Raw genomic sequence first — 56995 nt, forward strand, 5'->3', positions numbered from 1 at the left:
TGCGAGAAGATCAAATTAAATATGCATTTCATAAAAAAATAAGTCGACAAGTTAAGGATTTAGAAGCAGATATTAAAGATGCTTCTGTCAGTGGCTAGATAAGTTTCAATGACGTTTGATAGAATATCCACTGGCTCAGTAGACACTAGTTTGTTGTGATTTTCATACTTGGGGGTAATTCATCAATTGTTAATTTAGCAAGCTCACTCACACATTTATGTCTAAAACTACGCTACAGCTACTTTTTTCAAGATTACGTTTAGCCACTTTTCCGTGCGGTTTGCACGAAGGTCCTCGGTAACCCAATCTTCTACATTTTTTAGCTCAGGAAAAAGAGCAAGCAAATTTGCTAGCCTAATTTGATTCATATCGGTAAAAAGTCGGCCATCTTTGATTCGTTGCGTTTCTCCAAACTTGAAAGATAGGTACCAGTAGCCACCTTCTTTTAGAGAAGCAATGAGCTTCTTGAATATCATTGGAAGATCGGTTTCAGGTACGTGTAAAAGGGATGCACAGCACCACAATCCATCGTACTTGTTCGTTTCCGTTATGTCCTCAAAGTAGCACTGTTGGACTGGTAGCCCAGTAAGCTCTGCTGCAAGCTTGACCATATTGGAAGATGCATCAATAGCACTAACATTGAACCCTGCGTTCTTTAAGTACAATGAATCCCTACCAGAACCGCAGCCAGCGTCGAGAATGTGCCCTTTGGCTGGCAAGTATTTCAAAAATCTATCATAAATAGAGCTAACATCGACGTTAACGGTATCTTCATAAAATCTCTGAGCGTTATCTTGGTAGAATTGAATTGTCATTAGAAGGTGAGTACTCCGCGAATCTTTGGTTTCCATTCATGAATAAGCTCTGTCTTGGCTATCTGGTATTGCTGTTGTAAAAAGCTTACTCTTTGCTGCTCGTTTTTTCCTGTCTGTTGAATTAACGTTTCTCGTAGTGGCAAATGACTATTAATAAAATATTCATTGCGTCGATGTAGTCTCGCCAATAAGGAAATATCAGGAACTTTTGAAGATTTGCCACCGATACCCCGATTACACTCTCCACATGACAAAACAAGATTCCAAACGCCATTCACGTTGCTGATTGTGTCATTCAGCCTCCAAGGGAAAAAATGGTCAACATCGGCTAGTCTAGAAGACCCTGATTCGACACTAACTGGAGTATGGCAGTAAAAACAGTGTCCTTTTTGATATCCATTTAAGCTGTCTCTACAGCTTGTGATATCAACTCTACGGGCTTTGCTTGAAGTGTAGAGTGTCTTGGCTACATCATCATAATGTACCGATATGAGGCTTCGTGAGACACCCAATCGCCAACCTTCCTCTACAAGCCGCCAGCGCGCTTCAGTTTCAATAGAAAAATTTTTGTATTGCTCAGACTCCGTTAGCTCAAAAAAGTTGTCAGTGAGTCGTATACCCTTATTCAGCTTTCTTTCATCTATAAAGAACTGCTTCTCTATGCTTTCTCGATTAACAGTGTGAAATGCAGTAATTACGTTGTTGAATCCTCGCTTAACAGTTTCATCGATTAATTGGTCTTGTGAGATTTCGTTGTTGTTGAACTGATTACAGGCTTTCAAAAACTGACTAGATTTTGCTGTGATTTGCTTAGGGGAATGTTTCAAGTGTTCACACAAGTTACGGCTAAAGGGCACCGCAAGCTCTTGCAGGGAGACTAAATCATCCGGCCTCTTGTCTAGCTCGTAAAGTGATTTTGCCAATGCAAATTTATAGGAGGCAACATTATTACCGAAAAGGATAATTGAGCGCCAATAGTTCTCTAATGAGGGATCTACCTTGTAGAACTCCATGCCTAAACCTTCTAGAAATGTGAGTCTTTATTTAAACCGCTATCGAAGAGTTTGTAAATGAGTACGGTGGGTAGTCGTGGCGTTCTGCGTACAAATATTTTGCTATAAATATGCTATAAATACATTTCAATGAAAAAGGCCTGAGAACGAAAAACGCTCTCAGGCCTTATGCAATATGGTGGCCCCTCACAGACTTGAACTGTGGACCTAACGATTATGAGTCGTGCGCTCTAACCAACTGAGCTAAGGGGCCGAATAGGTGAACGATTATAGGGGATGCATCTCAGGCTGTCTAGAGAGCAGTAGGGGGATTTGCGCTTAGTTTTTATCCACTTAGACTGGCAGAGACAAAAAAGGTGAGCCTAAGCTCACCTTTTATACACTTTTACATCAAACGATTACTCGTCTAAGAAGCTGCGCAGGGTTTCTGAGCGGCTTGGGTGACGAAGTTTACGCAATGCTTTGGCTTCGATCTGACGGATACGCTCACGAGTAACGTCGAACTGCTTGCCCACTTCCTCTAGGGTGTGGTCAGTGTTCATGTCGATACCAAAACGCATGCGAAGTACTTTCGCTTCACGTGGTGTTAGTCCAGCAAGAACGTCTTTAGTCGCGACTTTTAGACTGGTCGATGTTGCAGAGTCTAAAGGAAGCTCTAGAGTCGTATCTTCGATGAAATCACCTAGATGCGAATCTTCGTCATCACCGATTGGTGTCTCCATAGAGATAGGCTCTTTTGCGATCTTCAATACCTTACGGATCTTGTCTTCAGGCATTTGCATGCGCTCAGCAAGTTCTTCTGGTAGTGGTTCACGGCCCATTTCTTGTAGCATTTGACGAGAAATACGGTTCAGCTTGTTGATGGTCTCGATCATGTGAACAGGAATACGAATAGTACGTGCCTGGTCTGCAATTGAACGAGTGATCGCTTGACGGATCCACCACGTAGCGTAAGTCGAGAATTTGTAACCACGACGGTACTCAAACTTATCAACCGCTTTCATCAAACCGATGTTACCTTCTTGGATAAGATCCAAGAATTGTAGTCCACGGTTGGTGTACTTCTTCGCAATCGAGATAACCAGACGTAAGTTCGCTTCAACCATCTCTTTCTTCGCGCGGCGAGCTTTCGCTTCACCAATCGACATGCGACGGCTGATCTCTTTAATGTTTTGAACGGTTAAAGAGGTCTCTTCTTCAATCTGCTTTAGCTTCTGAATGCTGCGACGAATTTCTTCTTCGTTACGTTTGATCTTCGGAATGTACGAAGAGCCAGACGCTAGAACGATATCAAACCAAGCTTGGTTTGATTCGCTGCCCGTAAACAGCTGAATAAATTCTTTCTTTGGCATTCCACCGTATTCGACGGTTTGACGCATGATCAAACGCTCTTGAGTACGAACGCGATCCATAGAAGTGCGCAATTCGTTAACCAAGTGGTCGAACTGTTTCGGTGTTAGACGGAATTCGCTAAAGATCTCCAAAAGCTCTGTATTGGCTTTTTGGTAGTCTGCGCCTTCACGGCCTTTTTCGTTGATGACCAGCTGAAGATCTTGGTATGAGTTACGAAGCGAGGTGAACTTCTCTAGAGCAAGCTCTGGATCAATACCGGTATCTTCTTCTTCGTCATCTTCGTCGTCGTCGCTGTCGTCAGCGTCTTCGTCTTTTAAGTCGTTCTCAGCCAGCTCTGAACCTACGTGTGTTGCGGTAGGTGCAGCTGTTTCGTCATCGTTAGGGTCAACAAAACCGTTGATCACGTCAGTTAGACGCATCTCTTCAGCTTGTACTTTGTCGAACTGCTCTAAGATGTAAGGAATGGTACCAGGGTATTCAGCAACAGAGCGCTGTACTTGGTTAATTCCGTCTTCAATACGTTTTGCAATGTCGATTTCGCCTTCGCGAGTCAACAGCTCAACCGTACCCATTTCACGCATATACATACGCACAGGGTCGGTAGTACGGCCAATTTCGCTCTCTACACTTGAAAGTGCAGCGGCAGCCGCTTCTACTGCTTCCTCGTCGACAACGGCATCGTCATCGTTGATAGACATGTCATCTTCTTCAGGGGCGCTTTCCACCACCTTGATGCCCATGTCGTTGATCATCTGAATGATATCTTCTACTTGTTCCGAATCTACGATTTCGGCAGGTAGGTGATCGTTAACTTCTGCGTATGTCAGATAGCCTTGCTCCTTGCCTTTTATAACAAGTTGCTTCAGCTGTGACTGCGGATTTTGATCCATAGACGGTATCCAACTTTAGGTCTGGTAAAGAATTATAGTTTGCGAAATGCAGACCGCTCATTATAGCAAAATATCACTTGACGCGCCATTCGATAGGGATTCATGCCTTTAAGTCTAGCATCAATGCGACTAGCTCCCTTTTTTCATCGACTGATAAGCCGACACTTCTCTCTTTGGCTTGCAAGTTTTCTATTTGCTTTTCAACGCATTGGGCGAATATTTTGTCCAATGAATCGATAAATATTGTTTGTTCGTTGTCTTCGTCGAGTGGGATATCCCACGCCGCTAATCGAAACAACAAAGACTCATGTTTTGTTCCGCGCCAATTCTCAAGTAACTGACCAGTGGTGATATTGGGGGTATTTACACAAATATCAACCACTTCGCACAATAAACTTAATCCAGGCACGGTTAGATCACGAACAGCATCAAGATTCGGGACCAATTCGATGAACGAAGGGTGCTGAAGTAGCAACGCTATCACTTCTCGCATTGGGGTGCGTTTTATCTCTTGATGAGGTCGTGGAATTGTCGACTTTTTCTCGCTCGGTTGAGCCATTTGATTCAACTGGCGCTGATCAAAAATACCGATGCGCTCCCCAAGCCGTTTGGTGAGTTGCTGTCTTAACGCATCGGATGGGATTTTACCAATGAGTGGCTTGGCCAGTGCCGCGAGTTTTGCCTTGCCTTCTTCGTTACCTGAGTCAACTTGGGTGAGCAAATTATCGAACAGATATTCCGAAACTGGGGTCGCAGAAGCAATTTGCGCCTCAAACTCTTGTTTTCCATGTTTACGGATGTACGAATCTGGATCTTCACCATCGGGCAAAAACATGAATTTTAAGGTGTTGCCATCTTTCAGATAGCTCAGCGCATTTTCTAATGCTCGCCAAGCAGCCTCTCGGCCAGCGCGATCACCATCATAACAACAGACGACAGTATTGGTTTGTCTAAACAGCAGCTGTAGGTGATCGCCGGTGGTGGACGTGCCTAGTGACGCAACCGCATAGTCAACATCAAACTGAGCAAGTGCCACGACATCCATATACCCCTCAACAACAAGCACTTCACGCGGCTCGCGGTGCGCTTGCAGTACTTCGTACAATCCATACAGCTCTTTGCCTTTATGGAAAATAGGAGTTTCTGGTGAGTTGAGGTATTTGGGCGTACCATCGCCAATCACACGACCGCCAAAGCCAATGACGCGTCCACGTCGATCGCGAATAGGGAACATCACTCGACCACGGAAACGGTCATAGCGGTTGCCCTGATCGTTTTCTATGAGCATGCCGCCACTGACTAACATCTCTTGAGTCGCCGGTTGCTGGCCAAAGTTCTTGCGAACGGAGTCCCACTCGTCTGCGACCCAACCAATGCCAAACTTTTTCACCACCTCACCTGAAAGACCGCGATCTTTTAGGTAGTCGATGGCTATTTTGCCACTGGCTTGGCTGAGTTGGCTGCGATAGTAGTTAGAGATGGAGCCCAGCAAATCATACAGTGAACGTTTCTGCTCACTGTTGGCGGTAGGACCTTTTTGAAAGTTTCCAGAACGCTCTTCTCGAGGGACTTCGACACCGGAAAAAGAGGCGAGTTCTTCGATGGCTTCAACAAAGTCTAGTCGTTCATACTCCATAAGAAAATCAATGGCATTACCATGCACACCACACCCAAAACAGTGATAAAACTGTTTTTCTTGGCTTACGCTAAAGGAGGGGGTTTTTTCGTTATGGAATGGGCAGCACGCGCCGTGGTTCTTACCTTTTTTCTTTAGTTTTACGCGAGGGTCGATGATATCGACAATATCTACGCGATTTAGGAGGTCATCGATAAAGCTACGTGGAATATGGCCAGCCATGACTTTAAGGTTGTCTCCGTAAAATTTTCACTAGAAATAAGGACATTAGATACAAAACAAGCCGTGCATTCTTAGAATAGCACGGCTTGTTCTAAACCGGGGTGGGGTTAGCCAAGTTTTGAGCGAACGAGTCCGCTGACTTTCCCCATATCTGCGCGTCCTTGAATCTGTGGCTTCAATACGCCCATTACTTTGCCCATGTCTTGCATGCCCGCAGCACCAGATTCGGCAATCGCAGCTTCAATAAGCGCGCCCACTTCATCATCGCTAAGCGGTTGAGGCATAAAATCCTCTAGCACAGCAATTTCGGCCAGTTCAACATCAGCAAGATCAGTACGATTTGCTTGTTGAAATTGAGCGACAGAATCTCGACGTTGTTTAACCATTTTTACTAAAACAGCAGTAATGTCGTCGTCCGTTAGCGTAATACGCTCGTCGACTTCACGTTGCTTAATAGCAGATAGAGCTAAACGAATTGTGCCAAGGCGCGGTTTGTCCTTGGCTTTCATCGCAGATTTTTGCTCTTCTTTGAGTCTTTCAATAAGAGCCATCATCAAACCTCAGTGACTAAACGTCAGTTTGTTGATTAGTAAAGACGAACGCGACGTGCGTTTTCGCGAGCAAGCTTCTTAGCGTGACGCTTTTGAGCTGCTGCTTTAGCGCGTTTGCGAACGGTAGTTGGTTTCTCGTAGTGCTCACGACGACGCACTTCAGAAAGGATACCTGCTTTTTCGCAAGAGCGCTTGAAACGACGTAGTGCAACGTCGAACGGTTCGTTTTCACGTACTTTAACTACTGGCATATGCCTTTCACCTCAGGGGTTATTCGTTTGTGCTGACGATTCATGTTGCTCAACATTGAGCGAGAAAGTGTCAGCTAGATCAAAAATGGTGCGGAATTTTAATCCGAACAGAGGGGCTTTGTAAAGCATTTGGTGCGAGAAAATCAGCAATATTTGTTTGGTCGAGGATTAACAGGTAAGATTCGCCAAAGTTTTTAGTAATTTGGATTCACCATGCGCATTTTAGGTATCGAAACCTCCTGTGACGAAACGGGCGTCGCAATCTATGACGACCAGCAAGGGCTATTGTCTCACCAGCTGTATAGCCAAATCAAGCTGCACGCAGACTACGGCGGTGTCGTGCCTGAGCTTGCTTCTCGTGACCACGTTAAAAAAACCTTACCTCTGATTCGCGAAGCGTTAAAAGAAGCAGGTTTAACCAAGGACGATATTGATGGCGTGGCCTATACCGCAGGTCCAGGCTTGGTGGGTGCGCTGCTCGTGGGCGCAACCATAGGTCGCAGTTTGGCGTTCGCTTGGGATGTTCCGGCAGTACCTGTTCATCACATGGAAGGGCACTTGTTGGCCCCTATGTTGGAAGATAATCCTCCTCCGTTTCCCTTTATAGCGCTGTTGGTGTCTGGTGGACACACTATGATTGTGGAAGTGAAAAATATTGGTGACTACACCATCTTAGGTGAGTCCATTGATGACGCCGCGGGTGAAGCGTTTGATAAAACCGCCAAGTTAATGGGGCTCGATTACCCAGGTGGGCCATTACTCTCTCGCCTTGCCGAGAAAGGGACACCTGGTCGCTTTAAGTTTCCTCGCCCAATGACCGACAGACCTGGGCTTGATATGAGCTTTTCCGGTCTTAAAACCTTTGCAGCTAATACTATTTCAGCTAACGACGACAGCGAACAGACTCGCGCTGATATTGCGCACGCATTTCAAGAAGCAGTGTGTGCGACATTGGTGATCAAGTGTAAACGCGCTCTTCAACAAACTGGGCTAAAACGCGTGGTTATTGCTGGTGGTGTAAGCGCGAACAAACAGTTAAGAATTGAGCTTGAAACGTTAGCCAATAAAATCGGTGGCGACGTCTATTATCCGCGTACAGAGTTTTGTACCGATAATGGAGCAATGATTGCGTACGCAGGTATGCAGCGCCTCAAAAATGGCGATACAGCGCCGTTGTCGGTTAAGGCGATGCCGCGCTGGCCTATTGACCAGTTAACGCCCGTGAAGGAAGAGGCGAGAAGCTAGAGGCGAGAAACAAGCGAAAGCGCTACATGGGTTAGCGCTTTCCTACTTTGGGCTCGGTGCCTTCAAATAGTCTTTTAATGTTGTCTTGATGTCGCCAGATGATCAGGCAGCACAACATAGCCACAGGCATGGTGTACTGAGGTTTGATTAAGTAAGTATAAAACGGTGCCAGCAGCGCCGCGATAATCGCCGCAAGCGATGAAAATCGAAAAATGAACGCTGCAACTAACCAAGTCCCCATTAGCATTGCTGTTAAATCGAGACCAATAGGCGCAATCGCCCCAATGGCCGTCGCTACGCCTTTCCCGCCATCAAAATGAAAAAATATAGGGTAAATATGTCCTAAGCACGCTGCTATGCCAATCACGCCCAAGAAGAATGGGGTGATGTTCAAGTAGTACGCAAGCCAAACCGGTATGGTCCCTTTTAGCATGTCGCACAGTAATACCAGCGCCGCTGGCGTCTTTCCTCCTAGACGGTACACATTGGTTGCGCCAGGATTTCCCGAGCCCGATTTACGAGGGTCAGGAAGAGCAAACACACGACAAATCAACACTGCACTCGAGATCGAGCCTAGCAAGTAGGAAAAAACGATCATGATTAGTGTCAGTGCGGACATACGCTTCCTTACATTTTGTCTAGATGATTGAGTATGTTTAGGTTCAAGGTGTAGTATATTACGCCATCGCGACATGTTGAGGAATCCGACCTCAAAAATCGTCTTTTTATTAGGAATTGTTATGGATTCGGTATTTATACAGCAACTGGAAGTCATTACCACCATTGGTGTTTACGATTGGGAGCAGACCATTAAGCAAAAATTGGTGCTCGACATTGAAATGGCGCACGACAATGCACCAGCAGGAAAAAGTGATGATGTGAGTGATGCATTGGACTATTTCTCGGTGTCTCAAGCGGTGATCCAGCATATCGAATCGGGGCAGTTTTTATTGGTTGAGCGTGTGGCTGAAGAAGTTGCCGAGTTGATCCGTACTCAATTCTCAGTGCCTTGGGTGAAAATCAAACTGACCAAGCCAGGAGCGGTTGCACAGGCTGCTGGTGTGGGTGTTGTGATTACTCGAGGTGAGCGTTGAATCGTGTCTATTTAGGGCTCGGCAGCAATATAGAGCCTCTAAAGCATTGTGTTCAAGCGATTGCAGCAATCAAGGCTGTTAGCTCTGAGGTCCGATGCTCTGCAGCCTATCAAAGTGACGCCGTTGGTTTTGACGGGCCAAGGTTTGTGAATCTTGTGGTCGAAATGGAGACTGAGCTATCGCTTGAGCAAGTTGCAACGTTTTGTCGCGAGCTTGAGTTTACGCTAGGCCGACCTGCACTGGCCGAAAAGAACCAAAATCGAACCATCGATATTGATATTCTGCTATTTAACGACCTAATTTCTAATAATCCCTCAATACCGAGGACGGATATTCATCAGTTTGCGTTTGTGCTGTTGCCTATGTATGAGTTAGCTCCGAACTTGGTCATTCCAGGTACGGTGACCTCCATCTCTCAATTATGGGAACAACGACAGCATCAATTATTGGTACAACAACCTATTACTCCCATTCAACTGGATTGCTAAATGAGTTACTTCGAAGCCTTTTTCTTAGCCTTAATTCAAGGCCTGACTGAATTTTTGCCCATTTCAAGTTCTGCTCACCTCATCCTGCCCTCAGCGGTTTTAGGCTGGGATGATCAAGGTCTTGCGTTTGATGTGGCCGTGCACGTTGGTACGTTAGCGGCGGTGGTGATTTACTTTAGAAACGAAGTGGTGACGCTACTGCGCGCGTTCTTCGAGTCTGTGTTTAAGAAAGAACATACTAAAGAATCTAAACTTGCTTGGATGATCATTTTAGCGACCATTCCAGCAGGGTTAGCGGGACTGTTCCTAAATGATTTGATTGAGCTGTACCTTCGCAGCGCGTACGTGATTGCCATTACGACTATCGTCTTTGGCTTACTGCTTTGGTATGCCGACAAAAATGCTCCGCAAAACCAAGATGAGTATCAAACCACATGGAAACAGGCGCTAATATGCGGTCTTGCGCAAGCGATGGCGATGATTCCAGGAACCTCTCGTTCTGGAGCTACTATTACCGCTGCTTTATATCTTGGGTTTACCCGCGAAGCCGCCGCTCGGTTCTCATTTTTGATGTCGATTCCAATCATCTTTTTAGCGGGTGCTTACTTAGGCTCTAAGTTGGTCGCAAGTGGTGAAGCGGTCGCGTGGGGCCCTATTGCACTGGGGATCTTGGTGTCTTTTATCAGCGCTTATCTGTGTATTCACTTTTTCCTAAAATTGATCTCTCGAATGGGTATGACGCCATTTGTGATTTATCGATTAGCTCTGGGTATTGGTCTATTTGCATTTTTGACCATGCAATAGAGGCTTAGCAGGAAATAAAAAAGCAGCTTTGGTGTAAACCAGCTGCTTTTTTTGTGTCGCTATTGAGTCTTTAGCGATCGGGGTTCAATGCTTTTCTGACCGCTTCTAGTCTGCGCCTATCCAGTTCTTGTCGAATGTCTGCCCCTTGAAATCCTGCCTCAATGATTGGTGGAATGCTCACACTTTGGGCGGCTTTAAATGCCTGTTCAAATCGACTCTTTTGTGGATAAGGTTGGATTTCTAGCCCTAATCGGCCCTGATGGTCTGCTTTGCATACCAGCAAAACATGCTCAAGGGCTTCAGGTTTTCGCCATACATCTATTTGAGTCAAAACCTTGATAAACGTTTCTGGCCTGAGTTCCATCGCGCGATGGATATTGGTGTGCTGTTTGCAACTCACCATAGCTAACTGTTTGAACTTATTGGGCACTTTGAGTCTTTCACACAAATCTTTAATCAGCGCTACACCGGTTTGCGCGTGCATTTTATGGCTGGGCCACTCTTCTTTGGGAGTGATCCCTTTGCCTAGGTCATGCACTTGAGCGGCAAAGCGAACTTGCACATTGTCAGTTAACTCAGCAGCTTGCTTTGCGACCATCAATGTATGAATGCCGGTGTCAATTTCTGGGTGCCATTTTTCTGGTTGTGGCACTCCAAATAACACATCGATCTCTGGAATCAGTGCATGCAAGGCTCCGCAATCTCGCAGTACTTCTAAAAAGCGCTGAGGTGAATGTGTAGAAAGCGATTTGTGCCACTCATTCCATACACGCTCGGGCGTCAGTGTTTTCAGTTCACCGCTTTGGGCAATCTCTTTCATCAACTGCTGGGTTTCTGCTGCGATAGTAAAACCAAGGTGGTCGAGTTTGGCGGCAAAGCGAGCGACACGAAGTACGCGAAGCGGGTCTTCGCTGAATGCCTCAGAGACATGTCTTAATACACGATTGTTAAGGTCCTGCTCGCCACCGTACGGGTCGTAGCGTTTTCCTAGGCTGTCTTGGGCAATGGCATTGATGGTGAGGTCTCTACGTTGGAGATCCTCTTCTAACGTCACATCGGGGGCAAAGTGACACTCAAAGCCAGTGTAGCCTTGCCCGCTTTTGCGCTCAGTACGCGCTAGTGCATACTCTTGTGATGTTTTGGGGTGCAGGAATACCGGGAAGTCTTTACCCACGGCTTGATAGCCTGCTTTTAGCATCTCTTCTGGCGTCGCACCTACCACCACATAATCTTGGTCATAGTTGTCAATGCCGAGCAATTGATCGCGTACTGCGCCGCCCACGAGGTAGACGGTTCCTACTTGTGCCATTTGTTATGTTCCCAAAAAAAGTGTGCCGACCTTTACTTTCTAGCGTGCAATGATACTTTGCCTCTACTGATATGTGAATGATAACTGTGAACAACGCCTTCTATGTACTTGTCTCATTTTGGCCTAAATGAAGAGCCATTTTCAATTGTCCCCAATCCGCAGTTTCTCTATTTAAGTGAGCGACACAAAGAAGCGATCGCTCATATTAAGTCGGGTATTGCGGCGGGAGGCGGTTTTGCCATGTTAACGGGCGAAGTTGGCACCGGTAAAACCTTGGTCTGCAAATCGGTACTGGAAGATCTATCAGAGCATACTCAAGTTGCACTTATCGTAAATCCTAAGTTGTCTGAGCACGACTTGCTATTAAGTATTTGCGAGCAATTTTCGTGTCCAATCGATGTGAACAGACCTCTGGTCGAGCAGTTAAAGCAGCACTTAACCGAACTGTTTGAAGGCGGTATTCAGCCACTTCTAGTCGTAGACGAAGCTCATCACTTGTCGGTGCTTGCGTTGGAGCAACTAAGGCTGCTGACAAATTTTGAAATTGGCCCTCATAAACTGCTTAAAGTGTGGCTTATTGGGCAACCAGAGCTTCAGCAGCGTCTACAAACCGCAGAGTTACGTCAACTCGCGCAGCGCATCACTGGCCGTTATCATTTGCTGGCCCTGCAACCTCATGAAGTCGAAGCCTACATTCAACACCGGTTGACCAAAGCGGGCGCAAATCAGCCAATCCTGATGGCGACGCAAACCAAACAAATTGCGAAAGCGGCTCAGGTGCCACGGCTCATAAATTTGATTGCTGACAAATCCTTACAGCTCGCTTATATGGCAGGAGCGACTCAAGTCAGCAAGCCCTATGTCGCAGAAGCGATAGAATCTGTGATGTTGCATCAATACCAACATCCGCCCACTACAGGCCGACAGTGGCCACTTAAAGCGGTTACTGCGGCAGTTGTCGCAGCCTGCGCAGTCACCGCGTGGTGGTGGTATCAACCATTAGCCACTATTCAGTCTACGAACAATAGTGCAAGCCAAAGCGATGTAACTGCGACTCAATTACCCATAGAACCCGTTGAGCTAGTGGCAACGACTGTGTCTGAGAATGAGCAGACTAGCAATCAAGAGATTGCTCCAGAGTTGCCGGAGCCTCAAGAGCGGTTAAGTGAATCGTTTGACGTTGTGAGCGATGCACAAACCAGTGTTGTCACCGAGGTTTTGACCCCTGACTGGTTGGTGGATGTTGATCCTCGCTTTAATAGTGAAATCATCGCCATGCAGCGGCTGTTTCAGCTGTGGGGATATCAAGCGTCAATTATGGCATCAAGCTGCTCGCAGGTGCCTTTACCATTTCGATGCGTAGTAAATCAAGGGAGTTGGGAGCAAGTCGTGCAGACCCAACGGCCAGTCATTTTGACATTACGTCATGATGATCAGCTGAAGTATGGGGTTGTGTATGCCATTCATAATGATGCGGTAGATATATTGTTTGATGAGGCTCGCCTTCGAGTAAAGAAAGAGTGGATTGAGCAATACTGGGAAGGGGATTTCATTGAACTTTGGTATAGCGCCTTGCAGGCACCGCTGAAACAAGGTCAGCAAAGTGAGCAAATACAAGTTCTTGAGGATCAAGTTTCGCTGGCGTTAAGCGAGCCGACCAGACTGAATAATAGCTTTGATTCTATACTGGCCAACAAAGTAAAAGCCTTCCAATTATGGAAAGGTCTGGACGTGGATGGTGTGGTTGGCAATCAGACGCTTAAAGCTCTGGATAAAGCCGCCAATAGTGCAGCGCCGTCGACGCGCATTATCCCCGTTGATTCAGACATTATGGTTGAGGATAAAGCGTTAAAGCTTATGCTACCGACACTTGCTTCGTTAGCTAGCTTGTCTGTGTCTGAGGCGCAGTCAGCGGTACAGTTTGACACCTCTGACCGCGTGACGCCGCAGCCGGTAGTTATTCCTGCTCAGCCAGATGGCAGTGAACACTTTGATCTTAAAGAGCTTAACCTGGATGAACTTGATCCCGACATTGCCAGGATGGTCGCCAACGCTATTGAGAACACACCAGAAGTGAGCTCGGAAGCCTTGCCTTCGGCGCCGTCGAGCGAAAGAGTTAAGATAGAGAGCGCCGATCCGCAACTCACTGAGCGTCTTCCTACAATGGACTTTCAAACTCATATGTACGCCAGTGACCCTCAAAAACGATGGGTTAAGGTCAATGGTCAAGAGTTGCAACAAGGCGAGTGGCTAGACCAAGAAGTGAAGGTCGTTGAGATTGCCCCACGATATGTGGTGATCGAGTTCGATGGGCAGCAGATAGAGTTTCCAGCCCTGTTTGAGTGGCGTTAGCCACACTAAGTAAAATCCAGCACTCCTAGTAACGAACCAAAAAATAAGGCTTGCCGATTGGCAAGCCTTATTTACGTATTCAATGTGTCACTTAATTAGCCTAGGATATTACGCCCAGCCGTTTGGTGATTTTTTTCTGCGTGGTAGCACATGTGGCAAAATCAAACCCAACAGCAAACCACCACCCGCTACACCACCACCATACATGAAGTACTTAAGCAGTAGATCCTCTTTTTGAGTGTCTAGCTTAGCGGTAAGGTTTCTTACTTCAGTTTGTGCCGCAGTGAGCTTTTGGCTGATCTCAGAGTAGTTCTGTTCCATCTCGGCAATTTGAGTATTGCGCGCTTCGAGAGAACTGATTAACCCTGCCTGCTCTTGATCGGCGGTATTACGCGCTTTCTCAAGCTCAGTTTTTACCGTTGCGAGCTCAGACTCAATGCGTGGTAGGCGAACGGCCATACTTTCTTGTTGAGAAACAAACTTAGACTCAACCCAGCCTTTACGGCCACGACTGTCTTGAATTTGGGTATATCCAGTACCGTTATTGTTGCTAATGAATGTGACTTTATCACCAGCATTCACACTGCCAATAATACGGTAGGTGTTATTGGGGCCAGCGTGCATGTATGTAAAAAGCTTGTCGGCGATAAAATACTGCTGAGCAAAAGCAGAAGGAAGTGCAAGTAAGAGGGCTAGCAGTACAAAAAATTGTTTTTTCACAATCGATCCTTGTTAATGATAGGCGCGAGCGTCGATTTCTCTTTTCAAATAGTAAGAATATTTTGCTGGCGCTGCAACAAAATAGGGAGACAAAGCTCCCTATTTCTGATGTTGCATCTAATTTTTGACACAAGTTTTACATTAAGAGACAAAAGCCAGCATGCAGTAGTAGAAGATTACCGCCAAACCAGCACCGGCTGGTAGCGTAACCACCCAAGACGCGACAATATTTCGTACCACGCCAAGGTTAAGTGCAGCAATACCGCGAGCAAAACCAACACCTAGCACAGCACCCACTAGCGTTTGTGTTGTCGAGATAGGAAGGCCTGTACCAGAGGCCAGAACTACCGTAGAGGCAGTCGCTAGCTGTGCAGCAAAGCCGCGGCTTGGTGTTAGTTCAGTGATACCAGTACCAACGGTTGCCATTACTTTATGACCCAAAGTGGCCAAACCAACAACGATACCAATACCACCTAGTGGCAAGATCCACCAAGCGATACGCGTTTTATCCATGATCTCACCAGCGTTTTCAACTGTTGAAACAATCGCAGAAAGTGGACCGATGGCGTTAGCAACATCGTTAGAGCCGTGGGCGAAAGCCATAGCACACGCCGTGATTACCATTAGTGTACTAAAAATGCTTTCAACGCCTTCAAAGCTATGGTCATCTTCACGGTTGGCAAAACGGCGGTTGATGTACAGGTAGCCACATAGCATCACTAGTCCAGAAACTGCAGCAGACCAGAACCACGCTTCGCCATTGCTTAGCTCAAGTCCAACGTGTTTTAGACCTTTTGTGATTGTCACCAAAGAGATGATGATCGTGGTCATGAACATGTAAACAGGCACAAAACGCTTTGCATTAATCAGTGGGTTATCGGTATCGAAAATGAGGCGTTGTGCGCTCACGAAGATAATATAGGCGAAAAAGCCCGATATCAGAGGGGTAATTATCCAGCTCCCTACGATGCCTTGCACTGAACCCCAATCTACCGCTTCTGTGCCTACAGCAACACAAGCAAAACCGATGATTGCACCGATGATTGAGTGTGTAGTAGAAACAGGCCAGCCCATGAAAGAAGCAAGCAATAACCATGTACCCGCGGCCAATAAGGCAGACATCATGCCGTAGACCAATATGTCTGGTTTATCGATAAACAACGTTGTATCGATAACGCCTTTACGGATAGTGTCGGTTACTTCACCACCGGCCAAGTAAGCGCCAGCGAATTCAAAAATCATTGCGATGATAATCGCTTGTTTCACGGTCAGAGCTTTAGAACCGACCGAGGTTCCCATAGCGTTAGCTACGTCGTTTGCACCAATACCGATTGCCATTAAGAAGCCGAAAAGGGCAGCAATCATAATGAGCGTGGTGCCGTGGTTTGCAATGATATCCATTGTCATTCCTACAATTTATTCAAATTACTTAGCGCCGCAGTTCGCGCAGCGCTTTAAAAAACTAAGTGCGAGATAGCATAAGCTCTAAGCGTGAACCAACACGTTGAGCTTGATCGGCAATGCCGCCTACCCACTCTAATGTCTTGTATAAGAACATCACGTCGATTGGGTTAAGCTCGGCTTCTTGCTTAAGCAGTTGCTGGCGAAGTTCGATCTGCATGCTGTCGGTGTCGTCTTCAATCAAATCCAATTGATGGATCATCTCTTCAACCAAAGAAACTTCACGGCCTTTGAAGCCTGTTTCAAGTAGCTCATCAAACTCATTAATTACTTTTTGAGCTTGCTGCGCAGCATCTAAACAACGTTGAAGATAAGCGTTAAAGCCATCTTGCATGTTTTGAGGAATTTGCAATTGACGACCAAGTACACGACCTGAGATGTCTTTTGCTATGTTGGCGAGTTTGTCCTGTTGAGTTAGTAGGTCGAGCATGTCGCTACGATCAACGGGTAAAAATAGCCCACGGGGCAGTGAAAGTCGGATTTCACGCTTCAGTACATCGGCTTCCTTTTCCAGGTGAGAAATTTGCGCGCGTATTTCTGCGGCTTTTTCCCAGTCTCCTTGTGCACATACTTCGAAGAAGGTTAATAGGTGCGAACAGCACTCATTGACACAAACCACATGCTTTTGCAGCGGTTGGATAGGGGATTTTGCGAATAACCCCATGATGGTATTTACTGGCATGGTATACAAACCTTTTAATTGAACCTAACTGTCTAACTCTAATAGTAGGTGAATAAATCGACAGCAGTCTACAAAGGCGCGAATGTTATCCTAATCCCCTACTATTTAAAACTGTTTTAGATCATAAACAGTGGCTAAAAATTCGATTCGTTTTAGCGCATAATAGATTCTAGTCTGTCGACACGAGTGTTATAGGAAAGGTATGGAAACAGAAATAGAGCTGAAGTTTTTTGTAGAACCAGAATTTGCTGACGTGTTACGCAAAAAAATCGCACAACATAAAGTGTTACAGCACAGCCGTAGAGAGCTAGGTAATATCTACTTCGACACGCCAGACAATTGGTTACGTCAACACGATATCGGCATGCGAATACGTTCTGTGGAAGGCGCTCGAGTACAAACTGTAAAAACGGCGGGCCGAGTGGTGGCTGGATTGCATCAGCGCCCCGAGTTTAATGCACCTATCGATTCGGACCAGCCTGATGTGAATCTTCACCCCGAAGACATCTGGCCAGAGCAGCGCGATCTTGAACAGCTTCAAGACCAACTTGCCCCTCTCTTCCAAACTAACTTTATGCGCGAGCAATGGTTGGTAGGAACCACAGATGGCAGCCAAATAGAAGTAGCATTTGATCAAGGCGTTGTTGAAGCTGGCGATAAACAATCTCCAATTTGCGAAGTAGAGCTCGAGTTAAAGTCGGGGCAAACCGATGCGCTGTTCTCTCTTGCTCGTGAACTATCTGAGTCTGGTGGTATGCGACTGGGTAACATGAGCAAAGCAGCCCGCGGCTATCGCTTGGCATTTGATGCGCCAGCACGAGAACCTAAACCAATTACCCTTGTAAATACTCGCTTTGACGACTCTGCAGAAGATTGTCTTATTAATTCACTAGAGCACGCTTTGTCTCAGTGGCTGTATCACGATGAGGTGTATACAGAACTGGACTCGATTGAAGCCTTGATTGAAGTTAGAAACTCCACCAGTTACATACGACACATATTGGCGATGTACGGTGAGATAGTCCCCCGTCGCGCCAGTGCCATATTAAGGCAAGAGCTAAAGTGGTTAGAGCAAGAGTTGGAGTGGGTGTATCGCTATCAGTGCATTGATGAACTCACAGAAGATAAAGGGCATGTATTACGTAAGCTCGATGCTAAAAAAGTGTTGGTCAAACAGCTCAAACACGAACGCCAGCAATTGCCAAATCGAGATCAAGTATTGGCTCTGTTTGCATCTGCGCGCTATACAGGCCTTATTCTGGATCTTAATCGTTGGTTACTCACGCGTGGCTGGCAACCATTTTTGGATGACAAAGCGCGTAAATTGTTAGCCAGTTCAATTAAAGCATTTTCGAAACAGCAACTCGACTATACGTGGAAAGAGTTGATGGACACTTTTCCTGTCGAAACCTTCCTTGATGCTCAAGCCTATAAAAAAGAGTATTACAAGTTAAGCCGGTGCTTATATACCGGGATTAGCTTCGCTTCGATATACGATAAAGAAGAGCGAATGCGTTTTCGACTGCCATGGCATGATTTGTTAGAAGGCATTCACGATCTGGTTCAGTTGGATGTTTTGACGCCTTATTTGGCGGCGCTAGAAGGCGACGAAAAAGAGCAGCTAGAACGTTGGCTGGCTCGTCAGCAAAGCTCCATTTTACACGCAATGGAACAAACTCGCACCAGCAGTCTAGAAGCTAGACCGTATTGGCGCGAGGATTAGATTGAAACATACTGTTACTCATTATTTCGCCCTTAAAGCCTTACTGTGATCAGTAAGGCTTTTTTGGTGCATTTGATTAAAGTTGATCGAATCGTCGCCGATATGCGCAATGGATAGTGATAACTTTTGACAACCATTTTAACGATAAGCTTTTATTCACAGGTCATCACGAAAATAATATAGCGCACAACCTTAGGCGGGGTCTCGCAATGCAAAAAATGACATTCAAACCATGGCAAAAAGTGATCACAGATGTTCGCTTTACCAATAAAATGGTACTACTCATGGTGCTCAGTACAATCTTGTTGGTTCTTAAGCAAACATGGGACGCATCGCTGTTTCACAGTTATGTTTTAGAGGCGACGTCTGATCCTGTGGTTGCCCAAGAGTTTTACGTCGATTACGTAAAAAATGCGGTGCTGCAAACCGGTGGGTTATTGGTGATTTTTTGCGTGGTATTGTTGGGGGCAGCAAAGTTGCTTAACGCTCAATTTACCTATCTACAAGAATCCATTTCACACCTAGCCAATCAAGATCTCACCAAGCCCATCATAATGGATTGTAAAGATGAGTTTGGCGATGTCGCACGTAACCTTGAAAAGATGCGTGTGACCTTCAGTGACACAATTCGTGCTCAGCGCGATTCCTCTGAAGAGACCAAAGAGATGACATCAGTGATGACCAATAGTATGGCTGAGACCAAGCAAGCCTCTGAAGAAGAGTACGGTCAAATTGAAATGCTGGCGACTGCAATGAGTGAAATGGCGCAAACGGTACAAACGGTGGCAGACAATGCTCGTGGTACCTCTGATGTAACTAAGAGCGCTGCTACTCAAGCTGAAACGGGTCAACGTTTTGTACAAGACACGGTCGCTAAAATGACGGCGTTGTCGAAAGATATCTCGCAATCAGCCGGCGCAGTTAACCAAGTTGAAGAGCGCGTTGAAGCGATCAGCAGTGTGGTAGGAACCATTCAAGGCATTTCAGAGCAAACGAACTTGTTGGCACTGAATGCCGCAATTGAAGCCGCGCGAGCAGGCGATGCTGGCCGAGGTTTTGCCGTCGTTGCCGATGAAGTTCGTAAACTGGCTCAGAGCACTCAGCAAGCCACCGTTGAAATCCAAGACATGATCACTCAGCTGCAAGACAGTGCGAATCGCGCCGTTGGTTTAATGGAAAAAAGTGTTGTTGATACCGCTGACAGTGTGGATTTGGTCAGCAGCGCAGGTGGCGAGCTCGACGGCATTGTTGAGCAGGTGAACCAAATTAACGACATGAACTATCAAGTTGCCACTACCGCAGAGCAGCAATCGACAGTTGCGGAAGAAATGAGCCGAAACGTTGAGAAAGTAAAAGAGATTGTAGAAATCACTGTTATTACGGTTTCTGAGCTTGAGGAAAGTTCGCACTTTATTCAAAAAGGCGCGGAAGAGCTGAACAGCCGAGTAAGCCGATTTGCGGTTTAATCGCTAACATTGTGCGAGACCAAATGCCCACTCTGACGGAGTGGGCATTTTTTATGGAACATTTTTTGTTATAACTACAGTAGACCGTTCATTATTGCTTAAGGAAAGCCGATGCCATTACCCAGCACGCTCAACTCGCTCGCAGACAAACATTATGCCGAGCTTGAATCTCTTTATTCCGACTGCACTTCGCACTGGACACCAGAGTTTATTGAGCAGTTGAAGGCCGTGTTGGCCCTAAGCCCGTTTTGCATGCAAGTGCTGCAAAGAGACGCTGAATTTGTGCAGGTGCTCCCTGACTGGCTGTCGCGCGACGTTGACAGCATCGATTATCGAGCCTCCCTTGCCGAGCAACTGGCGACTTGCAATGATGAACCACAAGGCTTACGAGTATTACGAAAAACACGTAATCGTGAAATGTTCTATATTGCGTGGCGAGACTTCTTGGGGCTTTGGGACGTCGAGCCAAGCTTAACGCAACTGTCTGAGCTTGCCGAATCACTGATCGTCGAGGCATACAATTGGCAATACACGCTCTGTTGTAATCTATGGGGGACTCCTGTGGATGAGAAAGGTGTTCCTCAACCTATGCTGGTGATTGGGATGGGGAAACTGGGTGGAGGAGAGCTAAACTTCTCATCGGATATCGATCTTATCTTTACCTACCCAGAAAACGGCGAAACTCAGGGGGCACGCCGCTCTATTGCGAACGCGCAGTTTTTCACTCGCCTTGGCCAAAGAGTGATCAAAGCGCTGGATCAGCAAACCTTTGATGGTTTTTGTTATCGCGTCGATATGCGATTGCGTCCTTTTGGGGAAAGTGGCCCCTTGGTGATGAGTTTTTCTGCCTTAGAAGATTATTATCAAGAGCAAGGCCGGGACTGGGAACGTTATGCCATGGTCAAAGCGCGAGTCATGGGCAAAGAAATGTACCCGCAATACCAAAGTTTGCGCAAAATGCTTCGCCCTTTTGTGTTTAGACGCTATATCGATTTTAGCGCGATACAATCATTGCGCCGAATGAAAGGGATGATCCGCAGTGAAGTGCGTCGACGTGGTTTAACAGACAACATTAAGTTGGGGGCAGGAGGCATTCGAGAAATAGAATTTATTGCTCAGGTGTTTCAGCTTATCCGTGGTGGACGAGAGCCTCAACTGCGTGAGCGCGGGCTATTGATCACGCTTAAAGCGATAGACGATCTGCAATTGTTAGACGATGGGCAGGCAACGCAACTGGCAGACAGCTACCGATTCTTACGTCGCTTAGAAAACCTTCTGCAAGCGCTCGACGATAAACAGACCCAGACCCTACCTCAAGATGATCTCAACCGATTACGTCTAAGCTATGCAATGGGTTATGAGGATTGGTCACAGCTAAGCGCTGCAGTAAGTGACAACATGTTGCAAGTTCATTCTGTATTTGAGCAGTTGATTGGTGACGAAGAAGAAGACAGTGACGTTGCAGTGCCAAGACACTTTGCTGAAATGTGGGATAACGCAGCAGACAGGGAGCTGGTAATAAGCGTGATTGAAAGCGATCTCGGGCACCCAGCAGCTGAATCGCTGACACGCACGATCATTGAGTTTAAACAGGAGCTCAGCAAACGAACTTTAGGCCCCCGCGGCCGAGAGGTGTTAAACCATTTAATGCCGAAGCTGTTTGAAAAGGCCTTTTCTAACGCAGATGTCGAATTTGGTTTACCAAGAGTGCTTCACGTACTCAATAGGATTTCTACTCGTACTACGTACTTAGAGCTGCTAGATGAGCACCCTGGAGCGCTGTCGCAGTTGGTTAGGCTGTGTACAGCCAGCCCGATGATTTCAGAACTTCTGGGTAAATACCCTATCTTGCTGGATGAGCTTCTCGATCCTGCACATCTGTATAACCCGGTTGAACTGAGCAGTTATAAAAGGGAGCTTAGAGACTTTTTAGCGCGCATTCCGCAAGATGATATGGAGCAGCAAATGGAAGGGCTGCGCCAGTTTAAACAAGTCTGCATATTGCGTATTGCAGCGGCCGACATTGCGGGTGCATTGCCAGTGATGAAAGTGAGCGATCACTTAACCTCACTCGCAGAAGCTATTGTCGATGCCGTTGTGCATCAAGCGTGGTTACAACTGTCTGAAAAATATGGTGAACCCAGTCACCTAGCACAACGCGATGGTAAAGGTTTTGCGGTGATTGGCTATGGCAAAGTGGGAGGATGGGAGCTGGGTTATAACTCGGATCTCGATATCGTCTTTTTGCACGATAGTCCACTAGACAGTTACACCGACGGTAAAAAAGAGATCGATGCTCGACAGTTCTACTTAAGGCTTGCTCAGCGCATCATACACATCTTCTCTGTGCGTACAGCGTCGGGCATTTTGTATGAAGTTGATACTCGACTGCGCCCATCAGGAGCGTCTGGTCTGTTGGTCAGCCCAACAGAAGCGTTTTTAGAGTATCAGTTACAAGAAGCTTGGACCTGGGAGCATCAAGCGCTGGTACGTACACGTATGATATATGGCGATGAACCTTTGCAAAATGCGTTTACCGATATTCGAAAACAGGTGCTTTGCCAAGTGCGTGATAGTAATAAACTGCGCAAAGACGTGGTCGATATGAGAGTGAAAATGCGTGATCACCTTGGTGGCAAAAAGGCCGGTCGCTTTATGCTCAAGCAAGATCCTGGTGGGATCACTGATGTTGAGTTTATTGCGCAGTTTTTGGTGTTGGATCTTGCGCACAAACATCCCGAGTTGGTGACGTGGTCGGACAATGTTCGAATTTTTGAAACCTTAGCGCAGTTGGATATTTTTACGCAAACGCAACAGCAAGCACTTAACCTAGCCTATACCGAACTAAGAGATGAGATCCATCATCGCAACTTGCTAAATCAAGATGCCGACGTTGACGAAGCACGCTTTACCGAGCACCGAGAAGTCATTAAAACGGCCTGGAAGCAATGGCTTGAAACTGAGAACTAATGGTTAAATTCTCACCAAACAAGGAGGGCTAGCGCTAAAGCTAACCCTCTAAAGTGATTAACTAAAATGAGTTGTGCTACACTCTCGCTAAACCCCCAGTGGAGAAAATAATGAAACCGATTTTGCCTGAATATGCCGACGCTGGCGTATTGATTATTGGCGATGTCATGCTGGATAGATACTGGTATGGCCCAACTGGACGCATTTCACCAGAAGCGCCCGTACCGGTTGTGAAAGTTGAAGAGAACGAAGAACGCCCAGGTGGTGCCGCGAACGTCGCCATGAATATCGCCGCGCTCGGTGGTCATTCTCACTTGGTTGGGTTTACCGGTAATGATGAACCCGCTGCGGTATTAACGGACACTTTGCAGTCACTGAACGTTAACTGTGATTTTATATCTGTCGATACGCATCCTACAATCACCAAATTACGCGTGATGAGCCGCGGTCAGCAGCTGATCCGCCTCGATTTTGAAGACAAATTTGAAAATACCGATTTGTCTGCAATTACGCATCGTATGGACACCGCGCTGTCGCATTGTAAAGCGGTGATTTTATCGGATTATGCAAAAGGGGCGTTAGAGCACTCAAAGGCGATTATCGATAAAGCACGTGAACATAATGTTCCTGTATTTATTGACCCTAAAGGGGCAGATTTTGAACGCTACCGTGGCGCCACTTTATTAACGCCAAACTTGACTGAATTTGAAATGGTGGTTGGGAAGGTTAAAGATGAAGCCGATTTGGTGAGCAAAGGCATGGCGCTCATTGAGCAGTTTGACTTTGAAGCGTTGTTAGTGACACGCAGTGAACATGGTATGACTCTGCTGCGTCGAAACTATGACCCTTTCCATTTAGCGACTCAAGCCCAAGAAGTGTACGACGTTACCGGTGCTGGTGATACAGTCATCTCAGTGCTTGCGGCATCAGTTTCGGTAGGAAAACCACTGGATGAAGCCTGCGCACTTGCTAATGCAGCTGCCGGTGTGGTTGTGGGTAAATTGGGTACGTCTACGTTATCGACTATTGAATTGGCGGAAGCGGTTCATGGTAGTCGCGATTCCGATTTTGGTGTAATGAGCGAAGAATCGCTGGTTGAAGCGGTTAAAAAAGCTCAGTCGCGCGGTAAAAAAGTGGTCATGACCAATGGCTGCTTCGACATTTTACATGCTGGCCATGTTTCCTATCTTAACCATGCTGCAGAGTTGGGAGACTTGCTGATTGTGGCCGTGAACACCGATGAGTCTGTAAAAATTCTCAAGGGACCTGGTCGACCTGTAAACCCAACGGATCGTCGTATGGCGGTTTTAGCTGGGCTTGGGGCCGTTGATTGGGTGGTTCCATTTGCAGAAGAAACACCGCAGCGTTTGATTGCAAGTGTACTGCCTGATCTATTGGTTAAAGGCGGAGATTACCAACCTGAAGAGATTGCGGGTGGTGAAGAAGTGATTGCTGCTGGTGGTGAAGTTAAAGTCCTCAACTTTGAGGATGGTTGCTCTACCTCCGAAATCATTAACGCCATCAAAGGTGGTAAGGGGTAGCGTAAAATTGCGCTCGGAGCCTAACTGGCAATCCAGCAATTGTGTCCCAATAGATACAAAAAAACCGCAATTCAAAGAATTGCGGTTTTTTTATTAGATAAAGAATTATGAAGTAGGCTTCATCAATCCTGCATTAATATCTAGGATATCTTGCTCGCTCAACGCGCCCGTTGCTTGGCGCAGGTTCAATACGCTAATGATGTAGTTGTAACGTGCATCTGCAAGGTTACGATCGGCTTCAAACACACGGCGTGTTGCATCCAACACTTCAACGATAGTTTGTGTGCCCACTTCAAAACCTGCTTCGGTAGCTTCTAGTGCAGATTTAGCAGAAACTTGCAGCTGTTCAAATGCTCGGATAGAGCCGATTGTCGCATTGATATTGTTGCGAGAAGCACGAACGCCTGACACAACTTCGCGATACGCAGCCTCAAGGTCTTCACTCACAGCAACATAATTGAACTCAGCTTGTTTCACTTGTGAGGTGATGTTGCCACCGGTGTACAAAGGGACAGACAAGTTGATGCCAATGTTGTATTGGTCTGACGTTGTCCAGTCATAAGAATCTGACTCACCGCGACCTACATCATAGCCACCGCTTAGAGATAGACTAGGTAAATGACCAGAGCTTGCTAGCTCAATTTGGTCACGAGCGATGTCTTGGCTAATTCTTGCAGCCAGAAGCGATAAGTTTTCTTGCTCTGCTTGCAGTACTAGTGAATCGACAGTGTCGCCTGGTGCACTAGCAGAAAAACGATCAGTATTTAGGATATCAAGTGACTGGTAATCGCGACCGGTGATAGTACGCAGTGATTCGTAGCTGTTCACCAAATTGTTTTGAGCAACCACTTCGTCTGCCAATACGGTATCGTATTGAGCTTGCGCTTCGTGTACATCAGTAATTGCCGATAATCCTACTTCAAAACGCTGCTTCATTTGGTCGAGTTGACGAGCAACGGCTTTTTTCTCTGCTTGGACAAAAACCACAGCATCTTGTGCACGAAGCACTTCGAAATAAGCGGTTGCAACACGTAAGATTAGATCTTGCTGCTGTGCTGCAAGGGCAGAGTCTGCTTGACGTGCTTGTTTCTCAGCGGTGTCGAGATTAATCCAGCTTGAACGGTTATAAAGTTCTTGTGAAAAACCAATACCAGCAGACAGCTGTTGGCTTGTAACATCAGAAGTACTATTTGCGTAATTGTACCCTGCCGTTAAATTAATTTGAGGCAATAGGGTAGAACGGCTAGAGGTAATTGCTTCAAAAGCGGCATCGCGCTGAGCAATTGATCTCAGAATTGTTGGGTCATTATCTTTGGCTTGAGTATAAACTTGAGCAAGATCCTCTGCGGTGACAAAAGTCGGGAGACTTGCAAGGCTTGCAGTTACAGCTAATGCGACTAGTTTTTTCATGTTTTAAACTCGGATCCGATGAGTAAATGTAAGAATTGTGCTGATTTCAACTCTACAGTAAATGGGTCAAGAGTTGAAATGCTAATAATAGTTAACTCTAAGAAGTTTAGTGTAAATTAGGGATCTCTATCACCTTTCAACTCCGCTTTTAAAGTAATTCAGGTATGATAAGCAGTTTTAGGCTCTGCTCAAGGAATGTTATGTCTAAACAACCCACCGTCTCTTTCTCGACAGAAGATGTCGAGATTTTAGACAAGAAACCCTTATTCAACGGCTTTTTCCGTATGATCCAATACCGTTTTCGTCACAAACTGTTTCGTGGCGGCTGGAGTGAACCTATCGAACGCGAGATGTTTGAACGTGGTCATGCCGCTGCTATGTTGCCTTATGATCCTATCCGCGATGAAGTGGTGATCATAGAGCAGATCCGCGTTGGCGCACTTGAGCAAGCGAGTCCTTGGCAGTTTGAAGTGGTTGCTGGAATCATTGATACCGACGAATCGGCTGAAGAGGTTGTTAGACGTGAAGCAATGGAAGAAGCTGGCGTTGAAGTTGGCCATCTTGAGTTTGTGACTAGCTATTACCCATCTTCTGGAGGTTGTTCAGAAAAACTGGATGTGTATGTCGGTGAAGTCGATTGCTCGAAAGCAGGCGGTATTTATGGTCTTGAATATGAAAATGAAGATATAAAAGTCACCACAATGTCTAGAAGTAAAGCGTACGATCTGGTGAAACAGGGAGTAATAGAGAACGGAGCATCGATAATCTTGCTGCAATGGTTAGAGCTCAATTACAAGCAGATCCAAGAGCGTTGGTCAGTGTGAGTAATTCAACACCTTATCACGTCGATTTAGCCGCTCTAATGCGTCTTTACGAGACCAATTACGCCAAGCTAAACGCGTTAATATCGGTCAATCCTGAGGTTGACGATGTGCGAACCTATCAAGTCAATCACAGTGTTTATCAGATTACGGTGTTGGAAGTCACTCGTTACACAACGCTTGTAAACGTTGCTCAGTGTGAGCAAGTGCCCATTTTTCCACTTCCGAATATGACTGTACGCCTTTATCATGACGCAAGGGTTGCAGAAGTGTTCGCGAGTGACAAAATAAGTCGGATTCATGCTCGATATGATTACCCCAATCCTGACATGCGACAAAAAGATGAAAAATTTCAACTTAATCAGTTTTTGGGCGAATGGCTGACTTACTGCCTAAAACAAGGCATCAGCCGCGAGCAACTATTTTAGATTGTTTTGGTCATATTGACCTGAAAAAGAGAAACCCTTTTGGGTTTATGAAACCCCAATTGGGCATAGGATACGAGATTGAGCCAACACGTTGCGCCCTCAAAGGACAGGGTTGAGTTAGTACAGATAACAGATACGCATTTGTTTGAACCTGCGGACGGCAATTTGCTGAGTGTTAATACAGAGCAAAGCTTCCACGCAGTAGTGCAAAATGTGATCGATAGTCAATGTGCGTTTGATGCCGTTTTGGCGACTGGAGATATCTCTCAAGATCATACTCCTGCGTCGTACGAAAAATTCGTTCAAGGTATTCGGCCGCTTGTAAAACAGTGCTACTGGTTGCCAGGAAATCACGACTACAAGCCGAGCATGGGAAGCGTAATTCCTACCGACCAAATTGTCGAAGACACTCATGTGATGATTGGAAAACATTGGCAGCTGATATTACTCGACAGCCAAGTTGTTGGAGTGCCTTATGGTGAACTGTCTCAACAGCAATTAGCAATGCTCGATCAATGTTTGAGCCAACACCCCGACAAACACAGCTTGGTATTGCTGCATCATCATCCTGTTTTGATTGGCAGTGCCTGGCTTGATCAACATACGTTAAGAAACTCCTCCGAATTGTGGGAAGTGATCAATCGTCACAGTAATGTAAAAGGGTTGCTGTGCGGGCATGTGCATCAAGACTTTGATCAACTCCATAGTGGTGTTCGAGTGATTGCGACACCTTCAACCTGTGCTCAATTCAAACCTAATTCCAACGATTTTGCTCTCGATAATGTAGCACCAGGTTGGCGCCGTCTAAGTTTGCTCGAAAATGGCCAAATTGAAACGCACGTTCACCGATTAGAGGCGGGACGGTTTGTTCCAGACTTTGACGCGGAAGGTTACTAACGAATCCGCTTATATTACAACAGATAAAAGCGGATACTTATGTCTACTAAGCCTTCACTACTTCTCTATATTCACGGTTTTAACTCTTCTCCAAAGTCGATGAAAGCCAATATAATGGCTGATTATGTGAACACTCATCGCCCCGATATTCAGTTGCTTATCCCACAAATCCCTTGCTATCCCAAACCGGCGATAGCATTACTTATTCAGCTTATTGAGACTCACCAGAGCGATTACAAGATTGGGCTGGTTGGTAGCTCTCTAGGTGGGTATCTGTCAACATGGCTCAATCAACAATATGGGCTAAAAGCTGTGTTGGTGAATCCAGCAGTTAAACCCTATGAATTGTTGAGTGACTATCTTGGAGAGCAAACCAATCCGTATACCAATGAACATTACACACTTGATCACACCCATATTGAAGATCTAAAGCAACTTGATGTAGAGAGGCTCAATGAGCCCACTGATTTTTGGTTGCTACAGCAAATGGGTGATGAGGTACTCGACTATCGTCAAGCAGTCGACAAGTTCTCTGTCAGTCGCCAAACGGTCGAGCAAGGTGGAGATCACAGTTTCCAGCAGTTCGAACGCTTCCCTGAGAAAATCATTCAATTTTTAAAATTGTAAAAGAGTGGCTAAATTCGCGGCAAATTCAAGAGGATATTGCTGCGAAAATGCTCAAAGTCATATTTTCGCAGTTGCTAACTGCGCCTTTGCTTGACATAGATCCCCCAGATCTTGAGACTGTCTGCAATACTAGATTCAATTTTTGCGGTGATTATCGTTATCGCATCCCAAGTCTAAGAAACGTTCAACTATGACAGAACAATATAATGCCGGAGCCATAGAGGTTCTCAATGGATTGGAGCCAGTGCGTCGTCGCCCTGGTATGTATACCGATACGGCTCGCCCTAACCATATGGGGCAAGAGGTTATCGATAACAGTGTCGATGAAGCATTAGCCGGACACGCATCAAAAGTACAGGTTATTCTTCACGCCGACCAATCACTCGAAGTGATCGATGATGGTCGTGGTATGCCTGTGGATATTCATCCAGAAGAAGGTATATCGGGCGTTGAACTTATCCTATGTAAACTTCACGCTGGTGGTAAGTTTTCCAATAAGAACTACCAGTTTTCGGGTGGTCTGCATGGTGTAGGTATTTCGGTTGTTAACGCGCTTTCTAAACGCGTTGAAGTCAAGGTACGTCGTGATGGTCAAGTGTACGAGATTGCATTTGAACATGGTGACAAAGTCTCTGATTTAGAAGTCACCGGCACGGTTGGCCGCCGCAATAGCGGAACCAGTGTTCACTTCTGGCCAGACGTCAGCTATTTCGATTCTGGAAACTTCTCTGTTACTCGATTAGTGAATAACTTGCGAGCAAAAGCAGTTTTGTGCCCTGGCCTCGAAATAGTGTTTACCGACAAAGTGAACGGTAACGAACACAAATGGCTCTATGAAAGTGGTCTAAAGGATTACCTTGCTGAAGGCGTCAAGGGTTACACCGTGGTGCCAGAGGCTCCGTTTGTGGGTGACTTTTCTGCCGAAACAGAAGCCGCTGATTGGGCCATCATTTGGCAGCCGGAAGGTGGCGAGCTCATTACAGAGAGTTACGTAAACCTGATACCAACCGCTCAGGGTGGTACTCACGTGAATGGTTTGCGCCAAGGTTTACTTGATGCAATGCGAGAGTTCTGTGAGTTTCGTAACCTGCTGCCCCGTGGCGTTAAGCTAACGGGTGATGATGTATTTGACCGAGCGTCATATGTGTTGTCAGTGAAGATGCAAGACCCTCAATTTGCAGGGCAGACTAAAGAACGCCTTTCGTCTCGTCAAACCGCCGCCTTTGTTTCTGGTGTCGTTAAAGATGCATTCAGTCTGTGGCTCAACGAAAAACCACAGCTTGCCGAATTACTGGCAGAGTTGTGTATCGCAAGTGCGCATCGACGCATGCGTGCAGCGAAGAAAGTAGTCCGTAAAAAGGTGGCTTCTGGACCCGCATTGCCCGGTAAACTGACCGACTGTTCTCAGCAAGACTTGTCTCGGACAGAACTCTTCTTGGTGGAGGGTGACTCGGCGGGTGGCTCAGCGAAACAGGCACGTGACCGTGAGTTTCAAGCGATCATGCCATTGCGCGGGAAAATCCTAAACACTTGGGAAGTCGCGGCCGACCAAGTGTTGGCGTCGCAAGAAGTCCACGACATCTCTGTGGCTTTAGGTATTGATCCGGACACCGACAATCTTGACGGTTTACGTTACGGTAAAATCTGTATTCTTGCGGATGCGGACTCCGATGGACTACACATTGCGACGTTGTTGTGCGCACTCTTTATGCGTCACTTCGAATCCTTAGTGCGAGCAGGCCACGTGTATGTCGCCATGCCACCGTTGTTTAGAATCGACTGCGGTAAAGAGGTGTTTTACGCCCTTGATGAAGATGAAAAAGAAGGCGTGTTAGAGCGTTTAAGTCAAAAGCGCGCCAAGATAAATGTACAGCGATTCAAAGGTTTGGGTGAAATGAACCCACTACAACTGCGTGAAACCACTATGGATCCAAACACACGACGCTTGGTGCAGTTAACCATCGACGATGACCAATCTACGATGGAAATGATGGATATGCTGCTTGGTAAAAAGCGAGCAGATGATCGCCGTGCATGGTTACAAGACTATGGCGATCAGGCTGAGGTATAAGAATGTCTAACGAAATTACATACGATGGTGTCGAGCAGTTGCCACTGCGCAAGTTTACCGAAGACGCCTACTTAAACTACTCAATGTACGTGATCATGGATCGGGCATTGCCGTATATTGGCGATGGTCTAAAGCCAGTACAGCGCCGAATCATTTACGCCATGTCAGAGCTGGGTCTTTCAGCTTCTTCTAAATACAAAAAATCAGCACGTACTGTTGGTGACGTATTAGGTAAATATCACCCACACGGTGACTCTGCCTGTTATGAAGCAATGGTCTTGATGGCTCAACCTTTCTCTTACCGTTACCCATTGGTCGATGGTCAAGGGAACTGGGGGGCACCTGACGATCCGAAGTCGTTTGCAGCAATGCGTTATACCGAAGCAAAACTGTCTAAGTTTGCCGAAGTGATGCTTGGGGAGTTGGGTCAAGGAACGGTTGAATGGCAACCTAACTTTGACGGCACCATGAAAGAGCCTAAGATGCTTCCAGCGCGCTTGCCGCATATTTTGCTGAACGGCATTACCGGTATCGCCGTGGGTATGGCAACGGACATTCCTCCGCATAATGTGAGAGAAATTGCTGACGCAACCATTCATCTGATTGATAACCCTAAATCAGAGTTGCCAGACATCATGAATTTCGTGCAAGGTCCGGATTATCCGACTGAAGCCGAAATTATCTCACCTCGCAGTGATATTGAGAAAATCTATCGTACTGGTCGTGGCAGCATTAAGATGCGCGCTGTTTGGGTTAAAGAAGGCAGTGACATCGTGATCACTGCGCTTCCTCATCAAGTATCTGGCGCTAAGCTGTTAGAACAAATCGCCAATCAGATGCGAGCCAAAAAACTGCCTATGGTGGATGATTTACGCGATGAGTCTGACCATGAAAATCCAACACGAATTGTGATTGTGCCACGTTCCAATCGTGTCGATTGCGATCAGCTTATGAATCACCTATTTGCATCGACCGATCTCGAGAAAAACTTCCGTGTGAATCTCAACATGATTGGCTTGGACAACCGTCCGCAAGTTAAAGGCTTGGTGCAAATACTGGGTGAGTGGGTGAGCTTTAGACGCGAAACCGTTCGTCGCCGTTTGCAGTTTCGTCTCGACAAGGTTATGGCGCGCTTACACATTCTGGAAGGTTTGTTAATTGCGTACCTCAACCTGGATGAAGTGATAGAGATCATTCGTACAGAAGACGAGCCAAAAGCAGTATTAATGGCGCGTTTTGGTCTGTCTGACATTCAAGCTGACGCGATCCTGGATACGCGTTTACGCCAATTGGCGAAGCTTGAAGAGATGAAGATCCGTGGCGAGCAAGAAGAGTTAGAGAAAGAGCGTGCAAAACTGGAACTGACGCTAGGTTCTGAGCGTCGTATGAACACGCTACTTAAAAAGGAAATCATCGCAGATTCAGAGAAATATGGCGATGAAAGACGCTCTCCACTGGTAGAGCGCTCTGAAGCCAAAGCGTTGACGGAACGAGACTTACTGCCTAATGAAGCTATCACGGTTGTGATTTCTGAAAAAGGTTGGATTCGTCATGCTAAAGGCCACGACGTGGACGTCGAAGGGCTTAACTATAAGTCTGGAGATAAGTATCTTGCCCATGCGAGAGGCAAGAGCAACCAACAAGCTGTCTTTATGGGCTCTGATGGACGAAGCTACTCGTTAGAGTCGCACTCGTTACCGTCTGCGCGTAGTCAAGGAGAGCCGATTACAGGTCGATTAAATATTGCTGCTGGCACCTCTATTCGTCAGGTTGTTATGGGTGAAGACGACCAGTTATGGCTAGTGGGCTCTGACGCGGGTTACGGCTTTGTGTGTAAAGGCTCCGATCTGTTATCTAAAAACCGCAGTGGTAAAGCACTCGTCAATCTGCCACAAGCGTCTGAACTGGTTCCACCAATGCCTGTTTCTAGCTTAGATACAGACGAGATTTTGGTGATCACTAATCAAGGACGGATGTTGCTATTCCCGATTAAAGATTTACCTCAACTGGGTAAAGGTAAAGGCAACAAGATCATTAACATACCATCGGCAAAAGCGAAGTCTCGTGAAGAAATTGTCTCCCATCTAATGGCGATCCCTGCGGGGGTGAGTGTGACTCTTTATGCGGGCAAACGTAAGCTTGGACTTAAATCGTCCGATCTTGAAAACTTCAGAGGAGAACGTGGCCGTCGCGGTGGAATGCTCCCTCGCGGGTTGCAACGCGTTACCCGTATTGAAGTCGATGACGTATTGGATGTCGAAAGCTAAGCTTTGTACAGTAGAATGAAAAAAGGTAGCCATCGGCTACCTTTTTCGTGTTTATACCAATCGAAGTAATTAACAAGCAAGAATGACCAGTTAATTGCTTTGGTTGGTATTATTGGTTGCTATTGGGTGTCTTCACCCACCATGACCTCTAAAGTCATGGACTCACCATCTCGAAGAATATCAAATTTGGCGGTGGTGCCAGGGCGCAAATCAGTAACGATTTCCATCACGCTTTCACGGCCTTCTACTTTTTTGCCATCGATGGCTAAAATGATGTCTTGCTCTTGCAGCCCCGCTTGGTCCGCTGGTCCACCAGTGTTGACTGCTAATACCATGATTCCATGGGTGTAGTTAACTCCGAGCAGCCTTGCCGTAACGGCATTAATGTCTTGTGCATCGATCCCGATGTAACCGCGGATCACTCGACCATCGGCAATGATTTTCTTCATCACTACATTGGCCAACTCATAAGGAATGGCAAACGAAATGCCGTAGGTATCCATATCGGTCGCTTGTTGGAACGATGCCGTATTAATCCCTACAAGCTCTCCCTGAGTGTTCACTAGCGCACCACCAGAGTTACCTTCATTAATGGCTGCGTCAGTTTGCAAAAATGAGTAGCGCCCATCTGCACTAATAGAAGAGCGACCGGTGGCTGAAATAATACCAAAGGTAGTGGTTTGCCCAAGGTTATATGGATTACCAATGGCGAGCACGACATCGCCAACCTGGCTGTCGTTATTTGGGTTTTGCGGGATAACCGGTAAGTCGGTCATGGCAATTTGTAATATCGCTATGTCGGTGCGTTGGTCGCTACCGACGACCTGCGCGTTAGCGATACGGCCATCTTGCAGCGCGACAATAATTTGGTCTGCCTGCGCGATGACGTGATAATTGGTGATGATGTAACCCCGTTCGTCAACAATAACGCCCGATCCCAAGCCTTGTGTTTTTAACTGCGAACGGTCTTGTGGAGAGTATTGGCGCGAGTAGATGTTAACAACCGCAGGTGCAGCCTTGCGCACTGCATTTTTAAATGACACACGCATCTCGGTAAATGAGTTGGGTGGTGTGATTTGCGAAGCGAACTTATCCAACAGAGGATCACGCAATGAAGGCACTACGGCAATAAGCAGTAGGGCAGTGACCAATCCTATGGCGATCGAGCGTGTCAGATAGCGAAGCATGCTAGCCTTAATATAATGGTATTAGATATGGTTTAAGGATAACACTGCCTTTTAAACAAAAAAAGGATGGCCTAAGCCATCCTTGTTCATTGAATGAAGTACTTAGCGTACAACGATGTACAAGCCTCGTTCGCCGCGTTGAATGTTGAGCGCCAAAACATCTGGCTTTTCTTCCAACATTTCGCGCAGCTGAGCTACGTTATTGACTCGCTGACGGTTAAGCCCAACGATAATGTCGCCTTCAGCCAGTCCATAACGTTGCGCCGCAGAGCCTTCAACCACACTGGCGATTTTAACCCCTTCGACCTTATCGGTGGATGTGGTATTTGTGAGCTCAGCTCCGGCTAAACCTTCGTGGAGATTTTCCGCTTTGGTTTTTACATCACTTTGCTCTTGTAAGGTGACATCAAAGGTTTGCTCTTCACCATCACGAACGATACCAACCTCGACTGTTTTGCCCGCGCCTAATGTGGCGACTTTGGCGCGCAGTTCACTAAAGGTGTTGATGCGCTTGCCATTGATAGAAACGATAATATCCCCCGCCTCAATACCAGCGAGCTCGGCTGCACCATCTTCGGTAACCTCGCTGACAAATGCTCCTTTACTTGAGTTGTAGCCAAGCGCTTCTGCAAGTTCAGAGGTGACTTCGCCACCACGTACGCCTAACAGACCACGTTTTACTTCGCCAAATTCGACTATTTGGTCGGTTAAGTTTTTCATCATGTTTGATGGAATCGCAAAACCAATACCAACGTTGCCACCGTTAGGGCCGATGATTGCAGTGTTGATACCAATGAGCTCACCGTTTAAGTTCACCAGTGCACCACCAGAATTACCACTATTTATGGCAGCATCGGTTTGAATAAAGTTTTCTAAGTTTTCCATATTGAGGCCGCTACGGCCAAGCGCGGAAATAATGCCGGATGTTGCGGTTTGTCCTAATCCAAATGGATTACCAATCGCAACGGTAAAATCACCAACTCTGAGCTTATCAGAATCAGCCAGTTCGATTTGGGTTAGGTTGGTGGCTTTTTCTTCCAGCTTAAGCAGAGCAACGTCAGACATTTCGTCACCACCAATAAGCTCGGCGTCGTACTCGCGGCCATCTTTTAGCTGAACAGTGATACTGTCGGCGCCATTGATAACATGGTAGTTGGTGACAATATGGCGATTTTTAGCATCAATGATCACGCCAGAGCCTAATCCTCTAAACGGTCGTTCTTGGACTTGGTTACCAGGAAAATCATCGCCGAAGAAATAACGGAAAGCCTCGGGTATACGCTGCTGAGAGACTTGCGTACCTTCAACGGCAATGCTGACGACAGCTGGAGTAACACTTTCTAGCATTGGCGCTAGGCTGGGAAGCTGCTCACCATTAACACTCAGTGGTAATGCGGCAGTCGCATGAATAGGGGTAAGAACTGAACTCAAGCTTAAGGCTAATGTTGATAAGACTAACATCGGTTTTTTCATCGATTAACTCCTCATTGTTCCTGTGAAGAGTATGACAAAAAAACCGAGCTTGAGTTCCTATTTTTTTATTTTCTTTTTGTTTTCAGCAATTAAGCAGGCTTAGTCACTTCAGGAGAGTCGACGATCACTTTTTCTTCGCTCTTTAGCATGCCTGTTGCGCCATTCGCGTAATCTTTAGGTTGTCCCTCGATGTCCGCCGCAGGTTCACTTTCTACCTGGTTGTCGGCAACATCCAATTTTTTGACGAACGGGTTATCTTGCTCAGGTATGTTAGGCAGCATCTCCGACGATGACTTTGCCAAATGCTGATAAAGATTAGAATATTGTTTACCCATCTCTTCAAGCAGCTCTGCGCTACGAGCAAAATGATCGGTAAGGTCTTGTTTTTGCTGTTCTAGTTCGTATTTTGACGTGTCTAACGCCTTTTGAAGGTCTTTTTGCTTGCTGTATTGAGGCGCCGTCATACGGGTGGCTACGACACCTACAATCAGCCCAACGACCAAACCTACTACCCCAAAAATCCAAGGCATATTGACTCCTTAATTATTGTTTTTGTTACAGCTTTGTCACGCTCTGATTACATATCTCAAGACTCCATGTTACTATGAGTTGGTCACTCAATAAAGCCGACTAAGCGAGAATTGACATCAGTTTTTCTTTGTTTTCATTCTTCAATATCGCCTAATAGTTCAGTGCGGTTTACGATGTACCTCTACTCTTTACCTTAACCCAAGACTTAGAATTATTTGCACTATGACTCCATTACAACGATATCAACACGACCTTCAACACAATGGTTATCAATCGGATAGCGTTCAAATGCACGCAGTCACCAAACTGGATGCGCTCTATCATCAATTGGATGATTACCAGTCGTTTAAACCCGTTACCGTGAACAAATGGAAAAAATGGCTGGGAATACAGCAAGAGACGCTGCCTACCGCACCTAAAGGGCTCTATTTTTGGGGTGGAGTAGGGCGTGGTAAAACCTACATTATGGATACGTTTTTTGACACTTTACCCAGCGAACGTAAGTTGCGTCTCCATTTCCATCGTTTTATGCATCGAGTCCATGATGAACTAAAAACACTGTCAGACGTGAGCGATCCTTTACTGATAGTGGCAGACAGGCTGAAGCAGGAAACCGATATTTTATGCTTCGATGAGTTTTTCGTCTCAGACATTACAGACGCCATGATTCTCGGTACGCTGATTGAAGCGCTATTTGAGCGAGGTGTCATATTGGTCGCGACCTCTAACATTCCTCCTCACGACTTATACCGAAACGGTCTACAGCGTGCTCGTTTTTTACCGGCTATTGCGCAAATTGAAGCACACTGTGAAGTGTTGAATGTGGATGGTGGGGTGGACTATAGACTTCGCACCCTCACCCAAGCAGAGATCTATCATTCTCCTCTCGATGCTCAGGCGACAGAAAACTTACTCAACTACCGCCAGCAATTAACGGGTGAGCCCAATTTGTCCTCAACAAGCATTGAAATTAACCATCGCTGGATTGAGGTTGAAGCTGAATGCAAAGGGCTGCTTCACGCCACATTTGCACAGCTTTGTGAAAGTGCACGCAGTCACAATGACTATATCGAGATGTCACGACTGTATCACACTGTGTTGTTGGCCAATGTTCGTCAGATGTCGTCGAGCAACGATGATGCCGCAAGGCGTTTTATTGCGTTGGTGGACGAGTTTTACGAACGCAAGGTAAAGCTTATTATTTCGGCAGACGTTGAGATGGATTTGCTCTACACACATGGGCAATTAGAGTTTGAGTTTAAACGCTGTATTTCCCGTCTTACTGAAATGCAAAGCGAAGAGTACCTCGCCTTAGAGCACTTGGCTTGAGGCAATTAATATAGCGACTTAAAAAATCATAGATTACGCCAAAAAAAAGATGATTTTTTCTGCGACTTGGGTATAATCCTGCGACCCACCGTTACTGCGGCAATACTATTTTTCGAAATAGTGCCGAGAGTGCCAACCACTCGAAGGGGTGATGACTGGGCTCTTAGACAGTGGGAGCAAATGCTCCTTTTAGTTTAATTTTTAATTAACGGGTTATTATTAGCATGAAAACTTTCGTTGCTAAACCAGAAACTGTAAAACGCGACTGGTACGTTGTAGACGCTGAAGGTAAAACTCTTGGCCGTCTAGCAAGTGAAATTGCATCTCGCCTACGTGGCAAGCATAAAGCAGAATACACTCCACACGTTGACACTGGTGATTACATCATCGTTATCAACGCGGAAAAAGTTACTGTAACTGGTAACAAAGCTGCTGCGAAGACTTACTACCGTCACACTGAATTCCCAGGTGGCCTTAAGTCAATCACTTTTGACAAGCTGATCGACCGTAAACCAGAAATGGTTATCGAACTAGCGGTTAAAGGTATGCTACCACGTGGTCCTCTAGGCCGCGCTATGTACCGTAAGCTGAAAGTTTACGCGGGAACTGAGCACAACCATGTTGCTCAACAACCTCAAGTACTAGACATTTAATCGGGGACTATGAAAATGGCTGAGAATCAATACTACGGCACTGGCCGTCGCAAAAGCTCAACTGCTCGTGTTTTCATCAAACCAGGCAGTGGCAACATCGTAATCAACAAGCGTGGTCTTGATGAGTACTTTGGTCGTCCAACAGCACGTATGGTTGTTAAACAACCTCTTGAGCTTGTTGAAATGACTGAAAACCTAGACCTTTACATCACCGTTTCTGGTGGTGGTACTACAGGTCAAGCTGGCGCAATTCGTCACGGTATCACTCGTGCTCTTATGGAGTTCGATGAGTCTCTACGTCCTGCACTACGTGCAGCTGGCTACGTTACTCGTGATGCTCGTAAAGTTGAGCGTAAGAAAGTGGGTCTACGTAAAGCACGTCGTCGTCCACAATTCTCGAAGCGTTAATTTCTATTTCAGAAATTACGTTCTCTTGCAGAATTTCTGGTCAAAAGCTCGGCATTATTGCCGAGCTTTTTTATTTCTGCGATTTGCCAATGCAAGAGCACACCTCACACTCCCGCCGATTCTCGTCCTATTTTAACCGTTTTGTGACCATTGCGATGATACCTCTCACAATTGTTATAAAAAGGTAGCTTTATCTTGTCAAAAAGTAGGGTTTTATTTATCATTTCGCGATAAATAAAAGTACTGTACTTGAGGCACGTTCAAAGCCAATTTGTTCGGTCATTCAAGTACAAATAAACATAGCCATGCTCTCTTAGGGATGAGACGCCGCAATTCAGGGTTCATTTTGTCTGAATGTGGAGGTCCTAAAGGGCAAATGGGAGATAAGTTGGATGAGCAATGCGCCATTAAATAGCGGTCGTCGTAAGTTCTTAACCGCCACTACAGCTGTAGTCGGAGGGGTTGGAGCAGTCGGTGTCGCTGTACCTTTCATTAAATCTTGGAATCCGAGTGCCCGAGCCAAGTCAGCGGGTGCGCCGGTCGAGGTGGATATCAGTAAGCTTGAAGAAGGTCAGATGCAACGTGTTATCTGGCGTGGACAACCTGTATGGGTCGTTCGCCGCACTCAAGCAACACTTGATCAGTTAGCCCAAATTGACGGTCAATTACGTGATCCTGCATCTGCAGAAGAGCAGCAACCTGGATATGCGCAAAACGCGCACCGTTCTCTCAAGCCAGAAATTTTCGTGGCGGTTGGACTTTGTACCCACTTAGGCTGTTCGCCAACTCACTTGCCAGATACATTTGGTGAGCATGTATCTGGGGTCAAAGCTGGTTTCTTCTGTCCATGTCATGGTTCAAAGTTTGATATGGCAGGTCGAGTATTCCAAGGTGTACCAGCGCCGCTGAACTTGGTGGTGCCACCGCATATGTATCTGGACGATAACCGTATCCTAGTTGGACAGGATGAGGGAGCAGCATAATGGACGCTTTGCTTAACTGGATTGAAAAACGCATTCCAATGATGAATGCGTACAACAAACACATGGCGGAATATCCGCAGCCGAAGAACTCTAACTTTTGGTACATTTTTGGCGCGCTCGCCATGATTGTGCTCATCAACCAAATTGTTACCGGTATTTTCCTTACCATGAGTTACGAACCATCAGGTGATGGAGCGTTTGCTTCTGTTGAATACATCATGCGTGATGTGGAATACGGTTGGTTACTGCGTTATATGCACTCAACGGGTGCCTCGTTCTTCTTCATTGTTGTCTATCTTCACATGTACCGTGGACTTATCTACGGCTCATACCAAAAACCTCGTGAGTTAGTGTGGTTGTTTGGTATGTTGTTGCTAGTGGTACTGATGGCCGAAGCCTTTATGGGTTACTTACTGCCTTGGGGACAAATGTCTTACTGGGGTGCGCAGGTAATTATAGGACTGTTTGGTGCGATACCGTTTATTGGTGACGATCTAACGCTTTGGATCCGTGGTGACTACGTTATTTCTGGTGCAACACTGAATCGCTTCTTCGCACTTCACGTTATTGCGCTACCGATTGTACTCATCTTGTTGGTTGCCTTGCACGTACTTGCGCTTCACGAAGTGGGCTCAAACAACCCTGACGGTATCGAAACTAAGTTACCAAAAGGCACTATGGGCGATGATTACGAGCCTGAATTTAAGTTCCACAAAGACTTCACTAAGAAGTACGACATTATTGACTCGATGCCATTCCACCCATATGGCACATTGAAAGATTTGTTCTATGCAGGTCTGTTCTTTATCGCGTTTGCCTTAGTGATGTTCTATGCCCCAGAGATGGGAGGCTATTTCCTTGAGCCGCCTAACTTTGAAGTGGCAAACCCGCTGAAGACCCCTGAACATATTGCGCCGGTTTGGTACTTCTCACCTAACTACTCAATTTTGCGTGCAATCCCAGATAAGCTTATAGGCTTTGTCTTCTTCGGTGCGTCTATTGTTGTGTTGTTCTTCTTGCCGTGGCTTGACCGTAGCAACGTTCGCTCGTTCCGCTACCGCAGCAAGATCCACTACATTAACCTAGTACAATTCATTATCAGTTTTGTCGCGCTAGGTGTACTGGGTACATTGCCTGCAACTGAACTGTACACATTATTGGCTCGTGTATTTACTATCGGCTACTTCATGTTCTTCGTGCTGCTGTTTATTTACAGTAAAAACGAGAAGACAAAAGAACTACCAACGAGGATCACTAAATAATGAAGAAGTTACTGACATTAGTATTCGCTCTGTTGCCATCGTTGGTATTTGCCGCTGGAGGATCGTCTGTTCCTCTAGATCACCCAAATAACGACATTCGCGATAAAGCGTCATTGCAAAACGGTGCTAAGTTGTTCATGAACTACTGTTTTGGCTGTCACGCAACGCAATATCAACGTTATGAGCGTGTTGCGACCGATTTGGACATTCCACTGGAGCTGATGAAAGAGAACTTGATGTTCGATCCAGAGCTTAACATTGGTGAGCTAATGACCAATCCAATGAAAGCGGAAGATGGCGCCAAATGGTTTGGTACCGCGCCACCGGATTTGACTCTGGTTGCACGTGTACGTGGTACGGATTGGCTATACACTTACCTTCGTACTTTCTATGCTGATCCTTCACGTCCATTTGGTGTGAATAATATTGTGTTCCCAAATGTGGGTATGCCCCACGTGTTGGAAGAACTGCAAGGTGTTCCACAGCCAGTCTGGGGTAAAACCACCGTTGGTGGTGAAGAAGTAGATGCTGTTGTTGGTGTTAAAACTGACGGCACTGGTGAGCTAAGCAGCTCAGAGTACGACGCGGCAATGCGCGACCTTGTGAACTTCTTACAATACGCTGGTGATCCGGTTCAGGTAGAGCGCGAGCAACTGGGTATTTGGGTGCTGCTTTTCCTAGTCATTTTCACAGCAGTCGCATTCTTGCTGTATAAAGAGTATTGGCGTGATATTCACTAGATGTGATATCATTAGGCGCTAATTATAAATCAGTGGAGGCAATTGGCCTCCACTGTTGTTTTTGTACTGTATACCGGAGGGCTCAATGGCTGTAGCTGCCAATAAACGATCTGTGATGACTCTATTCTCAAGCGCAACTGAGATGGAAAGTCATCAAGTGCGTATCGTACTCGCAGAAAAAGGGGTGAGTGTAGAAGTTGAGTTAGTTGAAGAAGGTTCTCTTCCTACTGAACTTATCGAGCTGAACCCTTATAAGTCAGTTCCAACTCTTGTGGATCGTGAGCTTGCTTTGTACGACTCAAAGATCATCATGGAGTACCTCGATGAGCGTTTTCCACATCCGCCATTGATGCCGGTTTACCCTGTTGCCCGTGGTAACAGCCGCTTGATGATGTACCGCATTGAGCGCAACTGGTACAGCCTTGCTGAAAAAGTCGTCAACGCGTCTGGTGAAGAAGCACAGAAAGCTCGTGAAAAACTGAAAAACGATTTACTTACTCTTGCGCCATTGTTCGCAGAGTACGAATACTTCATGAGCGAAGAGTTTAGCCTTATCGATTGCTACCTAGCGCCGCTACTATGGCGTCTGCCTCAACTTGGTATCGAGTTGACAGGTCCTGGTTCAAAAGAGCTAAAAATCTACATGAACCGTGTATTTGAACGTGATTCATTCCTCGCTTCGCTAACAGAAGCTGAACGCGAAATGCGCTTGGTTCGATAACGAACATGGATAATATGACTCCTCGTCGTCCTTATTTGGTGCGCGCTTTTTATGAGTGGCTATTAGATAACGAATTGACTCCACATCTAATGGTGGATGCGAACATGAGTGGTGTACGCGTTCCTCTTGAGTTTGTTCAAGATGGTCAAATTATCTTGAACGTGGCGCCGCGTGCGGTGGGTAATATTGAGATCAGCAATGAAGTGATCACTTTTCAAGCTCGTTTTAGTGGCAAACCTCATTCGGTGATTGTCCCTATGTATGCGGTGCTTGCGATTTATGCGCGTGAAAATGGTGCAGGGACGATGTTTGAGCCTGAAGAGGCGTACGACAATCTCGATCAACCAAGTAACGATGAGCCACAAATTAGTGTTGAGAAGCCAAGTTTGTCTGCTGTAACCCAGCCGCAATCAGAAGCGCCGACAGTAATCCATAGTGCCGATGATGGGGATGACGATCCAACTCCAGAACCGCCTAAAAAGAGCAAGCCGTCTCTACGTGTGATTAAGTAGTCTACTCATTGAGTGCTCTCAAAGCATAGAATCAAAAAAAGCAGCGAAAGCTGCTTTTTTTATGCGTTGAGTTTAACGAGCAAGAATAATCAGGTACTTGCTTTGGTTGGTATTACACTATTCTGAAAGGTTAAACGCCCGAATTACTTGTTTTACGTCTTGTACATTACGTGCAATGTTGGTCGCAAGATCCGCTTTCGCCGGTGATATATACCCGAGTAAAAACACTTCCCCATCTTCAGTGATCACCTTAATGTTATTGCCTTTTAGCAATGGCTCTTCTGCAAAAGCCGTTTTTACTTTTGCGGTAATCCAACCATCTTTACTTTGTTCGGGAAACGCTAGCGGGGGCTTGATCCTAATTTGGTTGTGCACCAAGGTGACGTTGGCTATTTCACGAACCTTCTGTTCTAGATCTTGGCTTAACGTTTCAGTGCTTGCCTGACCAAACAACACCACTTTGCCATTGTATGCCGTCGCATTGACCCGCACTTCACCTTTAAATGGCGCTTTGTTATTCCATGAAGCTGCTTCAAACTCTATGGTACTGTCGACCCACTTCTGTTTGGTTGTACGAGGGTCTTGTCCATCGACATCTTGAGATTGCGTGTTTACACATCCCCCGAGAAGTACCAGGCTGCATAGTATTAGTGAGATACGAGAGAATAAAGTTGTTTGCATTGTCCTACCTTTAGTCGACATGTGGAGGGAAAAGCACTTGATCAATCAGGTCGCAAAGACAGTGAAGCGTAACCAATTGAACCTCGTGAATTCGAACTGTGCGATGAGATGGGATACGGATTTCCACGTCGTGCTCACCCAGTAGACCGGCCATTTCACCACCATCTTTACCTGTGAGTGCAATAATCGTCATATCGCGAGTCACGGCAGCTTCCATCGCTTTCAAAATATTACGGCTGTTACCACTGGTCGAGATCGCCAACAAGATATCTCCCGCTTGACCAAAAGCGCGAACTTGTTTTGAAAAGACTTCGTCGTAATCATAGTCATTTGCGACAGCAGTAAGTGTCGTTGGATCTTGCGACAGCATTAATGCTGGTAGGCTTGGACGCTCGGTTTCAAATCGATTGAGGAGGCAAGATACGAATTGCTGTGCGATGGCATTTGACCCACCGTTACCACAACATAATATTTTGTTTCCTTTCAATAGCGTAGCGACGAGCGCTTGCGACGCGTGCGTGATTGCGTCCGGAAGTGCCTCTGCTGCGGCGATCTGAATCTGAATACTTTCAGTAAACGTTTCTTTAATACTGTCTAGCATGATTATCCTTCATAGAATGCGCTTTTAATCCACTCTGGTTGAGTTTGATCGGCGTTAATCGCAACGACGTCGAACCTTACGTCGGTAGTGTGAGGCGATAGACGCTTAGACAACAACCAATGTTGAGCGGTTTTGATAATTTTTCGTTGTTTATTGCGAGTGACCGTTTCTTGCGGCAACCCATAATGTGTTGATGTTCGGTATTTGACTTCGATAAACACGTAGGTGTCTTTATCTTGCATGATGATATCGAGCTCACCACATTTGGCGTGGTAGTTTTTATCAATGCAACGCAAGCCTTGTGACGTTAAGTAGTCACAGGCCTGCGATTCGTACGATTCACCGAGACGTCGGTTATTCATTGTCAACGGTTGTGACTGGCAGCTCATCAGCCACCTCGTCAGTCTGAGACTGCTTGTCTTCAGCACCAAACTCGGCCCAACTGAGTTGTCTATCGACAACGCAGCTTTCGTCAATGGATAGTACACCGGTTTGACCTTTGTATTCGAACTCTGGCTCAAGCTTCATGTTCGGCAACGCATGCGTCAGTGAATAGGCATCCATCCCTAAAGCAAACAGGCGCTTTTGAGCATGACTCGATTTTTCCCAGATGAACTCATACTGCTCTTTCACTTTAGGGTCTGGGTCGGCGAGAAACGGAATGTCACTGTAGGTTACACCAGTGAGATCCAGAGTTGCGTTGTTGCCACCAGAGTTACTGTAGGAACTAGCAAAAACAGCAGGTGCCTGCGCTTCTGGGTTTATCGCTACATCAATAAAGGGTTTTATCAGATTAAGATCGCTGTCTTTGGCGACAATATAGACGGCATCTATATCGCGACGACTGCGTGCTTCGCCTTCTAGTGTAGTGTCAAAAAGCGCACTCAGTTGAGCAATGCGAGCATCGCTATTTCGAATATCGAAAGCGGTATTGATTATGTATTGAAGCTCACGCTGATTCTTAAAGTAGACATCGTCAGATGCTGTGTTCGAGATAGTCTGCCACTGTGCGTCAAAGGCCGCTTGCATACGTTTACCGTAGCTATTGTTTGGAGCAACAAATAGTGGGAATCGATACCCTAAATCAAACAGGTGCTGAGCTGCCTCTGCGGCTTCTTGCTCAGGTGATAATGTAATGTAGCAAAGAGATTGGTCTTCCAAGATCTCATCAGGGAAGTTTAGTGCAAGCATTGGGATTGGAGTTATGCTGGCTTGTTGCGATACTTGCAACTCTTCGATGGTATTTTTCTGTAGTGGCCCAACAATAAAATCAGAGTTGTTAGTAGCAAGTTCTTGCTCTAACTGTTCAATGGATTTCCCATCAGTGTCAATCACACTAAAACGCAGAGTTTCATCACGCTCTTTATCATTGAACAGAGCGAATAAAAATCCATCACGAATGACGCTGGCTTGTTTGGCATATTTTCCACTCAGTGGTAGCAGTAAGGCTGTATTACTCGCTGTGACGATATCCATCGCCAAGACTTCTTTGATCGCGTTTGGCGTGTAAAAGGCGGCAGGGTGATCAAAGTTTTCGTTTAAGAAAAGCTCATAGCGGCGTTTCTGGTTGGCAAAATCGTTCGGGTACTGCTGGGCGATCGACGCCAGATTGATCCACCCTTGAAGGTCTTGATTTTGGGTGTCGAATGCAGCAAGTTCATCGGCCGAGTAAGTGTTGAGTCGTGACCAGATGCTGTCAGAGAACGTTTGACGCTGCTCTTGAGTCAGATAAGAAAACCCTGATACCAACTCTTCAAACCCTGAAAGAGGATCAAACAAAGCAAAATAGATCTCAGAACGGGTTTGGTGGTATTTAGCCCAAGTTGAATCTTCAAGCACCCAGTTAGGTAAGAAGTTTAGCTGTCGAATGGCATCGGTAGGCTGGTCTTTAGCTAACAACAAGTCAGCTCGACTCAATTGCCATAGAGCTTGTTGCTGCGGAGACATCTCTGATTGCGCCAATCTACGCATAATGCGGTCGGCAAGATCCAAGTCACCTTCGTTGATAGCAACATCAAAGGCGATCAGTAACCAGTCCACTTGCTCACTGCCACTGCTTCTATCTGCCTGTAGTAGGTAGTAAGCCGAATCTTGATTCTCGGCGACTTGTTGATTGACGCTAGTCTCGGTTGGCTGGTCGGGGGTACTGCCACACGCTACTAAAAATAGAGAAAGAGCGATAGGTGAGAGTACGCGTGATACACTGTGTCGATTGAGTCGTTTTTCGGCCATGTTAAACTGCTGAATTAGTTGCAATACCCTCTATATTAATCCCTTGAGTGATGGTAAACAAATGACAGATAACATTTTGCACCCTGCAGAGGTCTCAACTCTCTATATTGTGCCTACTCCAATAGGCAATTTGGGCGATATTACCCAGCGCAGCATCGACATATTATCGAGCGTAGACGTGATTGCAGCTGAGGATACAAGGCATACGGGGAAATTACTGTCGCACTTAGGTGTGCAAACAAAAACTTTTGCACTGCATGATCACAATGAACAGCAAAAAGCCGCTTATTTGATCGAAAGATTGCAAAATGGCGAGTCCATAGCCTTAGTTTCGGATGCGGGAACGCCTCTTATTAGTGATCCTGGCTATCATCTGGTGACTCAATGTCGTGACGCTGGGGTTAAAGTTGTTCCTTTACCTGGTGCTTGCGCCGTCATTACCGCGTTGTGTGCATCAGGACTTCCTTCTGACCGTTTTAGCTTTGAAGGATTTTTGCCCGCTAAGAGCAAAGGGCGTAAAGACAAGCTCAAAGACGTTGAGCAGATGCCACACACGACCATCTTTTATGAGTCTCCTCACCGTATTACAGACTCATTAAAGGACATGCTGGAGGTGTTAGGCCCCGATAGAGAAGTGGTGATGGCTCGTGAATTAACCAAAACCTTTGAAACCTTCAAGAAGCTGCCACTCGGTGAGCTCGTAGAATGGGTAACTGCTGACAGCAACCAGCAACGAGGTGAAATGGTGTTATTGGTTCATGGTTACCGCGAAACGACCACTGAAGAAATGTCGCCAGAGGTCATCCGCACGTTGACGGCTATAGCAAAAGAGTTACCTCTTAAAAAGGCCGCTGCAATAACAGCGGAACTATTTAGCCTGAAAAAGAATGCGCTTTATAAGTGGGGATTGGAGAATTTAGAGTAGCGAAGTATAAGCAAGGCGCTTCGCTTCGAGAGGCGAGGACGCTTCGCTGCGAGGCGCGGGCATCAAGACCGGCCCAATCTCGCGTCAGCAAGCGTTGTACCGGTAGTGATCCACGAAAGCCCAGCTGCTTTTCCTCGCCCCTCGCTTCTCGCCCCTTATGCCCTTCTTCTAAGTGTTTTCAAACTGTTACCCAGCTCACACAATCGATTTGATACCGAGACTGGTTAAAAAGTGCCTAAACCCCTTGCAAAGAAACGTAATAAGAGTAAAATTCCGAGGCTTTATTTTGGCACGAGACCCCAGACTTACGTTTTGAGTTACTCAAGACGGCGCAGTTGTTGGGGTTAATTTTATTTTTGAGAAAGCAAAGAGGAACGACATGGTTACCATTCGTTTGGCACGTCACGGCGCTAAGAAGCGTCCATTTTACCAAATCGTAGTGGCTGATAGCCGCAAAGCGGCTACTGGCCGTTTCATCGAAAAAGTAGGTTTTTTCAACCCTACTGCTAAAGGTCAAGAAGAAGGTCTACGTCTAGACCTAGACCGTGTGAACCACTGGGTTTCGCAGGGCGCTACCGTTTCTGACCGCGTAGCTAAGCTAGTTAAAGACGCTTCTAAAGCGGCTTAATTGGCCATTTTCGGTGTATAAGGATTAAACATGAGTGAACAAAACGAAGCAATTATTGTAGGCAAGTTTGGTGCTACCTATGGTATTCGTGGTTGGCTTAAGGTTCATTCCTTCACAGAAAATCCTGAAAGTATTTTTGAGTATAGCCCTTGGTTAGTTAACCAAAATGGCAACTGGGTTGAACACAAAGTAGAGAGCTGGAAGCGTCATAACAAAGGTTATGTGTGTAAGCTTGAAGGCCTAGATGTACGTGAAAGCGCGCATTTGATGGTCAACTTTGAAATCAGCGTTAATCCAGCCGCTTTACCAGAGCTGTCAGAAGATGAGTTCTACTGGCGTGAATTGTTTGGCATGAAAGTAGTCACCACAAAAGGTTACGACTTAGGGGAGGTCACTGACATCCTCGAGACAGGTTCAAACGATGTTTTGGTAGTCAAAGCGAACTTAAAAGATGCTTTTGGACAAAAGGAACGCTTAATTCCGTTCCTTGAAGAGCAAGTGATCATGAATGTTGATCGCGAAGCTCAACGGATCGAAGTTGACTGGGATCCTGGATTCTAACTTACTCATCGGAGGCGAACATGTGGATTGGGGTGATTAGCCTGTTTCCTGAAATGTTCAAAGCCGTTACCGATTACGGAGTAACTGGTCAAGCGGTAAAAAAAGGGGTGTTGTCTATCAACACGTGGAATCCTCGAGATTTTACGCACGATAAACATCGCACTGTCGACGACAGACCCTACGGGGGCGGCCCTGGCATGTTAATGATGGTTCAGCCTTTGCGCGACGCTATCACAACAGCTAAAGAGCACGCACCTGGTAAGACGAAAGTCATCTACCTGTCACCTCAAGGTCGCAAGCTCGACCAACAAGGTGTTGAAGAGCTGTCTACGAGTGAGAACTTAGTTCTGATTTGCGGACGCTACGAAGGGATAGATGAGCGTATTATCGAGTCAATGGTAGACGAAGAATGGTCTATCGGCGATTTTGTAATGACGGGTGGCGAACTGCCAGCCATGACGTTAATTGATTCAGTCGCTCGGTTTGTACCGGGAGTACTTGGGGATATGGCGTCAGCAGAAGAAGATTCTTTTGCCAATGGCTTGCTAGATTGTCCACACTACACACGCCCTGAAGTGTTAGACGACAAAGAAGTACCTTCGGTACTCAAGTCGGGTAACCACAAGGACATTCGTCGCTGGCGACTAAAACAGTCGTTAGGCCGGACTTGGCTAAGAAGACCAGAGATGCTGGAAAACCTAGCTCTGACTGACGAACAGGAAAAATTGCTTGTCGAGTTCATTGGTGAACACGAAAACAACAAGTAATTAATATATTTAGATTCAGTTTATTCTAGGGTATAGAAACATGAGTAATATCATTAACGCTCTTGAGCAAGAGCAGCTTAAAACAGATCTTCCTAAATTCGCACCAGGTGACACTGTTGTGGTTCAGGTTAAAGTAAAAGAAGGTGACCGTGAGCGTCTACAGGCATTCGAAGGCGTTGTAATCGCAATTCGTAACCGTGGTCTTCACTCAGCATTTACCGTTCGTAAAATCTCTAACGGTGAAGGTGTTGAGCGTTCGTTCCAAACTCACTCTCCAATGGTTGATAGCATCGAAGTTAAACGCCGTGGTGCAGTACGTCGTGCCAAGTTGTACTACCTACGTGAGCGTTCTGGTAAGTCAGCTCGTATTAAAGAGAAACTTGCTAAGAAGTAATGCACAACCTGCATTCTCTCAGTACGAAAACGGAGCCTTAAGGCTCCGTTTTTTTTGCTCCAAATTGTTGGGGCTAATGATCGTTGGTGGTCTAATTTGCCACGGACCTTAATACTCGTCTTCAGACCATCCGTCACTGTCGGACATATCTGGCGCACCAGGAATACTGTTCTCTTCTTCTGCCCACTCACCAAAATCGATCAGTTGGCACTGCTTAGAGCAAAATGGTCGGTAGATGCTTTTCTCGCTCCACACAACAGGTGTTTTGCATTGTGGGCAAGGTACGGTGGTAACTTTGTTCATAGTGGTACTCTATTGGCAGACCGCCAAGTCAAACTCAACGTCTTGACTGCTGGCTTGTCCGTTTTCAAAATTGACAAATTTTATGGCGAAACGATTTTTATGACCCGATATGGTAGGTAATACACCATAGTTCATGGGAATATTTAATCGCAGGATATTGGCCTCTTCAGCATCGCTTTGAAAGAAACCGTTGCGTGCAATCTGGGCGTGATAGACTCCCGTCTCCCGCGTAAGCTTAAGCCACTGGTTAAGAGCGGCATTCAAAGCACTGACACTTTCTATCCAGCGCTGAGCATCTTGTTGCCTACGCTCAATCGGAAGGTGTAACCAATAGTGAAGGCTTGGCAAATCAAAACAGCAACTGCCACCTGGTAAACTAAATCGCTGCCTAACCACGCTCAAAAATCGGTCTTCTTTTAGAGAGACCCCAAAACGCTCTGAACTCATGAGTCCACGGTGAACTGCGTCTAGATCGTTAAGAACCGATTGCAACATCTGTTGGTTTACGCCATCGACGTTAAGCCAGTTGCGATAACTAATACGTTGCTTTTCAAGGTCTTTAGCGAGTTCAGCTTTTAGCTGGATCTGTTCAAATATATCCAACAGATCAAACATTGAACGAAACAGCACTTGATAGTGCTGAGGGTCAGCAAAATCTGAGCAGTGATTTATTTGGCGCAATAGCGCTTCGACACGTAAATAGATACGTGTTTTTTCATTGAGAGGATGCTCAAATTTGTGAATGGTGCTCATGCAGTGCGTCCTTACCCGTTAGTCCTTGTATTTTGAACGATTTTTAGTGCTAATGGCTAGATACTTTTGGTGTAAATCTGTGACTTGTGCAAGCAGTTCATGATTTGCTTGATCATTATCAATCACATCGTCGGCAATTGCTAGACGTTCCGCACGAGAAGCTTGCGAAGCGATGATGGATTTAACCTGTGAACTTGCCACACCATCGCGTTGTTGAGTACGAGCAATTTGGGTTTCTTCTGCCACATCAACCACCAGAACCCTGTCGCATAGCTCGGTAAGCTGGTTTTCGACCAGTAGCGGCACGACCAAAAGGCAGTAATCTTCTTTTACATGCTGAATTTGCTGCAGTATCTGCTCGCGAATCAGTGGGTGCAATAGATTGTTTAGCCACTGTTTTTGTTCTTGATGACTAAAAATACGCTCTCTGAGTGCTGCGCGGTTTAGCGCACCGTCCACTACTATCTCATCTCCAAAGTGCGCTTGAATGGCCGCGAGACCGGGTGTACCGGGTTCAACCACTTCTCTGGCGATGATGTCTGCATCAATAATGGGGACGCCAAACGTGTCGTGAAAACAGTTGGCAACCGTCGTTTTGCCACTTGCGATCCCACCAGTGAGGCCAATAACATAGCTCATAGTTACATTCCTAGAAATCGAGACAAGTACCAGGTCACAATTTGCTCACCAAACATGACATAAGCCCATCCCGCAATAGCAAGGTAGGGCCCAAATGGGAACGCTTTATCAATGCCTTGTTTTTTCAATCGTAATTGTATTACGCCAAAAATTAATCCCACAAATGATGACATTAGCACAATCAGAGGCAGAGCCTGCCAACCCAACCAGGCACCTAGTGCGGCGAGCAATTTAAAGTCGCCGTAACCCATGCCTTCTTTCTTGGTCATGATTTTGAACACCCAATACAAGCTCCAAAGCGACATGTACCCAAGTACGGCGCCAATAACAGAACTGCTAAGGTCAACAGGAGAGTGGCCAAGTAATGCTAATACGATGCCCGCCCACATGAGTGGAAGTGTAAGGCTATCGGGGAGCAGCATGGTATCTAGGTCGATAAACGTTGCGGCAATTAGTACCCAAGTAAACACCACCAGCGCCATCCCAAATGGGGTCATGCCAAATTTAAGCGCTATGGCGGTACTCAGCACTGCAGTTAGCAGTTCCACCATAGGATAACGTGCTTTTATACTGGCTTTACAATGGTGACATTTGCCACGTAAAAATATCCAACTCAGCACCGGAATATTATCAATCGCGCGAATTTGGGTATTGCAGTGTGGGCAGGTAGAGCGCGGATTACTGAGATCATATTCGCCCTCTGGAGCAGGGACATTATACTTTGGAAATGCTTCAGAAAAGTCTTGCTGCCATTGCCTTTCCATCATAATAGGAAGTCTGTGGATCACAACATTCAGAAAACTGCCTACGATCAGACCAAGTACTGCAATGACTGCAGGATAAAGCCAAGGGTAAGAGTAAAAAAGTTCCATTCTGTCTCTCATGATCACGAAGTGATTGAATTATCCCTGCTTACTCCCCTAAGGTGCAACCTAAATGCCTAAGTTTGTGGGAAAAATGACGATTTGTATCATCCCAGGTGATTCATAAGCTCGAAAATTGGAAGGTACATTGCAATCACGAGGCTTCCTACTATGCTGCCGAGGGTGACAATCATAACCGGTTCAATGAGTTGGCTTAGGTGGTCGACCTTGCTATCAATACTTTGTGTGAGTTGTTCGCTTCCGTGGATTAACATCTTTTCTAACTGACCGCTCTGCTCACCAATAGAGAGTAACTGCTGTCGGGTTTGATCAAATAGTTCACTATCGTGCAGTGATTGGGACAAGGTGTTACCGGACTCAAGTAACGAGCAGGTGAGGGTGATTTTCTGTTTTATGTAGTCATTGGTGCACGAGGCTTTGGCACAGGCTAGGCAGTGTAGCAACGGCATACCTGCCGCTAGAGTGATGGCCAATGTTTGGCATATACGACACCAAGCCAACTGTTTAAGGGTATCCCCAACAAGTGGAATGGCTAGAGCGTACTTGTGCATCAGAAGACGACCTAGACCGTTTCGTTGGTATATCCAACTAAGCGAGCCAAGCAGAGACAGTAGCCATAGGACTATTGTCAGTGAGTGCGCCTGTAGCCAATAAGATAGAGTTAAAACATATTGTGTAAATAATGGCAGGCTCCCCCCTAAACTGATAAACATCTGCTCAAACTCTGGGATCACTTGAGTGAGCATTAAATAGCAAACAATCATGGCAACAACAGTGACTAGGGCAGGATAGATCAGCATTTTAGTTACTCTCTTTTTAAGGCGCTGACTTTTTTGTTGTAAAGTCGCAAGGTCGTTGAAACACCCTGCCAAATCGCCGTGTGCTTCTGCAATTTGAACTAAGTTGGCATAAAAGCCGTCAAATTTTTTGTCTGCCATACGCAGACTGTCAGACAGTGAAAGCCCTGAAGTTATGGCTAGCAAAATTTTACACAGCACTCGTTGTTGGGCTGCGTTCGAACTTCCTTTACGCATAATATTCAGTGACTGCTCTAGAGAGATTGAGCTCGCTAGTAGAGTGGCTAACTGGGTGGAAAATTCATTGAGCTGTTTAACAGTAAAAGTCGATTGAAAAACATTGGGTTGATAGACGCGGCTTTTCACACGCAGGGGTGTGAGCCCCATATGGCTAAACTGATGTTGCGCGTCTGACATAGACAGCGCATAAAAACGTCCAGTGCGAACCCGTCGTTTTGCATCTCTAGCGCGATAATGGATACAAAAGATGGTGGGTTGGAATGAGTCGATAGGCATCTAGTACTCACTGACAATACGTTTAAGCTCGGAGTAACTCGTTAGACCTTTCGCCACTAATTCAAGCCCGCTGCTCATCAATGTACTAATACACGCCTGTTCAATTACTGCCTCGCCAGGCAGTAGATGCTGAGTAGATAGCAGTTCTCGTTTGATCGATGCATCGACCAGTAAGAATTCAAAAATCGCGATGCGACCTTTGTACCCCAAATGGCAGTGAGGGCAGCCATTTGGGTTTGCTTGATATAACGTCATGGCGTCAGCATCGATATGATTACGTTGTTCTATAATTTGTTGATTCATTGCCTGAGGTTTTTTGCACTCAGGACAGAGTAGCCGCAGCAGTCTTTGGGCAACGATCACACTCAGTGACGCGGCGAGGTTATAGGGTTTGATTCCTAAATTGATAAGCCTAGTGATGGTTTCCAAAGCTGAGTTAGTATGTAAGGTCGACAACAGCAAGTGGCCAGTTTGTGAGGCCTTAATGGCTGCCATCGCGGTATCATTATCGCGAATTTCTCCGATCATAATAACGTCGGGGTCTTGGCGTAAAAAGGCTCGTAAAGCGTGATGGTAGTCGAGCCCAACCCCAGAATGCAGTTGCAACTGATTGACCCCATCAAGTTGCATTTCGATGGGATCTTCGGCGGTTGAAATATTGCGATGGGACTGATTTAAAAACCGCAAAGCAGCATAAAGCGTTTGTGTTTTACCACTTCCTGTTGGCCCAGTAATTAGGATCATACCTTGCGGCTTAGTGAGCGCGTCTTTCAATACTTGAACCTGCTGAACGTTTAGCCCCAACTGCGTTAATTGCAAAGGGGTTTGAGTTTGAGTACTGCGCAAGACGACTTTTTCACCCCAGAGTGTTGGCAGGGTAGAAACTCGGTACTCGGCGTTAACTTTCTCTGCCAGTTCAATGGCAATGCGGCCATCTTGCGGCACTCTTTGCTGAGCAATATCTAAGTTTGCCATGATTTTTAGGCGACTGATTAACCGCGCGGTGATTGTTTGCGCAGGGTTTGGCACTTCACGCAGCATGCCATCGACTCGATAGCGGATCCGAAATCGAGACTGATAAGGCTCAAAATGTATGTCTGAGCAGCCTTGTTGATGAGCGTCGAACAATAAGTGAGTAATGTATTGACTCACAGGTGACTGATCGTCTGAATTGGCCAGTTGAGCATTAGAGGTTATTGGTTTTTTTGTTGCCGTTGAGCCTACAGAGTCCAACGACACGCTTAATGGTCTATCAAACGCAGCTTGATAGCTATCGGCTAAAGACTTAAGGGTACATACGCCCATCTGAACAGGTTGTTGAAGTGCAAACTGATAATTTTGTTCGATCTCTTTGAGTGTAGGGTCTACGGCAGCAATGCAGATATTGCCGTTTTCGTATAATACCGGTATGGCAAGGTGCTCCAAACAGAGGTCGGCCAACTCAAACCATTGTCTGATCTGCTTACGATCAAGTAAGTCCAACTCGATCGTCCGGTAGCTAAAGCGATCCGCTATCAAATGGCACAAATTGTCATCCGAAATGTCTGCCATTTTTAACAGATCACAATGCCTTTGGTGGGGTGAGCGTGTACTTTGGCTACTTGGACGTTCATGGCGCTGTAAATCTTCCGCTGATAGATACCCTTCGCTATGAAGCAATAATGGGAGTTGGGAGTATGTCATTGTCGATTCAACGAAGTCGCTAATTACACGATTTAGGTAGCTCACTGCTTTCAATCGAGACGCCTGCACTGACAAATTGGCAGCCCCAACCGGTATTGCTGCGCGTCAATACAAAACTCGCGTTGTCGATGGTTGAGTTTCCATTGAACTCAAAAGTGACCGTTTGCTCTGTATCGTCGAAACTGAGTAAACCTAGATTGTTCATATCGTCACTACCGCCAGCATCGGCAAGATCGGTTGGAAAGCTCCCTTGCTCTTGAATATGCATATCAATATTGGTGAGCAAAGCCCTAGCGGTTGCATATCCTGCGGCTGCTTCGGATTTTTTGACGTAGTTTTTGTAAGTAGGTACTGCAATCGATGAGAGTACGCCAATAATGGCAACCACAATCAATAGCTCTACCAACGTAAACCCTTTTTGATGCGACGTATTCATGCTTTTCTCCTGTGTTGATGGTCTACAAAAACTATCGCTTGTTGCGATGTGTAAGCAGTCCTTGAGTAGGGTTTTAGCATCAATATCACCTTTGTTTATGTTGATGAAATGGAGGTGTACTTTGGTTTTGGAGCAAGTTTGCAAATTTTCATACTTTGAGGCAGTCGATATAGGATTGAAACAGTGATCTAATCGGCGTTTTCGTTGGACAGCGGGAGCGAATATCAGTACACTGCGCGGCGGAATTGGCTGAGTAGTCGCTGCTTCGTTGACGTCCCTTCAAACTAGTCTGTATAGGCAAGGGTGGGGGAGACTGACGGAGGGGAGGAAAGTCCGGGCTCCATAGAGCAGGGTGCCAGGTAACGCCTGGGGGCTGCCGTTTTAAGACGGCGGTCACGACAAGTGCAGCAGAGAGAAAACCGCCGATGGCCATTTAGGTGGCACAGGTAAGGGTGAAAGGGTGCGGTAAGAGCGCACCGTACGTCTGGTAACAGTGCGTAGCAGGGTAAACTCCACTCGGAGCAAGACCAAATAGGCCCTCACATTGCGTGGCTCGCGTATGGGGGCGGGTAGGTTGCTTGAGCCAGTGAGCGATTGCTGGCCTAGACGAATGGCTACTACCGCGCAAGCGGATACAGAACCCGGCTTATAGGCCAATTCCCTCTATTTAACCCATCGCTTCGGCGGTGGGTTTTTCATTTGGCGATAGGTGAACCGCAGATGTTCGCCTAGAGGCTTCAATATTAACTAAAAATTTACCCAAAATTAGCCCGAAGTCACGCGCTGTGGTGCATTCTCCTCGGGCGAATAGTGGCACCAGTCGCGTAATTGGGTAAACTAGAGAATTAAACCAAATAGTGAGAGCGGCATGACACAAGGTTTCAAACACATTTCTGTTCTGTTGAATGAGTCAATCGATGGGTTGGCTATCAAACCGGACGGTATTTATATTGATGGAACCTTTGGCCGAGGTGGCCACAGCCGAACGATTCTCTCAAAGTTAGGTGATGCAGGTCGTCTATACAGTATCGACCGAGATCCAACCGCCATTGCTGAAGCTGCAAAAATTGACGATCCACGCTTTACCATTATCCATGGCCCGTTTTCGGGGATTGCCCAGTACGCTGAGCAACATAACTTGGTTGGCAAAGTCGACGGAGTTCTGTTTGATTTAGGCGTATCTTCACCGCAACTTGATGATGCAGAACGTGGTTTTAGCTTCATGAAAGATGGCCCACTTGATATGCGAATGGACCCAACCTCGGGGATCCCTGTGTCAGAGTGGATCA

At 46.2% G+C, this 56995-nt stretch carries 56 protein-coding genes, 1 tRNA gene and 1 other RNA gene (2 of these 58 cut by a window edge); 31 read left to right on the forward strand and 27 right to left on the reverse strand.

Annotated elements, in window-relative coordinates; translation table 11 throughout:
* On the forward strand, positions 1-98 hold the 3' portion of the coding sequence (locus JQC93_RS13520; protein WP_205158958.1) for a reverse transcriptase/maturase family protein. 1246 nt of this gene lie to the left of the window's left edge; the window shows 98 of its 1344 coding nt (coding positions 1247-1344); its start codon lies beyond the left edge, outside the window; its stop codon occupies positions 96-98.
* A 129-nt stretch (positions 99-227) separates the two neighbouring features.
* Here the strand turns inward: JQC93_RS13520 and JQC93_RS13525 are convergent, their stop codons facing one another.
* The 7 genes from JQC93_RS13525 to rpsU all read right to left on the reverse strand — a co-directional run bounded on the left by JQC93_RS13525 (position 228) and on the right by rpsU (position 6731).
* Positions 228-815 (reverse strand): class I SAM-dependent methyltransferase, encoded by a 588-nt coding sequence (locus JQC93_RS13525; RefSeq protein WP_205158959.1) that lies wholly within the window; start codon positions 813-815, stop codon positions 228-230.
* Positions 815-1828 carry an HNH endonuclease family protein gene (locus JQC93_RS13530; protein WP_205158960.1) on the reverse strand — a complete coding sequence of 338 codons (1014 nt, stop codon included), beginning with the start codon at positions 1826-1828 and terminating at the stop codon, positions 815-817. The genes JQC93_RS13525 and JQC93_RS13530 overlap by 1 nt, the downstream gene beginning before the upstream one ends.
* 176 nt (positions 1829-2004) lie before the next feature.
* Positions 2005-2081: transfer RNA gene (locus JQC93_RS13535), tRNA-Ile, on the reverse strand.
* 145 nt (positions 2082-2226) lie between these two features.
* Positions 2227-4071 (reverse strand): RNA polymerase sigma factor RpoD, encoded by a 1845-nt coding sequence (rpoD, locus tag JQC93_RS13540; RefSeq protein WP_205158961.1) that lies wholly within the window; start codon positions 4069-4071, stop codon positions 2227-2229.
* A 100-nt stretch (positions 4072-4171) separates the two neighbouring features.
* Positions 4172-5929: a DNA primase gene (gene dnaG, locus JQC93_RS13545; RefSeq protein WP_205158962.1), complete on the reverse strand. Its 1758-nt coding sequence runs from the start codon at positions 5927-5929 to the stop codon at positions 4172-4174.
* 107 nt (positions 5930-6036) lie between these two features.
* Complete coding sequence (locus JQC93_RS13550) at positions 6037-6480, reverse strand: GatB/YqeY domain-containing protein (protein ID WP_205158963.1); 444 nt, start codon at positions 6478-6480, stop codon at positions 6037-6039.
* Between the two features lie 35 nt (positions 6481-6515).
* Complete coding sequence (gene rpsU, locus JQC93_RS13555) at positions 6516-6731, reverse strand: 30S ribosomal protein S21 (RefSeq protein WP_001145625.1); 216 nt, start codon at positions 6729-6731, stop codon at positions 6516-6518.
* A gap of 213 nt (positions 6732-6944) precedes the next feature.
* Between rpsU and tsaD the strand changes: the two genes are divergently transcribed.
* Positions 6945-7976 (forward strand): tRNA (adenosine(37)-N6)-threonylcarbamoyltransferase complex transferase subunit TsaD, encoded by a 1032-nt coding sequence (gene tsaD, locus JQC93_RS13560; RefSeq protein ID WP_205158964.1) that lies wholly within the window; start codon positions 6945-6947, stop codon positions 7974-7976.
* Between the two features lie 31 nt (positions 7977-8007).
* Here tsaD and plsY read toward each other — a convergent pair whose 3' ends face one another.
* The gene (plsY, locus tag JQC93_RS13565) at positions 8008-8595 is read right to left on the reverse strand and encodes a glycerol-3-phosphate 1-O-acyltransferase PlsY (protein ID WP_205158965.1); all 588 of its coding nucleotides are present in this window, start codon (positions 8593-8595) and stop codon (positions 8008-8010) included.
* A 121-nt stretch (positions 8596-8716) separates the two neighbouring features.
* Here plsY and folB point away from each other — a divergent pair, with 121 nt between their 5' ends.
* Genes folB through JQC93_RS13580 form a run of 3 tightly spaced genes read left to right on the forward strand, consistent with a single transcriptional unit; the run spans position 8717 to position 10362 of the window.
* On the forward strand, positions 8717-9070 hold the full coding sequence (gene folB, locus JQC93_RS13570; protein WP_205158966.1) for a dihydroneopterin aldolase: 354 nt from the start codon (positions 8717-8719) through the stop codon (positions 9068-9070).
* The gene (gene folK, locus JQC93_RS13575; protein ID WP_205158967.1) at positions 9067-9558 is read left to right on the forward strand and encodes a 2-amino-4-hydroxy-6-hydroxymethyldihydropteridine diphosphokinase; all 492 of its coding nucleotides are present in this window, start codon (positions 9067-9069) and stop codon (positions 9556-9558) included. Before folB ends, folK begins: the two co-directional genes overlap by 4 nt.
* Positions 9559-10362 carry an undecaprenyl-diphosphate phosphatase gene (locus JQC93_RS13580; RefSeq protein WP_205158968.1) on the forward strand — a complete coding sequence of 268 codons (804 nt, stop codon included), beginning with the start codon at positions 9559-9561 and terminating at the stop codon, positions 10360-10362.
* Between the two features lie 70 nt (positions 10363-10432).
* Here JQC93_RS13580 and JQC93_RS13585 read toward each other — a convergent pair whose 3' ends face one another.
* Positions 10433-11671 (reverse strand): multifunctional CCA addition/repair protein, encoded by a 1239-nt coding sequence (locus JQC93_RS13585; RefSeq protein WP_205158969.1) that lies wholly within the window; start codon positions 11669-11671, stop codon positions 10433-10435.
* A gap of 102 nt (positions 11672-11773) precedes the next feature.
* On the opposite strand from JQC93_RS13585, the gene JQC93_RS13590 reads away from it, so the two are divergent.
* Positions 11774-14023 (forward strand): AAA family ATPase, encoded by a 2250-nt coding sequence (locus tag JQC93_RS13590; protein ID WP_205158970.1) that lies wholly within the window; start codon positions 11774-11776, stop codon positions 14021-14023.
* 108 nt (positions 14024-14131) lie between these two features.
* Here the strand turns inward: JQC93_RS13590 and JQC93_RS13595 are convergent, their stop codons facing one another.
* From JQC93_RS13595 to JQC93_RS13605, 3 genes are all read right to left on the reverse strand, one after another.
* Positions 14132-14743, reverse strand: a complete 612-nt coding sequence (locus JQC93_RS13595) for a TIGR04211 family SH3 domain-containing protein (RefSeq protein WP_205158971.1) — start codon at positions 14741-14743, stop codon at positions 14132-14134.
* A 141-nt stretch (positions 14744-14884) separates the two neighbouring features.
* Positions 14885-16144 (reverse strand): inorganic phosphate transporter, encoded by a 1260-nt coding sequence (locus JQC93_RS13600; protein ID WP_205158972.1) that lies wholly within the window; start codon positions 16142-16144, stop codon positions 14885-14887.
* 61 nt (positions 16145-16205) lie between these two features.
* On the reverse strand, positions 16206-16886 hold the full coding sequence (locus JQC93_RS13605; protein ID WP_205158973.1) for a TIGR00153 family protein: 681 nt from the start codon (positions 16884-16886) through the stop codon (positions 16206-16208).
* 202 nt (positions 16887-17088) lie between these two features.
* On the opposite strand from JQC93_RS13605, the gene JQC93_RS13610 reads away from it, so the two are divergent.
* From JQC93_RS13610 to hldE, 4 genes are all read left to right on the forward strand, one after another.
* Entirely contained in the window at positions 17089-18609 is a 1521-nt protein-coding gene (locus JQC93_RS13610) for a CYTH and CHAD domain-containing protein (protein ID WP_205158974.1), read from the forward strand.
* A gap of 209 nt (positions 18610-18818) precedes the next feature.
* A complete protein-coding gene (locus JQC93_RS13615; protein WP_205158975.1) occupies positions 18819-20075 on the forward strand; it encodes a methyl-accepting chemotaxis protein in 1257 nt (418 codons plus the stop codon).
* A gap of 111 nt (positions 20076-20186) precedes the next feature.
* Positions 20187-23045, forward strand: coding sequence for a bifunctional [glutamate--ammonia ligase]-adenylyl-L-tyrosine phosphorylase/[glutamate--ammonia-ligase] adenylyltransferase (gene glnE, locus JQC93_RS13620; protein WP_205158976.1), 2859 nt, complete (start codon positions 20187-20189; stop codon positions 23043-23045).
* Positions 23046-23155: 110 nt separating this feature from the next.
* Entirely contained in the window at positions 23156-24586 is a 1431-nt protein-coding gene (hldE, locus tag JQC93_RS13625) for a bifunctional D-glycero-beta-D-manno-heptose-7-phosphate kinase/D-glycero-beta-D-manno-heptose 1-phosphate adenylyltransferase HldE (protein WP_205158977.1), read from the forward strand.
* 105 nt (positions 24587-24691) lie between these two features.
* Here the strand turns inward: hldE and tolC are convergent, their stop codons facing one another.
* On the reverse strand, positions 24692-25996 hold the full coding sequence (gene tolC / locus JQC93_RS13630; RefSeq protein WP_205158978.1) for an outer membrane channel protein TolC: 1305 nt from the start codon (positions 25994-25996) through the stop codon (positions 24692-24694).
* A 200-nt stretch (positions 25997-26196) separates the two neighbouring features.
* Here tolC and nudF point away from each other — a divergent pair, with 200 nt between their 5' ends.
* The 6 genes from nudF (at position 26197) to parC (ending at position 33107) form a co-directional block, all read left to right on the forward strand.
* Positions 26197-26820 carry an ADP-ribose diphosphatase gene (nudF, locus tag JQC93_RS13635; protein ID WP_205158979.1) on the forward strand — a complete coding sequence of 208 codons (624 nt, stop codon included), beginning with the start codon at positions 26197-26199 and terminating at the stop codon, positions 26818-26820.
* Positions 26772-27245 (forward strand): DUF1249 family protein, encoded by a 474-nt coding sequence (locus JQC93_RS13640; RefSeq protein WP_408068608.1) that lies wholly within the window; start codon positions 26772-26774, stop codon positions 27243-27245. Before nudF ends, JQC93_RS13640 begins: the two co-directional genes overlap by 49 nt.
* 78 nt (positions 27246-27323) lie before the next feature.
* Positions 27324-28142: a 3',5'-cyclic-AMP phosphodiesterase gene (cpdA, locus tag JQC93_RS13645; protein WP_205158980.1), complete on the forward strand. Its 819-nt coding sequence runs from the start codon at positions 27324-27326 to the stop codon at positions 28140-28142.
* Between the two features lie 39 nt (positions 28143-28181).
* Complete coding sequence (gene yqiA / locus JQC93_RS13650) at positions 28182-28769, forward strand: esterase YqiA (protein ID WP_205158981.1); 588 nt, start codon at positions 28182-28184, stop codon at positions 28767-28769.
* Positions 28770-28959: 190 nt separating this feature from the next.
* Complete coding sequence (gene parE / locus JQC93_RS13655; protein ID WP_205158982.1) at positions 28960-30840, forward strand: DNA topoisomerase IV subunit B; 1881 nt, start codon at positions 28960-28962, stop codon at positions 30838-30840.
* 2 nt (positions 30841-30842) lie between these two features.
* The gene (gene parC / locus JQC93_RS13660) at positions 30843-33107 is read left to right on the forward strand and encodes a DNA topoisomerase IV subunit A (RefSeq protein WP_205158983.1); all 2265 of its coding nucleotides are present in this window, start codon (positions 30843-30845) and stop codon (positions 33105-33107) included.
* 119 nt (positions 33108-33226) lie between these two features.
* On the opposite strand, the gene degS is transcribed toward parC, so the two are convergent.
* From degS to zapG, 3 genes are all read right to left on the reverse strand, one after another.
* Positions 33227-34294, reverse strand: coding sequence for an outer membrane-stress sensor serine endopeptidase DegS (gene degS / locus JQC93_RS13665; RefSeq protein WP_205158984.1), 1068 nt, complete (start codon positions 34292-34294; stop codon positions 33227-33229).
* 102 nt (positions 34295-34396) lie between these two features.
* Complete coding sequence (locus JQC93_RS13670; protein ID WP_205158985.1) at positions 34397-35767, reverse strand: Do family serine endopeptidase; 1371 nt, start codon at positions 35765-35767, stop codon at positions 34397-34399.
* Between the two features lie 89 nt (positions 35768-35856).
* Positions 35857-36297 carry a Z-ring associated protein ZapG gene (gene zapG, locus JQC93_RS13675; protein ID WP_205158986.1) on the reverse strand — a complete coding sequence of 147 codons (441 nt, stop codon included), beginning with the start codon at positions 36295-36297 and terminating at the stop codon, positions 35857-35859.
* A 223-nt stretch (positions 36298-36520) separates the two neighbouring features.
* Here zapG and zapE point away from each other — a divergent pair, with 223 nt between their 5' ends.
* The 8 genes from zapE to sspB all read left to right on the forward strand — a co-directional run bounded on the left by zapE (position 36521) and on the right by sspB (position 42906).
* On the forward strand, positions 36521-37627 hold the full coding sequence (gene zapE, locus JQC93_RS13680) for a cell division protein ZapE (protein ID WP_205158987.1): 1107 nt from the start codon (positions 36521-36523) through the stop codon (positions 37625-37627).
* Positions 37628-37851: 224 nt separating this feature from the next.
* The gene (gene rplM, locus JQC93_RS13685) at positions 37852-38280 is read left to right on the forward strand and encodes a 50S ribosomal protein L13 (RefSeq protein WP_084889137.1); all 429 of its coding nucleotides are present in this window, start codon (positions 37852-37854) and stop codon (positions 38278-38280) included.
* Between the two features lie 15 nt (positions 38281-38295).
* Entirely contained in the window at positions 38296-38688 is a 393-nt protein-coding gene (gene rpsI / locus JQC93_RS13690; protein ID WP_205158988.1) for a 30S ribosomal protein S9, read from the forward strand.
* Between the two features lie 392 nt (positions 38689-39080).
* On the forward strand, positions 39081-39671 hold the full coding sequence (gene petA / locus JQC93_RS13695; protein ID WP_205158989.1) for a ubiquinol-cytochrome c reductase iron-sulfur subunit: 591 nt from the start codon (positions 39081-39083) through the stop codon (positions 39669-39671).
* Entirely contained in the window at positions 39671-40933 is a 1263-nt protein-coding gene (locus JQC93_RS13700) for a cytochrome b (protein WP_084889140.1), read from the forward strand. The genes petA and JQC93_RS13700 overlap by 1 nt, the downstream gene beginning before the upstream one ends.
* Positions 40933-41673, forward strand: coding sequence for a cytochrome c1 (locus JQC93_RS13705; protein WP_205158990.1), 741 nt, complete (start codon positions 40933-40935; stop codon positions 41671-41673). The genes JQC93_RS13700 and JQC93_RS13705 overlap by 1 nt, the downstream gene beginning before the upstream one ends.
* A gap of 85 nt (positions 41674-41758) precedes the next feature.
* Positions 41759-42394 (forward strand): stringent starvation protein SspA, encoded by a 636-nt coding sequence (gene sspA / locus JQC93_RS13710; protein WP_084889142.1) that lies wholly within the window; start codon positions 41759-41761, stop codon positions 42392-42394.
* 14 nt (positions 42395-42408) lie between these two features.
* Entirely contained in the window at positions 42409-42906 is a 498-nt protein-coding gene (gene sspB / locus JQC93_RS13715; protein ID WP_205159085.1) for a ClpXP protease specificity-enhancing factor, read from the forward strand.
* 117 nt (positions 42907-43023) lie between these two features.
* On the opposite strand, the gene JQC93_RS13720 is transcribed toward sspB, so the two are convergent.
* The 4 genes from JQC93_RS13720 to JQC93_RS13735 are packed head-to-tail and all read right to left on the reverse strand — an operon-like array spanning position 43024 to position 46420.
* Positions 43024-43587 carry a BON domain-containing protein gene (locus JQC93_RS13720; protein WP_205158991.1) on the reverse strand — a complete coding sequence of 188 codons (564 nt, stop codon included), beginning with the start codon at positions 43585-43587 and terminating at the stop codon, positions 43024-43026.
* Between the two features lie 10 nt (positions 43588-43597).
* Positions 43598-44188: an SIS domain-containing protein gene (locus tag JQC93_RS13725; protein ID WP_205158992.1), complete on the reverse strand. Its 591-nt coding sequence runs from the start codon at positions 44186-44188 to the stop codon at positions 43598-43600.
* A gap of 2 nt (positions 44189-44190) precedes the next feature.
* A complete protein-coding gene (locus JQC93_RS13730; protein WP_236009564.1) occupies positions 44191-44550 on the reverse strand; it encodes a YraN family protein in 360 nt (119 codons plus the stop codon).
* Positions 44543-46420 carry a penicillin-binding protein activator gene (locus JQC93_RS13735; protein ID WP_205158994.1) on the reverse strand — a complete coding sequence of 626 codons (1878 nt, stop codon included), beginning with the start codon at positions 46418-46420 and terminating at the stop codon, positions 44543-44545. Before JQC93_RS13735 ends, JQC93_RS13730 begins: the two co-directional genes overlap by 8 nt.
* Before the next feature lie 61 nt (positions 46421-46481).
* On the opposite strand from JQC93_RS13735, the gene rsmI reads away from it, so the two are divergent.
* From rsmI to rplS, 5 genes are all read left to right on the forward strand, one after another.
* Entirely contained in the window at positions 46482-47345 is an 864-nt protein-coding gene (rsmI, locus tag JQC93_RS13740; protein WP_205158995.1) for a 16S rRNA (cytidine(1402)-2'-O)-methyltransferase, read from the forward strand.
* A gap of 379 nt (positions 47346-47724) precedes the next feature.
* Entirely contained in the window at positions 47725-47973 is a 249-nt protein-coding gene (gene rpsP, locus JQC93_RS13745) for a 30S ribosomal protein S16 (RefSeq protein WP_205158996.1), read from the forward strand.
* A 30-nt stretch (positions 47974-48003) separates the two neighbouring features.
* Entirely contained in the window at positions 48004-48534 is a 531-nt protein-coding gene (gene rimM / locus JQC93_RS13750) for a ribosome maturation factor RimM (RefSeq protein ID WP_205158997.1), read from the forward strand.
* A gap of 20 nt (positions 48535-48554) precedes the next feature.
* A complete protein-coding gene (gene trmD / locus JQC93_RS13755; RefSeq protein WP_084889150.1) occupies positions 48555-49301 on the forward strand; it encodes a tRNA (guanosine(37)-N1)-methyltransferase TrmD in 747 nt (248 codons plus the stop codon).
* 40 nt (positions 49302-49341) lie between these two features.
* Positions 49342-49695 carry a 50S ribosomal protein L19 gene (rplS, locus tag JQC93_RS13760; protein WP_084889151.1) on the forward strand — a complete coding sequence of 118 codons (354 nt, stop codon included), beginning with the start codon at positions 49342-49344 and terminating at the stop codon, positions 49693-49695.
* A gap of 108 nt (positions 49696-49803) precedes the next feature.
* Here the strand turns inward: rplS and yacG are convergent, their stop codons facing one another.
* The 7 genes from yacG to JQC93_RS13795 form a co-directional block, all read right to left on the reverse strand.
* On the reverse strand, positions 49804-49998 hold the full coding sequence (gene yacG / locus JQC93_RS13765) for a DNA gyrase inhibitor YacG (protein WP_205158998.1): 195 nt from the start codon (positions 49996-49998) through the stop codon (positions 49804-49806).
* Positions 49999-50007: 9 nt separating this feature from the next.
* Positions 50008-50751, reverse strand: coding sequence for a cell division protein ZapD (gene zapD / locus JQC93_RS13770; RefSeq protein ID WP_205158999.1), 744 nt, complete (start codon positions 50749-50751; stop codon positions 50008-50010).
* 18 nt (positions 50752-50769) lie between these two features.
* Complete coding sequence (gene coaE, locus JQC93_RS13775) at positions 50770-51390, reverse strand: dephospho-CoA kinase (protein ID WP_205159000.1); 621 nt, start codon at positions 51388-51390, stop codon at positions 50770-50772.
* Between the two features lie 2 nt (positions 51391-51392).
* A complete protein-coding gene (locus JQC93_RS13780; protein ID WP_205159001.1) occupies positions 51393-52262 on the reverse strand; it encodes a prepilin peptidase in 870 nt (289 codons plus the stop codon).
* A 98-nt stretch (positions 52263-52360) separates the two neighbouring features.
* Positions 52361-53587: a type II secretion system F family protein gene (locus JQC93_RS13785; RefSeq protein ID WP_205159002.1), complete on the reverse strand. Its 1227-nt coding sequence runs from the start codon at positions 53585-53587 to the stop codon at positions 52361-52363.
* Positions 53588-55270 carry a GspE/PulE family protein gene (locus JQC93_RS13790; RefSeq protein ID WP_205159003.1) on the reverse strand — a complete coding sequence of 561 codons (1683 nt, stop codon included), beginning with the start codon at positions 55268-55270 and terminating at the stop codon, positions 53588-53590.
* 19 nt (positions 55271-55289) lie between these two features.
* A complete protein-coding gene (locus JQC93_RS13795) occupies positions 55290-55706 on the reverse strand; it encodes a pilin (RefSeq protein ID WP_205159004.1) in 417 nt (138 codons plus the stop codon).
* Positions 55707-55947: 241 nt separating this feature from the next.
* Between JQC93_RS13795 and rnpB the strand changes: the two genes are divergently transcribed.
* Positions 55948-56371: RNase P RNA component class A (gene rnpB, locus JQC93_RS13800), an RNA gene on the forward strand.
* A gap of 203 nt (positions 56372-56574) precedes the next feature.
* Positions 56575-56995, forward strand: the 5' portion of a protein-coding gene (rsmH, locus tag JQC93_RS13805) for a 16S rRNA (cytosine(1402)-N(4))-methyltransferase RsmH (protein WP_205159005.1). It continues 530 nt past the right edge of the window; the window shows 421 of its 951 coding nt (coding positions 1-421); its start codon is at positions 56575-56577; its stop codon lies off the right edge, out of view.

The organism is Vibrio ulleungensis (assembly GCF_016900875.1).
Lineage (GTDB): Bacteria > Pseudomonadota > Gammaproteobacteria > Enterobacterales > Vibrionaceae > Vibrio > Vibrio ulleungensis.

What these genes read in the sequence shown, in the direction of transcription:
- JQC93_RS13525 (WP_205158959.1), bottom strand. Translation starts at nt 815, where the DNA reads ATGACAATTCAATTCTACCAAGATAACGCTCAGAGATTTTATGAAGAT.
- JQC93_RS13530 (WP_205158960.1), bottom strand. Translation starts at nt 1,828, where the DNA reads ATGGAGTTCTACAAGGTAGATCCCTCATTAGAGAACTATTGGCGCTCA.
- rpoD (WP_205158961.1), bottom strand. Translation starts at nt 4,071, where the DNA reads ATGGATCAAAATCCGCAGTCACAGCTGAAGCAACTTGTTATAAAAGGC.
- dnaG (WP_205158962.1), bottom strand. Translation starts at nt 5,929, where the DNA reads ATGGCTGGCCATATTCCACGTAGCTTTATCGATGACCTCCTAAATCGC.
- JQC93_RS13550 (WP_205158963.1), bottom strand. Translation starts at nt 6,480, where the DNA reads ATGGCTCTTATTGAAAGACTCAAAGAAGAGCAAAAATCTGCGATGAAA.
- rpsU (WP_001145625.1), bottom strand. Translation starts at nt 6,731, where the DNA reads ATGCCAGTAGTTAAAGTACGTGAAAACGAACCGTTCGACGTTGCACTA.
- tsaD (WP_205158964.1), top strand. Translation starts at nt 6,945, where the DNA reads ATGCGCATTTTAGGTATCGAAACCTCCTGTGACGAAACGGGCGTCGCA.
- plsY (WP_205158965.1), bottom strand. Translation starts at nt 8,595, where the DNA reads ATGTCCGCACTGACACTAATCATGATCGTTTTTTCCTACTTGCTAGGC.
- folB (WP_205158966.1), top strand. Translation starts at nt 8,717, where the DNA reads ATGGATTCGGTATTTATACAGCAACTGGAAGTCATTACCACCATTGGT.
- JQC93_RS13580 (WP_205158968.1), top strand. Translation starts at nt 9,559, where the DNA reads ATGAGTTACTTCGAAGCCTTTTTCTTAGCCTTAATTCAAGGCCTGACT.
- JQC93_RS13585 (WP_205158969.1), bottom strand. Translation starts at nt 11,671, where the DNA reads ATGGCACAAGTAGGAACCGTCTACCTCGTGGGCGGCGCAGTACGCGAT.
- JQC93_RS13590 (WP_205158970.1), top strand. Translation starts at nt 11,774, where the DNA reads ATGTACTTGTCTCATTTTGGCCTAAATGAAGAGCCATTTTCAATTGTC.
- JQC93_RS13600 (WP_205158972.1), bottom strand. Translation starts at nt 16,144, where the DNA reads ATGGATATCATTGCAAACCACGGCACCACGCTCATTATGATTGCTGCC.
- JQC93_RS13605 (WP_205158973.1), bottom strand. Translation starts at nt 16,886, where the DNA reads ATGCCAGTAAATACCATCATGGGGTTATTCGCAAAATCCCCTATCCAA.
- JQC93_RS13610 (WP_205158974.1), top strand. Translation starts at nt 17,089, where the DNA reads ATGGAAACAGAAATAGAGCTGAAGTTTTTTGTAGAACCAGAATTTGCT.
- JQC93_RS13615 (WP_205158975.1), top strand. Translation starts at nt 18,819, where the DNA reads ATGCAAAAAATGACATTCAAACCATGGCAAAAAGTGATCACAGATGTT.
- glnE (WP_205158976.1), top strand. Translation starts at nt 20,187, where the DNA reads ATGCCATTACCCAGCACGCTCAACTCGCTCGCAGACAAACATTATGCC.
- hldE (WP_205158977.1), top strand. Translation starts at nt 23,156, where the DNA reads ATGAAACCGATTTTGCCTGAATATGCCGACGCTGGCGTATTGATTATT.
- tolC (WP_205158978.1), bottom strand. Translation starts at nt 25,996, where the DNA reads ATGAAAAAACTAGTCGCATTAGCTGTAACTGCAAGCCTTGCAAGTCTC.
- nudF (WP_205158979.1), top strand. Translation starts at nt 26,197, where the DNA reads ATGTCTAAACAACCCACCGTCTCTTTCTCGACAGAAGATGTCGAGATT.
- JQC93_RS13640 (WP_408068608.1), top strand. Translation starts at nt 26,772, where the DNA reads ATGGTTAGAGCTCAATTACAAGCAGATCCAAGAGCGTTGGTCAGTGTG.
- yqiA (WP_205158981.1), top strand. Translation starts at nt 28,182, where the DNA reads ATGTCTACTAAGCCTTCACTACTTCTCTATATTCACGGTTTTAACTCT.
- parE (WP_205158982.1), top strand. Translation starts at nt 28,960, where the DNA reads ATGACAGAACAATATAATGCCGGAGCCATAGAGGTTCTCAATGGATTG.
- parC (WP_205158983.1), top strand. Translation starts at nt 30,843, where the DNA reads ATGTCTAACGAAATTACATACGATGGTGTCGAGCAGTTGCCACTGCGC.
- degS (WP_205158984.1), bottom strand. Translation starts at nt 34,294, where the DNA reads ATGCTTCGCTATCTGACACGCTCGATCGCCATAGGATTGGTCACTGCC.
- JQC93_RS13670 (WP_205158985.1), bottom strand. Translation starts at nt 35,767, where the DNA reads ATGAAAAAACCGATGTTAGTCTTATCAACATTAGCCTTAAGCTTGAGT.
- zapG (WP_205158986.1), bottom strand. Translation starts at nt 36,297, where the DNA reads ATGCCTTGGATTTTTGGGGTAGTAGGTTTGGTCGTTGGGCTGATTGTA.
- zapE (WP_205158987.1), top strand. Translation starts at nt 36,521, where the DNA reads ATGACTCCATTACAACGATATCAACACGACCTTCAACACAATGGTTAT.
- rplM (WP_084889137.1), top strand. Translation starts at nt 37,852, where the DNA reads ATGAAAACTTTCGTTGCTAAACCAGAAACTGTAAAACGCGACTGGTAC.
- rpsI (WP_205158988.1), top strand. Translation starts at nt 38,296, where the DNA reads ATGGCTGAGAATCAATACTACGGCACTGGCCGTCGCAAAAGCTCAACT.
- petA (WP_205158989.1), top strand. Translation starts at nt 39,081, where the DNA reads ATGAGCAATGCGCCATTAAATAGCGGTCGTCGTAAGTTCTTAACCGCC.
- JQC93_RS13700 (WP_084889140.1), top strand. Translation starts at nt 39,671, where the DNA reads ATGGACGCTTTGCTTAACTGGATTGAAAAACGCATTCCAATGATGAAT.
- JQC93_RS13705 (WP_205158990.1), top strand. Translation starts at nt 40,933, where the DNA reads ATGAAGAAGTTACTGACATTAGTATTCGCTCTGTTGCCATCGTTGGTA.
- sspA (WP_084889142.1), top strand. Translation starts at nt 41,759, where the DNA reads ATGGCTGTAGCTGCCAATAAACGATCTGTGATGACTCTATTCTCAAGC.
- sspB (WP_205159085.1), top strand. Translation starts at nt 42,409, where the DNA reads ATGACTCCTCGTCGTCCTTATTTGGTGCGCGCTTTTTATGAGTGGCTA.
- JQC93_RS13720 (WP_205158991.1), bottom strand. Translation starts at nt 43,587, where the DNA reads ATGCAAACAACTTTATTCTCTCGTATCTCACTAATACTATGCAGCCTG.
- JQC93_RS13725 (WP_205158992.1), bottom strand. Translation starts at nt 44,188, where the DNA reads ATGCTAGACAGTATTAAAGAAACGTTTACTGAAAGTATTCAGATTCAG.
- JQC93_RS13730 (WP_236009564.1), bottom strand. Translation starts at nt 44,550, where the DNA reads ATGAATAACCGACGTCTCGGTGAATCGTACGAATCGCAGGCCTGTGAC.
- JQC93_RS13735 (WP_205158994.1), bottom strand. Translation starts at nt 46,420, where the DNA reads ATGGCCGAAAAACGACTCAATCGACACAGTGTATCACGCGTACTCTCA.
- rsmI (WP_205158995.1), top strand. Translation starts at nt 46,482, where the DNA reads ATGACAGATAACATTTTGCACCCTGCAGAGGTCTCAACTCTCTATATT.
- rpsP (WP_205158996.1), top strand. Translation starts at nt 47,725, where the DNA reads ATGGTTACCATTCGTTTGGCACGTCACGGCGCTAAGAAGCGTCCATTT.
- rimM (WP_205158997.1), top strand. Translation starts at nt 48,004, where the DNA reads ATGAGTGAACAAAACGAAGCAATTATTGTAGGCAAGTTTGGTGCTACC.
- trmD (WP_084889150.1), top strand. Translation starts at nt 48,555, where the DNA reads ATGTGGATTGGGGTGATTAGCCTGTTTCCTGAAATGTTCAAAGCCGTT.
- rplS (WP_084889151.1), top strand. Translation starts at nt 49,342, where the DNA reads ATGAGTAATATCATTAACGCTCTTGAGCAAGAGCAGCTTAAAACAGAT.
- yacG (WP_205158998.1), bottom strand. Translation starts at nt 49,998, where the DNA reads ATGAACAAAGTTACCACCGTACCTTGCCCACAATGCAAAACACCTGTT.
- zapD (WP_205158999.1), bottom strand. Translation starts at nt 50,751, where the DNA reads ATGAGCACCATTCACAAATTTGAGCATCCTCTCAATGAAAAAACACGT.
- coaE (WP_205159000.1), bottom strand. Translation starts at nt 51,390, where the DNA reads ATGAGCTATGTTATTGGCCTCACTGGTGGGATCGCAAGTGGCAAAACG.
- JQC93_RS13780 (WP_205159001.1), bottom strand. Translation starts at nt 52,262, where the DNA reads ATGGAACTTTTTTACTCTTACCCTTGGCTTTATCCTGCAGTCATTGCA.
- JQC93_RS13785 (WP_205159002.1), bottom strand. Translation starts at nt 53,587, where the DNA reads ATGCCTATCGACTCATTCCAACCCACCATCTTTTGTATCCATTATCGC.
- JQC93_RS13790 (WP_205159003.1), bottom strand. Translation starts at nt 55,270, where the DNA reads ATGACATACTCCCAACTCCCATTATTGCTTCATAGCGAAGGGTATCTA.
- JQC93_RS13795 (WP_205159004.1), bottom strand. Translation starts at nt 55,706, where the DNA reads ATGAATACGTCGCATCAAAAAGGGTTTACGTTGGTAGAGCTATTGATT.